This is a genomic window from Azospirillum ramasamyi, assembly GCF_003233655.1.
GTDB classification, from domain to species: domain Bacteria; phylum Pseudomonadota; class Alphaproteobacteria; order Azospirillales; family Azospirillaceae; genus Azospirillum; species Azospirillum ramasamyi.
The window spans coordinates 112,501-169,047 of sequence record NZ_CP029830.1 but is presented as its reverse complement, the minus strand read 5'-3'; the positions used below and the strand labels follow the sequence as shown (position 1 = coordinate 169,047).

The following is a 56,547-nucleotide window of genomic DNA, read 5'->3' as shown; positions in this document are numbered from 1 at the left end:
GCGTCCCGGCGCCGGCATGAACATCGTCCCCGGCCAGCTTCAGGCCGATTCGGTGCAGAAATACGCCACCACCGCCAAGGAACACGGCTTCATGGACTTCATCGTCGGCATCGTGCCCGACAATGTGGTCGGCGCCTTCGTCCAGGGCGACATGCTGCAGATCCTGTTCTTCGCCGTCGTGTTCGGCGTCGCGCTGTCCGCCATGGGCCAGAAGGGCAAGGTGGTCGAGGACATCTTCGACAAGATCAGCCATGCCCTGTTCGGCGTGATCGGCATCCTGATGCGCGTCGCCCCGGTCGGTGCCTTCGGCGCCATGTCCTTCACCATCGGCAAGTACGGCATCTCGTCGCTGACCGCGCTGGGCCAGCTGATGGCGGCTGTCTACATCACGATGGCGATCTTCGTCTTCGTCGTGCTGGGCGGCATCGCCAGGGCCTATGGCTTCAGCATCTGGAACTTCATCCGCTACATCCGCCAGGAACTGCTGATCGTGCTCGGCACCTCCTCCTCGGAGTCCGTGCTGCCGCGCATGATGGAGAAGATGCAGAAGTTCGGCTGCTCCAAGCATGTCGTCGGCCTCGTCATCCCCACCGGCTACTCCTTCAACCTGGACGGCACCTCGATCTACCTGTCGATGGCCGCGATCTTCATCGCCCAGGCCTTCAACGTCGACCTGACGATCTGGCAGCAGCTCTACATCCTGGTCATCCTGATGCTGACCTCCAAGGGCGCGGCGGCGGTGACCGGTGGCGGCTTCGTGACGCTGGCCGCCACCCTGTCGGCAACCGGCGTCCTGCCGATCGAAGGTCTGGCCCTGCTGCTGGGCGTCGACCGCTTCATGTCCGAAGCCCGCGCCCTGACCAATCTGGTCGGCAACGGCGTCGCCACCGTCGTCGTCGCCAAGATGGAAGGCGAGTTCGACGAGAGCAAGGCGGTCGCCGAGTACCAGGAGCACTTCAAGGAGCCGGCGCTGGCCCGGCTGTGACGATACGCAAAAGCCGCGCGTCACACATGCGGTGCCGGAACCGGAAATTCCAAAGATGATCCATCCGGCCCGTCCGCGGATCCTGTAAGGTAAAGGGACGGTTCGATTAGGTTCGAATCGTCCCCTGTCCGTTTGCCCGGGATGGTTGGCGCATCAGCCCGGATGGGCTATAAACGCCGATCAGGTGAAGTGAACACAAAGAATTAACTGAAATCCTGTTAACCGGAGGAAGTGACCCGATGTCCGGCGATTTTGAGGCGATGGCGCTTGAGTATCACCGCAACCCGCGGCCCGGTAAGCTGGCGATCGTCGCGACCAAGCCCATGGCCAACCAGCGCGATCTGGCGCTGGCGTATTCGCCGGGCGTAGCCCATGCCTGCACCGCCATCGCCGAGGATCCGTCGAGGGCGGCGGAGCTGACCTCGCGCGCCAATCTGGTCGCGGTGGTCACCAACGGCACCGCCGTGCTGGGCCTGGGCAACATCGGTCCCCACGCCGCCAAGCCGGTGATGGAAGGCAAGGCCGTCCTCTTCAAGAAGTTCGCGGGCATCGACTGCTTCGACATCGAGCTGAACGAGCTGGATGTGGACGCGCTGGTCGACACCATCGTCCGGCTGGAGCCGACCTTCGGCGCCATCAACCTGGAAGACATCGCCGCCCCCGCCTGCTTCGAGATCGAGCGCCGCTGCCGCGAGCGCATGAAGATCCCGGTGTTCCACGACGACCAGCACGGCACCGCCATCGTGGTGGGCGCCGCCGTTCTGAACGGGCTGGCGCTGGTCGGCAAGGACATCTCCAAGGTCAAGGTGGTCTCGACCGGCGGCGGGGCCGCCGGCATCGCCTGCCTCGACCTGATGCTGTCGCTGGGCGTCCGCCGCGAGAACGTCTGGCTGGTCGACCGCATCGGCGTGGTCCACAAGGGCCGCAACGAGGAGATGAACGAGTACAAGGAGTCCTACGCGCACGACACCGAGGCGCGCACGCTCTCCGACGTCATCGACGGCGCCGACATCTTCCTCGGCTTGTCGGGCGCCAAGGTGCTGAAGCCGGAACTGCTGGCCCGCATGGCGGAGAAGCCGCTGATCCTGGCGCTCGCCAACCCGGAGCCGGAGATCATGCCGGATCTGGCCCGCGAAGCCCGCCCCGATGCCATCATCGCCACCGGCCGGTCGGACTTCCCCAACCAGGTCAACAACGTCCTCTGCTTCCCCTTCATCTTCCGCGGTGCGCTGGACGTCGGCGCCACCACGGTGAACGAGGAGATGAAGATCGCGGCGACCCACGCCATGGCCAACCTCGCCCGCGCCGAACCGTCGGACGTGGTGGCGGCGGCCTATGTCGGTGAATCGCTGCGCTTCGGTCCGGACTACATCCTGCCCAAGCCCTTCGATCCGCGCCTGATCGTCGAAGTGTCGTCGGCCGTCGCCAAGGCGGCGATGGAATCCGGCGTCGCCACCCGACCGATCGCCGATTTCCGCGCCTATCGCGATCAGCTGAACCAGTATGTCATCCGCTCCGGCCTGTTCATGAAGCCGGTCATCACCAAGGCGAAGACCGCGCCCAAGCGCGTCGTCTATGCCGAGGGAGAGGATCCGCGAGTCATTCGCTGCGCCCAGGTGGTGGTGGACGACGGCATCGCCCATCCGGTGCTGATCGGCCGCCGCGAGGTGATCGAGCGCATCATCGCCGAGATGGGGCTGCGCCTGAAGGTCGGCCAGGACGTGGAGGTCATCGAGATCATCCGCGATCCGCGCTATCACAACTTCACCGAACATTACCGCAAGCTGATGGGCCGCCGCGGCGTGTCGCCCAGCCATGCCTCCAACGTGGTGCGGACCCAGCCGACCGTCTTCGGCGCCCTGATGGTCCGCCGCGGCGAGGCCGACGCGCTGGTCTGCGGCACCACCGGCCGCTTCAACGAGCATTGGGCGCATATCTTCGGCCTTATCGGCCTGCGCGCCGGGGTGAAGGTCGCCGCGACGATGAACGCGCTGATCTCGCAGAAGGGCGTCCACTTCATCACCGACACCTATGTCAACCCTGACCCGACCGCCGAACAGGTGGCCGAGATCGCCCAGCTTGCCGCGGACGAGGTGAAGCGCTTCGGCATCGAGCCGAAGGTGGCCCTGCTGTCCCACTCCAACTTCGGCAGCGCCGACACCCCGTCGGCCCGCAAGATGCGCGCCGCGGTAGAACTGGCGTCCGAACAGATGCCGGATGTCGAGATCGACGGCGAGATGCATGCCGACGCCGCCCTCGCTCCCGCCATCCGCAAGGAGCTGCTGCCCGACAGCCGCTTGAAGGGCGAGGCGAACCTCCTGGTGATGCCGACGCTGGATGCCGCCAACATCGCCTTCAACATGATGAAGATCCTGGGCGAGGCGCAGAATGTCGGCCCGATCCTGCTGGGCGTGCAGCGGCCGGTCCACATCGTCACCCCGTCGGTCACCACCCGAGGTCTGGTCAACATGACCGCCGTCGCGGTGGTTGACGCCCAGCTCGCCGACCCGGTCAACGCCGCCCCGACCCCGCCGGTCGGCGTGGAAGCGTAAGACGGCTCTGTAAAGCAGCGTTTCCGGTAAGACCATCCCGACCCTCCCTTGCAATCGGGCTGACTTTCGGTCGGCCGAGATCTGGGGAGCGTCGGGGTGGGCGCCACAGTCCTCTACCCCTTCCACCGCACCAAATTCGTGCTATCCCTTACCCGTAGCCAACAAGACCGGCACGGGGCATGATCAACCAGCGCAAATCCGGCAACTCCGCTGTCGCCACCGCCGCGGCGGCGGTCGGCCAAGCCGTGCCGCTGCATCGGGCAGTCCGCCTGCCGGAAGCCGAACCGCTGTTTCGCCATCCATTGGCCGCCAACCCGGCCCTGCCGGAGGCCCGCGCAGCTCTGGGCCTTACGCTCCTGGACCTTGGGAAGGTTGACGACGGTGAATTCCCGACCATACGCCGCATCCACCCCCGGAGCGGCCTCGGCGGCGCAATTCCACAAGCAGCACATATGCTTGCCGGACATTTCGCAGGTGGTCTGTGAACACCCTCGACCGGTTCGCCGAAGCGCTTCGGCTCCATCAGGCGGGCTCCCTGGCGGATGCCGAACCGCTGTATCGGCAGGTTCTCGATGCGGAACCGCGCCATGCGGACGCCCTGCACCTGCTGGGCGTCCTCTATCACCAGATCAATAAAGACGAACAAGCGATTGGTTTAATTGATAAAGCCGTCGCGCTTGCGCCGGATGTCGCCGACTATCACGCCAACCGCGGCATCGTGCTGCAAAAACTGGGAAGGCTGATCGAGGCGGAGGCGGCACAGCGGCAGTCCCTGTCCCACGCCCCCGGCCATGTGGGCGCTCATTTCAATTTGGGGCTGGTGCTGGCGGCACAGGGCCGCTTGGCGGAGGCGGCTTTCCACTATGCGGAGGCCGCCCGCCTGTCGCCCGGCTTGGCCGACGCCCATCTGAACCTTGGCGCAGCCCTGCAAGGGATTGGCCGGGCGGAAGAGGCGCTTGCGGCGCACAGGAGGGCGGCGGAACTGCTGCCCGGCGATCCGCGCCCCTGGACCAACCTTGCGGTCAGCCTGCGTCATCTCGGACGGACGAACGATGCGGCCGACGCGTTACGCATGGCCGCGACGCTGGGCGGCAGCAGCTCCGATCCCGCTACGTTGTCGGCATTGGCTGCGGCGCTCCACGCGGCGGGACGGACGGAGGAGGCCGCCGAACGCTACGCCGACACGCTGCGCCTCGACCCAAAGAACTCGTTTTGTCTCAATGGACTGGGCCTTTGCCTTAAAGCGCTTGGTCAGCTGGACGATGCCGCCGCCTGCTTCGATGCGGCGACCGCCATCGAGCCCGGCCATGCGGAGGCTCTGGACAATCTCGGCAGCATCCGCAACGCACAGGGCCGTTATGCCGAGGCCGAGGCGCTGCACCGGCAGGCGATCGGCCACCGTCCCGATTTCGCCGGAGCGTGGAACAACCTGGGCAATGCCTGCCATGCCGCCGGCCGCAGCGCGGCGGCATGGCAGGCGTGGCACAAGGCTATGGCGCTCGATCCCGCCCTGGCCGAGACCCACACCAACCTCGGCAACGCCCTGCGCAACGCCGAACGCTTCGCCGAGGCCGAACGGTCACAGCGCCGCGCCATCAGCCTCGCACCGCTGGAGGCGCCGGCCCGCAACAACCTGGGCCATCTGCGCCAGGGCCGGCATGACCATGGCGGGGCGGCGGCCTGCTATCGAAGCGCTTTGGCGCTGGACCCCGCCTATGGCGAGGCCTGGAGCAATCTGGGGCTGGCGCGCCAGCGTCTCGGCGACGCCGGCGGGGCGGAACGCTGCTATGACCGCGCCTTGTGCCTGCGCCCGGATCTGTCGCTTTCCCACTTCAACAAGGGCCTGCTGCGGCTGGAGGCCGGTGATCTGGAGCTTGGCTGGCCCGGTTATGCCTGGCGGTTCGGGTCGGGGCAGGTCGGGCGGGGGCGCCAGCCTCGTGCCCAGCCATGGCGCGGCGAGGATCTGACCGGCCGGCGCCTGATGGTCTGGGGCGAGCAGGGGGTGGGCGACACCATCCTGTTCTCCGGCCTTTGCGCCGAGTTGGCCGGGCGCGCCGTCTCCACCATCCTGGAGGTCGATCGCCGGCTGGTGCCGCTGTTCGCCCGCTCCTTTCCGACCCTCCGGGTCAGGGCGGAGTCCCTGGACGGGCAGGGGCGGGAGACGATGGCGATCCCGGATTACGACCGCCATGTGCCGATGGGCTCCCTGCCGCGGGTTCTGCGCCGCCGGCTGGCCGATTTCCCGCCACGCCCTTCCTGGCTGGTCCCCGACACCGCCCTGGTCGAGCGATGGCGCCGCCGGCTGGAAATGCTCGGCCCCGGCCTGCGGGTGGGCATCGGCTGGCGCAGCCAAATGATGACGGCCGAACGCAGCACCGCCTATCTGCCGCTCGACGCCTGGGCGCCGTTGTTCGCGCTGCCCGGAATTCAGTGGGTGGTGCTGCAGTATGGCGATGTCGAGGACGAGGTCCGGCAAGCCGAGCGGCGCTTCGGCATCCGCCTGCACCGCTGGGACGATTTGGACCGCAAGGACGATTTCGACGGCGTGGCCGCACTGATCGCCGGACTGGACCTCGTCATCTCGCCGGCGATGTCGGTGGGCGAGCTTGCCGGCGCGCTCGGCGCCCCGGTCTGGCGCTTCGGCCACCGCGACTGGACGCAGCTGGGGGCAGGGGTGCGTCCCTGGTATCCATCGATGCGCCTGTTCCAGCCGCCGCCCGGCGAACCGCTGTCGGCGACGATGGACGACATGGCCCGACGCCTGACGAGGCTTTCTTCCGAAGCGGTCCTGCCTTCAGGAGATGGCTGAATATCTTCCGGCAAAGCCTTGTCGGATCAGGCAGTCTCCTTGCATCGGCAGGACCGATTGGCCGAGCCCTGCAACGCTTCGGCTCGCCCCTGGCCCGACCTCGACGAACGCAACGACCTGGACGGCATGGCGGCGGTGGCACGGCGCCTTGGCCGTCCGGCTGATGCCCCTCGCACCGTGACCTGACCATCCGAGCGGAAGCGTCAGCGCGATTCCGCATTGCGATTCCCGTTCGCGCCCATTATCGACTATGCCCGCCGGGGACCCGCGCAGGGTGGGTGACCCGACGCCCGCGCCGTCGTAAGCTGCATCGTCGGCCGGATGGCATCAGCGGTGATTGAGGGAAAGGACGGTCGGTGCGGTCTGAGGACGCTCTTGCCAACATTGACGTTGCGGTGCTCGCCGGCGGGCTGGGCACGCGTATCCGGAGCGTTCTGGGCGACACGCCGAAGGTCCTGGCTCCGATCGCGGGCCGCGCCTTCCTCGGCCATCTGCTCGACTATTTGTCTACATACGGATCGCGCCGCGTCGTGCTGTGCCTGGGCCATCTGGCCGACCGGGTGACCGCCTGGCTTGCCCGCGGCGATTCGGCCGGCACCATCGACGTGGTCTGCCAGATCGAGCCGCGCCCGCTGGGCACCGCCGGCGCGCTGGGCTATGTGCGAAAGGAACTGCGCAGCAGCACCATCCTGGTGGTGAACGGCGATACCTTCCTGGATGCCGATCTGCGCGCCTTCGTCGCGTCGCACCGCCTGTCGGGGGCGGAGGCGTCGGTCCTGTGCGTGACGGTCGAGGATGCCTCCCGCTTCGCGCGGGTGGAGATCGGGCCGGACAGCCGCGTCCGCAGCTTCCCGGCGAAGGCCGCCGGGGCCGGCACCATCAATGCCGGCGTCTACCTGTTCTCCGCCGCCTTCCTCGACCGCTTCATCGCGGCGGGGGCGGTCTCGCTGGAACGCGACGTGCTGGAAAAACTGCCGCCGGGCACGCTGAACGCCCATGTCGCCAAGGCCCGCTTCCTCGACATCGGCACGCCGGAAAGCCTCGCCACCGCCGCCAGCGTGATCGCCGGCCGGGAACCCTGACGGCCGCTATTTGCCTCCGCGCACGCCGCCGCCTGTCGCTGGACAGGAGCCGAGTGCCGGGACAAGATGCAGGCCGACTCGATCCCGCGCGCCGCGGCGGCCCCGCCGCGCCGCCTCTTCCGGACCAGCGCCATGGCCGTCATCCTCATCCGTGCCGACGCTTCGCCCGCCATCGGCACCGGCCATGTCATGCGTTGCCTCGCCGTTGCCGAGGCCCTGCGCGACCAGGGGCACGAGACGCTGTTCGCCGCCGTGGAATCCACCCCCGCCATCGACCGCCGCCTGTCGGCGGACGGCTTCCGCCATGTCTCCATCGCCGGCCCGGTGGGAGAGGCGGCGGATCTGGCCGCCACCCGTTCGCTGCTGCGGCGGGAGCATGGCAGCGCCGTGATGCTGGACGGTTACCGCTTCGGCGAGGCCTATCGCGCCGGATTGCAGGCGGCGGGCGCGCGGGTGCTGGCCTGGGACGATCTTGGCGACGGCCCCCCGTTGCATGCCGACCTCGTCGTCAACGCCGCGCCGCAGGCGGCGGCGCTGCCCTATGACAGGATGGCGCCGGGAGCCCTTCTGCTCCTTGGCCCCGGCTACGCCCCGCTGCGGCGGGAGGTCCGCCTGGCGGCCGGACAGCCGCGGCGGAGCATCGCCGAACGGCCCGTCCTGCTGGTGACCTTCGGCGGGTCCGACCCGCTGGGGCTGACCGGTCCGGTGATGGAGACGCTCGCCGCGGCCCGGCCGGACGGCTGCCGGATCGTCGCGGTCGTCGGCGGCAGCAACCCGCGCGCGGCGGAGTTGGCGGCACTTGCCGACGGTCTCGGCCCCATGGTTGCGGTGGAGATCGATTGCCCGCGCATGGGCGCGCTGATGGCCGACAGCGGGCTCGCGGTTTCGGCCGGCGGCGGCACCATGGGGGAACTGGCCGCATTGGCGGTGCCGACCCTGCTGGTGGTCACCGCCGACAATCAGGCGATGGCGAGCGGCGGTGCCGCCGAACTTGGCTGGAGCGAGGCGGTGGACGCCCGTGGCGGCGATCCGGCCGGCGCGGGAAGGACCATTGCCGAACGGGCGCTCGCTCTCTGGGCCGACCGCCCGCGCCGGCAGCGGATGCAGGATGCCGCCGCCGCGCTGCCGCTGGATGGGGAAGGGGCGGTGCGCATCGCCCATGCCCTGACCGGACGGGCGCCCTCGCTCTCTTCCATGGCCGGCAGCGCCGCCCGGCGACGGACGGCGCTGGCCTGAGCCTTGTCCTCTTCCGTCAGCTGATCACGCGCCAGCTGCCGTCGGGCTGCTGGCAGGCCGTGCCGAAGCCCTGCTGGGTGCGGCCCTGGACGACGATGGTGGTCTGGTATTCGCGGCAGAGCTGGCCCTGCGGCCCGGTGCCGTCGCGGACCGGCGTGAAGCTGCCGTAATTGCCGCTGCCCGGATTGTTCCAGCGCACGGTGCTGCCGGTGGGGGCGCTGTAGGCGTTGATCGCCGCCTGCTGGGCGTAGGTCTGGTCCGCACGGTCGAGCGAGGCGCCCGCGGCGCTGCCCAGCGCCGCACCCAGCAGCGTGCCGACGCCGACCGCCACCAGCTTGCCCGAGCCGCCGCCGAATCGCGAACCGGCCAGACCGCCGACCACGCCGCCCAGCACGGTGCCGGCCGTCTGCTTGTTGGCGCTGACACCGCCGTAGGAGTCGCCGTAGCCGGGCTGGGCGCAGCCGGCGAGCGGGGCCGCGAGCAGGCTGGCGGACAGCGCCGCGGCGATGAAGGGGCTGGCTTTCATGGTGGCTCTCGTCCTCTTGGATCCTGTTGGTATCGGCGCGAAGCCGTTCGTTTCCGCCCCCATCAACATGGCAGACCCGCGACTTATTCCCAGTGCGTGACGCGGTGCCTCGCTTGCTCCTATGATCGGGTCAACGGCTCCGCCAAGGAACCGACGACAAATCATTGGGAGGGAAGGAACATGCTGCCCAACGCGGACAGCTATGAAGAGGTGTCCCGCGCCTTCGCCTGGCGCGTTCCCGATCGCTACAACATCGGCGTCGATGTCTGCGACCGCTGGGCCGAGTCCGAGCCGGACCGCATCGCCCTGATCCACAAGCGGCGCGACGGCGGGGTCGAGGAATACCGCTTCTCCGACATCCGCGCCCTGTCCAACCGGTTCGCCAATGCACTCGCCGCCCAGGGCATCGTCCACGGCGACCGGGTCGGCATCCTGCTGCCCCAGGCGCCCGAAACCGCGGTCAGCCATGTCGCCGTCTACAAGCTGGGCGGCATCGCCGTGCCGCTGTTCGCCCTGTTCGGGGTGGAGGCGCTGGAGTACCGGCTGGCCAATTGCGGCGCCCGCGCCGTGGTGACCGACGCCGCCGGGGCGGCGAAGATCGCTGAAATCCGCGACCGCCTGCCCGAATTGCGCGCGGTCTTCCGCATCGACGGGCCGGGCCCCGGCTGCCTCGACTGGCACGCGCTGTGCGACGCGGCGTCGGATGACTTCATCCCCGCCGACACCGGTCCCGACGACCCGGCGCTGATCATCTACACCTCCGGCACCACCGGCCAGCCGAAGGGCGCGCTGCATGCGCACCGGGTGCTGCTGGGCCATCTGCCCGGCGTGGAAATGTCGCACGACCTGTTCCCGCAGCCGGGCGACCGCATCTGGACGCCGGCGGACTGGGCGTGGATCGGCGGTCTGCTCGACGTGCTGCTGCCGGCCTGGCACCACGGGGTGACGGTGGTTTCCCACCGGTTCGAGAAGTTCGACGCGGAGTCCGCCTTCGCCCTGCTGGCCGAATTCCAGGTGCGCAACGCCTTCCTGCCGCCGACGGCGCTGAAGATGATGCGGTCGGTGAAGGAACCGCGGGCGCGCCATGCCATCGCCATGCGCTCCGTCGCCAGCGGCGGCGAGACGCTGGGCGCCGGGCTGCTCGACTGGGGGCGCGAGACCTTCGGCGTCACCATCAACGAGTTCTACGGCCAGACCGAATGCAACATGATCGTCTCCTCGGCCGCCACGCTGATGGAACCGAAGCCGGGCATCATGGGACGCCCGGTTCCCGGCCATGACGTGGCGGTGATCGACGGCGAGGGCAACCGTCTGCCGCCGGGACGGATCGGGCTGATCGCGGTGCGCCGCCCGGACCCGGTGATGTTCCTCGGCTACTGGAACAACCCGGAGGCCACGGCGGCGAAATTCGTCGGGGATGGGGGCGGCTGGCTGGTCACCGGCGACCAGGGGGAGATGGATGATGACGGCTACATCCGCTTCGTAGGGCGCGACGACGACGTCATCACCTCCGCCGGCTACCGCATCGGTCCCGGCGAGATCGAGGATTGCCTGATCGGCCACTCCGCCGTCCGCATGGCGGCGGTGGTCGGCGTTCCCGACCCGCTGCGCACGGAGATCGTCAAGGCCTTCATCGTGCTGCAGGACGGGGTGACGCCGGACGACGCGCTCGTCGCCTCGATTCAGGAGCATGTGAAGACGCGGCTTGCCGCCCACGAATATCCCCGGGCGATCGAATTTCTCGAAAGCCTGCCGATGACCACCACCGGCAAGATTATACGCCGGGAGTTGAGGAACCGCTCCTAACATCATGATCGAAATCATATTATTGGCTGCGGCCTTTCTGGCCGGAGCGATGAATTCCGTTGCCGGCGGGGGCAGCTTCCTGACCCTGCCGGCCCTGATATACGCCGGGGTGCCGCCAGTCGCCGCCAACGCGACCGGCACGGTCGCCCTGCTGCCCGGCTATGCCAGCGGGGTCTACGGCTACCGGCAGGATCTGACGCCGATCGGCAGCCTCAGCCTGCCGCTGCTGTCCGTGGTCAGCCTCGCCGGCGGGCTGGCCGGCGCCGGCCTGCTGCTGGTGACCCCGGATTCGGTGTTCCGCGACATCGTTCCGTGGCTGCTGCTGCTGGCGACCGGGCTGTTCGCCTTCGGCAACATGCTGGCCCAGCGGCTGCGCAGCCTCGGCCTTCACGGCAACGGGGCGATGCTGGGCACGCTGTTCGTGGTGTCGGTCTATGGCGGCTATTTCAACGGCGGGCTCGGCATCCTGCTGCTGGCGCAGTTGAGCCTGTTCGGGATGACCGACCTCAACGCCATGAACGGGCTGAAGAACCTGTTCTCGGCAGTCCTGACCGCCATCGCCGTCGTGGCCTATGCGGCCGGCGGAGCGGTGGAATGGCGGGAAGCCTTGCTGATGACGGTCGCGGCCGTCGCCGGCGGCTATGTCGGCGCGCGGGTGGGGCGGAAAATTCCCAAGCCGGTGCTGCGCACGGGCATCATCGCCGTCGGGCTGGTGATGAGCGCGGTGTTCTTCCTGAAATGATCGCGCTATAGAGGGCGCCCCCGCCTTTGGCCCCCGCTGCGACCGGATCCGTTGCCATGCTGACCGTTTCCGACCTCGATCTGTACTATGGTGACGCCCAGGCGCTCGACGGCGTCTCGCTTCAGGTGGCGGCGGGGGCGACCACCGCCATCGTCGGCGCCAACGGGGCGGGCAAGACCTCGCTGATCCGTGCCATCGCCGGCATCCTGAAGCCGGCGCGCGGCAGCATCCGCTTCAAGGACCGCGAGATCGCCGGACTGCCCAGCCATGTCGTCTGCGACCTCGGCATCGGGCAGGTCGCCGAAGGCCGGCAGATCTTCCCCAGCCTCAGCGTGCGGGAGAATCTGGAGATGGGCGCCGTGATCCCGCGGGCGCGCGCCACCGCCCGCCAGAGCTACGACCGGGTGCTGGACCTGTTCCCCCGCCTGCGCGAGCGGCTGGACCAGGCCGCCGGCACCCTGTCCGGCGGCGAGCAGCAGATGCTGGCGATCGGCCGCTGCCTGATGGGCAAGCCCGACCTGATCATGTTCGACGAGCCGTCGCTCGGCCTGGCGCCGGCCCTGGTGCAGGAGTTGTTCCGCATCATCCGCGCGTTGGCGGCCGACGGGATGACGATCATCCTGGTCGAGCAGAATGTCGCGGCATCCCTGCGGATCGCCGGGCAAGCCTATGTTCTGGAGAACGGCCGGGTGGTGCTGTCGGGAAGCGGCGAGGCGCTGCTGGCCGATCCGGCGGTGAAGCAAGCCTATCTCGGGCTGTAGCAAAGGAGGGGGGCGCCATGGCCCCCACCCTGACCCGAGCCTGGGGATGCAATCCCGTCAGAACAGCCCCTGCGCCTCGCGGGCATAGCCCAGAAGCGCCTCCACCGAGCGGGCGCGATCGGCCGTCCCGCTGAAGCGCGCGCGCGCCGCCTCCGCTGCCGCAATCCGTGCGGCGGCATCCTGGCCGAGAGCCGCGGCGCGGTCGAGGAAGGCCGCCTCGTCCGGCACCGTCATGCCCGGCCCGGCGACGCCGGCCACGTCGCCCCGGTCATAGGTCACCACCGGCAGCCCTTCGGCCAGGGCGAACGCCGCGCTGCCGCCACCGCCCTGGCGCGGCGGGTTCAGATAGGCGGTCGCCAGCCCATACAGTCCGCGGATGCCGTCCACATGTCCCAGGGACTTCATCCGCGCGGCGTTGCGGGTGGCGGCGATGCGGCCGGGCAGGGTATCCACCGCGCCGGCGAAGGCGACCCGCGCGCCGGGCACCCGGTCGAGCAGGCGGTCGACCGTCTCCAGGAAATCGGCCCCGACCTCCTGGTCCAGCCGGTTGCCGACGACGACATAGAGCGGACCGCCGTCGGGCAGCCCGAAATCGGCGCGGCTGCGGGCGGGCCCGCCCTCCGGCAGGGTCCAGCCGAAGGAGAAGGGACGGAAACGCGCCCGCGCCTCGTCGGGCCAGCCGGCGGCGCTGTCCTCCGGCGCATAGCCCAGCAGAATCGTGGCGAGCGAGGCGGGCAGGCCGCTGGAGGTGGGCAGGAGCACCACCGGACGGGTGCGTGCGAACAGGTCGGCCACCGTGTTGGAGCCGCCGAAGGCGACGATCACGTCGGGATCGAATCGCTCCACCGCGTCGACGATGGCGGTCAGCTTGTCCTCGTCGAATCGGGGCTGGGGGAAGGACAGCATGCGCACCGCCGCGCCCTGGGCGGTGATGGTCTGCTCCCCGTCATATTCCTCGGTGACGTTGTAGCTGTATTCCGGGACGAAGCCGTTCTCGCCCGACACCGCCATGGCGTTGGGGTTCACGATCAGCACCTCGCAGCCCTGGTCGTCCTGCAGCCGGCGGGCGTAGTCGAAGGCGTCGGCGGTGGGCTGGTGCCCCGCGCCCAGCATCTGGTTGGTGATCAGCACCACGCGCTTCACCTCGGCGCGCGGGGCGGCCCTGCGCAGCCTGGGCTCCAGCCCATAGCGCCGCGCCGTCTCCTCCACCAGCAGGCGGTAGAAGCGGCGGAACTCGCCATTGGTGAAGGCGCCGACGTCGCCCTTGCGGGCGTCGCCCTGGAACAGCCGCATGGCGATGCCCCAATAGGCGTAATGCAGCGACGGCACGGAGAAGCGCAGGGGATCGTCCAGCGCCGCGCCGACCAGGGTGCGGTAATGGGCGATGTCGCCGGTCAGCAGGAACAGCAGGGACTGGCGCCGCATCACGTCGCCCATGGTGTAGCGCGCATCGACCTCCGCCGCCGCCGCCGCCCGGATGTCGTCGTCATAGCGGCGGATCAGGTTGGCCAGCGCACCGACATTGCTCCAGCCCTCGCCTTCGTTGGTCAGCAGGCTGAGCGCGCGGGCGAAGCTCAGCGCCGCCTCGCGCTGGCGTCCGCAGCCATGCAGGGCGTGGCCCAGATTGGCATGGAACAGGGGGGAGCCGTCGTCGCCGGCCACGGCCTGGGCGATTCGGTCCACCGCCTCCTCCGGCCGGCCGGATTGCAGGGCGATGACCCCCAGCAGATGCAGGGCGTCCGGATGGCCGGGCGACGCGTCCAGCACGTCGCGATACAGGCGCTCGGCCTCCGCGGTGCGGCCGGCGCGGTGATGCTCCGTCGCGACGGCCAACGTCTGCTCGATCTGGTCCATAATGCACGTCCTTGCTGTCGGGGCGGCCCCCATCCCCCGGAAGCCGTCGTCCCCTGCTGTTTACCCTGTTTTAGGAGACACGCGATCAACTTTCCGCATGCGTGGATCTACGACCATTCGGGGAGGCTGCGGCCAACGCGCCACCCCCCGTCCGACAACAGCCCTCGGCCCCATCCTGGCACGGTGCATCCTGCGGGGCATCGCCGCCCTTTGCATCGCCATCGGCGCGCCGATTAACCCAGTGACGGCGCAGAGCGTCACCCCGGCGGTGAGTGAGATCGCAGGCAATGGGCCGTCGATCGCCATCAGCCTTGCCGACCGCCGGCTGTACCTGAGCGGGGCTGACGGCACGATCCGCAGCTTTCCGGTCGCCATCGGCCGCCCCGGCGTTCCGATCCCCCTCGGCGACAGCGCCATCCTGCGCAAGCGCCGCGACCCGACCTGGAGGCCGACCGCCAACCAGCGGCGCGAGAAGCCGTCCCTGCCGCGGTCGGTGCCGCCGGGACCGGACAACCCGCTGGGCAAATTCGCGCTCGACCTCGGCTGGCCGGCCATCGCCATCCACGGCACCAACGATCCGGAGTCGGTGGGGCGGCAGGCCAGCGGCGGCTGTTTCCGCATGCTGCCTGCCGACATCGAAACCGTCTTCGCCGCAACCGAGGTGGGAACCCCGGTGCGGGTGGTGCGCGATTCGCTGTCGGGCAGCCCGCAGATGCCAATGGCGACTTCACCAGCGACTGCGCCGGCGAGGACGCTTCCCGTCGCGGACAGGGCCGCGCCATTGGCCACACGGCAGCCGCCGAAACCGTTGCCGTCCCCGGCCGTCGCCACGGCCGCAGGGGTGTCCTCACCGCAGCCGGCCCCGGGACCGTCCCCAAGACCATCCCAAGGCCCGCCCCCGGAGCCGCCACCCCAGCCGGTGGCCGATTCGCGCTGCCCGACGGTCACGGCGCCGCTCAGGCGGATGATCTGCGACGTGCCGGCGCTGGCCCTGCTGGATGGCCGTGCCCGCGGGGCGCAGGAGCGTTTCCTGGCCGGCATCGCCGATCCGGCAGAACGCGCCGCCGCGGCCTACGACCTGATCCGGGAGGAACGCCGCTTCCACGAAAGGATCGCCGCGCTTTGCTGGATCCGCAGCGGAACGGAAGGCGACCCGCATGTCGCGGCATCGGCGCGATCCTGCCTGACCACCGCACTCGGCCGCCGGGTCGACGACGTGGCGGAGCGGATCGCAACGCTGCGCGGCGGTTCCCGTATGGCGGCCCGGCCATAGAGTTACCTGTCGGAACGGTGGAATCGCGCGGCGGCATTGTCATTCTGACTTGCCTGCATCCCCCTTGGGCTGCTAACCCGCAGAACCTCACCGTTCGGATAATCCGCCACACATGCCGATCGACTATTATCTCAACATCGCGGCCTCAGGGCTGCTGACCGGCCTGGTCTATGGGCTGGCGGCGCTGGGGCTATCGGTCATCTTCGGCGTGGTGCGCGTCGTCAACTTCGCCCATGGCGAGATGATGGTGGCGGGCATGTACGGCGCCGTGCTGCTTGGCGGCTGGTGGGGGCTCGACCCGCTGCTGTCCGCTCCGGTCATGGCGGCGCTGCTGTTCGCCTGCGGCTGGGTTCTGCAGCGCGGGCTGGTGAACAAGTTCGTCGAGCGGCCGGAGCACATGCAGTTCATCCTGCTGCTGGGCATCGCCACCATCCTGGTCAACGCCATGCTGATGCTGTTCGGCCCGGATGCCCGCAACGTGCAGGTGCCCTACAGCTTCGACACGGTGGAGATCGGGCCGATGCTGCTCGATTCCGTGCGGCTGCGCGCCGGGGCGGCGGCGATCGTCGTTGCGGCGGCGCTGTTCGCCTTCTTCCGCTTCAGCCGCACCGGCAAGGCGATCCGCGCCTGCGCCGACAACCCGCTGGGCGCCCGCGTGGTCGGGCTGAACATCGACGGGCTCTATGCCCTGACCTTCGGCATCGGCGCCGCGGTGGTCGGGGTGGCCGGCGCCCTGATGACGCTGCTGGTCGACGCCCGGCCGCAGCTGGCGCCGGAGTACACGCTGCTCAGCTTCATCATCGTCATCGTCGGCGGTCTGGGCAGCCTGCCCGGCGCGCTGCTGGGCGGCGTGCTGATCGGCATGTCGGAGGCGCTGGCCGGCTTCCTGCTGACGCCCTCCCTGAAATCGCTGTTCAGTTACGGGGTTCTGATCGTGGTTCTGCTGCTGCGCCCGCAAGGGCTGTTGGGGAAACGGTCATGATCGGCCTGTCGGGAGCGGCTTTTTCGGGAGTGACGGGCCGCGGCATGGTCCTGCTCGCCCTGACGGCGCTGGGGCTGGCGGTGGCGCCGCTCTTCGCCGACCGCTATCTGGTGTCGGTGCTGACCACGGTGCTGTGGTTCGCCTATGTCGGGCAGGCCTGGAACGTGATGATGGGCTTTTCCGGCCTGCTGTCGCTGGGCCATGCGCTGTATGTCGGGCTGGGCGCCTATGTCAGCGCGGCGCTGTTCGTCCATTTCGGCATCGGCCCGTGGGCCGGCATGATCCTGGCGATGCTGGTCGCGGTGGCGGCCGGCTGCGCCATCGGCTTCCTCGGCTTCCGCTTCGGGGTGAAGGGCGTGCATTTCGCCCTGCTGACCATCGCCTTCGCCGAGGTGGCGCGAATCGGCTTCGACCACATCACCTGGGTCGGCGGCTCCGGCGGCTTCTTCCTGCCGGTGGAGGCGGGGGTCAGCGATCCGCTGAACCTGCGCGGCTCGCCCCTGCTGTTCTACTATGTGGCGCTGGCGCTGGTGCTGGGCGCGCTGGTCCTGTCGCGGGTGCTGCTGCACAGCCGGCTCGGCTACCAGTGGCTGGCGGTGCGCGAGGAGCCGGACGCGGCGGAGGCGTCGGGCGTCGACCTGTTCCGCGCCCGCATGACCGCAGTGGCGGTGTCGGCCGCCCTGACCGCGCTGGGCGGCGTGTTCCAGGCCTTCTACTTCAACAACCTGTTCCCGGAGCAGGTCTTCTCCATGGGCCGCTCCATCGAGATCATCCTGCCGGCCATCGTCGGCGGCATCGGCACGCTGATCGGTCCTATCCTGGGGGCCTTCATCCTGACGCCGCTGGGCGAACTGCTGACCTTCCTGATCGAGGCCGGAGGGCTGGACCTGCCGGGGCTGAAGCAACTGTTCTACGGCGTGGCGCTGGTGGTGATCGTGGTGTTCCGGCCGGAGGGCGTGTGGCCCTGGCTGGCCCGCCGCCTGCGTCTGGTCCGCCAGCCGGGGGAGGGCGCCTGAGATGTCCGCACTGCTCGAGGTCGAGGGCCTGTCCAAGCGCTTCCGCGGGCTGAAGGCGGTCGCCGATGTCAGCTTCACCGTGCCGGAGGGGCGCATCCTCGCCCTGATCGGCCCGAACGGCGCCGGCAAGACCACCACCTTCAACCTGATCGCCGGTGTCTTTCCGCCCGACGAGGGGCGCGTCACGCTGAAGGGCCGTTCCCTGACCGGGCTGAAGCCCAACCAGGTCTGCGCCGCCGGCATCGGCCGCACCTTCCAGATCGTCAAGCCCTTCGGCCAGCTGACGGTGGAGGAGAATGTCATCGTCGGCGCGCTGGCCCGCGAGACGTCGGTGGAAACCGCCCGCCTCCAGGCCCGCGCCGTGCTGGAGCGGCTGGAACTGGCCGATCAGGCCAACCGGCCGGCGCGCAGCCTGACGCTGCCCGACCGCAAGCGGCTGGAGGTCGCCCGCGCGCTGGCCACCCGGCCGACGCTGCTTCTGCTGGACGAGGTGCTGGCCGGCCTGCGCCCGACGGAGGTCGACCGCATGGTCGGGGTTCTGCGCGAGCTGAACCGCCGCGAAGGCCTGACCATCCTGATGATCGAGCATGTGATGCGCGCGGTGATGGCGCTGTCCGACCGCGTCGTCGTGCTGGACCATGGCGAGAAGATCGCCGACGGCGCCCCGGCGGAGGTCGTGGCCGACCCCCGCGTGGTCGAATCCTACCTGGGCGCCGAGGCCTTGGACTGATACCGCCGCCTCAGTTGCTGAGGTTCGAGGGATCTTCGCGGAAGCTGACGGAGGCGACCTGCGCGGTCAGCGGCTGGCCGGGATAGGTGAAGCGGCGCAGCCATTCGGTATCGCCCGACGCGCTCCAGAAGCGCAGCATCAGCCGGCCCGGCATGCGCGGCAGCTCTCCGTCCTTGGCCGTGACGCGATGCACCGGCTTGCCGTCGACCGTCCAGACGATGCCGTCCGGCTTCCAGTCGAAGCCGTAGCTGTGGAAGCCCTGGGAAGCGTCGAAGCCGAGATCGACCACCGTGTCGCGGTGCCCGACGCCGTTGGCGACCCAGCTGATCTCCAGCTTGCTGGTGTCCTTGCCGGCGATGCCGAAGGTGATCTCGTCCCAGGGATCGCCGAAGGGCGGGCCGGTGTAGTGGGACACCGAGGTCATCACCCCATCGGCCTTCACCGCCTTCAACGACACCGAATAGCTGCCGTAGCCGTAGAAGCGGTGGGTGGAATACTCGCCGCAGGAATAGCGGTCGCGGCCGCTGAGCCGGTCGGTGACCGACAGGGCCAGATGGCCGGGTTCGAAGGTGACGTTGGCGCGGTTCCAGCTGCAGTTCATGTGTCCGCCCGACTTCCAGCCGTCGGAGCGCTGCCAGCGCGAGACGTCGAACTTTCCCGACTTCTCGCTGAAGCTGCCGCCGAGATGGCTGAACAGGCCGTCGGCCATCGCCGGTCCTCCGGCACCGGCCAGCATGGCGGAAAGCCCGCCGGCGATGAAGGTGGCGAAGACGGCTGCTGTCCGCCTGCCCCGTCGATTGGCGTCGTTGCGCATGGCTGATCCTCCCGCTGCGAACGGGCCGGCGTGCAATTTCGGTCGGCCCACACCACCATATCGCGAGGGTAGGGCGGGGCGGCAACGGCGCGGGCGGGGGGTGGCCGCCGCCGGCGGACTTACCTCCGCCGGCAACCTCCGCCCTCAATCGTTGGTGACGCCGCTCTTCGGGATACGCACGTCGCGGTGTACCGACATGCTCAACAGCAGGCCGACACCCACCATCAGCGTCATCATCGCCGAGCCGCCGTAGGACACCAGCGGCAGCGGAATGCCCACCACCGGGATCAGCCCCATCACCATCGCCACATTGACGAAGACGTAGAGGAAGAACTGCGCGGTCATGCCGACCGCCACCAGCCGGCCGAACTGGCTGCGGCTGTTCAGGGCGATGACCCAGCCATAGATGAACAGCAGCAGATAGAGCGCCAGCAGGGTCAGCCCCCCGACCATGCCGAATTCCTCGGCCAGCACGACGAAGATGAAGTCGGTGTGCTTTTCCGGCAGGAACATCAGCTGGCTCTGCGAGCCGGACATGAAGCCCTTGCCGAACATTCCGCCGGAGCCCAGCGCGATCTTCGACTGCAGGATGTTGTAGCCGGCGCCGAGCGGATCGGTTTCCGGGTCCAGGAAGGTGTAGACCCGCTGCTTCTGGTAGTCGTGCAGGAACTCCCAGCCGACGGGAATGGCTGCGAGGCCGCCGCCGATCACCACCAGGAACTTCCACAGCCGCACGCCGGCCGCGAAGAACACCGCGCCGCTGCCCAGGATCAGCAACAGCGAGGTGCCGAGGTTCGGCTGCATCAGCACGAGCGCGACCGGCGTGAAGACCAGCAGCAGGGGCGGGATCAGCAAAAGCGGACGGCCGATCTGGTCCAGCGTCACCCCGTGGAAATAGCGGGCGAGCGCCAGCGCCAGCGCCGGCTTCATCAGCTCCGACGGCTGAAGCTGGAAGAATCCAAGGTCGATCCAGCGCTGCGCGCCCATGCCGATGCGGCCCATCAGCTCCACCGCGATCAGCAGGCACAGCACGATGAAGAAGATGATGTAGGCCGACTTCATCAGGTGGCGGATGTCCACCAGCGCTATGCCCAGCATCAGGACGAGGCCCGGGACGGCACGGACCAGCTGCGGCTGCGCCCAGGGCCTCCAGTGGCCGCCGGCGGCGGAATAGAGCAGCACGATGCCGATCCCGGTGATCGTGCAGATCAGCAGGACCAGCCCCCAGTTGATGAGCCTGAACTTGGAGCCGAGTGTCAGCTCCGACCGCTGCGGCTCCAGACCGCCGGAGCCGAGATGGGAAAGAACCACGACCGTACGCCGATGTTGCCGGAAATTGGGACAGTGCCGGATGAGCCCCGGCGGCACGGCCGGAGGTAACCGGGCCGGATAATGCGGCAAGCCGCGTCGCGGGTAAAGCCGGCCGGTGCGCCGGCCTATTTTTCCAACCGGGCATCCCCGGTCGGTGGCGCCGGTTCAGGCGGTGGCCGCCGCGGCCTGCAATGCCGCCGCCGGGAAGAAGCGCACCTGGTTGCGGCCGCCGTTCTTGGCATCGTAGAGCGCGCTGTCGGACTGGGCGATCAGGTCGGAGAACTGGCTGTGGTCCCGCGTCATGCTGACGCCGCCGATGCTGCAGGTCACCGCCACCCCGCCCTCCGCCGCCAGCGGCGTCAACTGGCGTTCGATGGTGCCGCGCAGCCGCTCGGCCAGCAGCCGTCCGGTTTCGCCCCCGGTTTCGGGCAGCAGGATGGCGAACTCCTCGCCGCCCATGCGGCCGATCATATCCTCCCGCCGGATCTGGCCGGCGCAGGTGTCGGCCACCGCCTGGATCACCCGGTCGCCGAAGGGATGGCCGGCCCGGTCGTTGATCGCCTTGAAGCGGTCGATGTCCAGGATCAGCACCGTCAGCTCCCGCCCATGCCGGCGGGCGCGGCGGAATTCGACCTCGCCCAGTTCGAACAGGCGGCGGCGGTTGAGGGCGCCGGTCAGTCCGTCGGTGTTGGCCAGCATGGTCAGTTCTCGGTTGAACTCGTCGCTGGCCATCAGGATGTAGTTGATGGCGCCGATCACCGTGCCGAGCAGGGACAGCAGGAAGGTAGCCCGCTCCACGGTGTCGTCGACGAGTTGGCCGAGCGGGGCCTCATAGATGAGGCCGGCGCCCATGCGGACGAGAAAGACGACGGCGAGGGTGGTGGACAGCAGGCCGGTGATATGGTGCGGAACGCCGCGGTGCTCGTAGCGGACCAGCACCTCGAAGGCGATGACCAGCAGTATGGCGGCGGCCACGAAGCTGACAAGGGTGCGGACCGCGGACAGGCCGCCGCCGGACAACAGCAGAATCAGGCAGCAGAGCGCCACGCCGCCGCCGACCGCCGCCGGCCCGAAGCGCCAGACCGGCCGGTTCTGCAGATGGCGGACGCAGGTGTGGTTCAACGCCAGCCCGGCAAGCCCGATCCCGTTGGCAAGCGGGATGAACAGCTCCGGCATCCCGCCGCCGCGAAGGCCGGCGATGAGAAAGGCGAAGCCCAGCAGGAATTTTCCGTAGGCGTAGGCACGCAATGAAGCGCGGATATGGCGTGGATAGCAGCCGGACGCCACGACGATGGACAGCCCCACCGCAAAGCCGATCACCACGATGACCTGCGCGATGAAGGTCGTATCGAAATTCATCCGCCGGCCCGCCACGCCTGATTATGCCAGTACTCCTTCGGCACGCTAACCGAAGCCTATACCGCTGACAAGGCGCGCCGAGCGAACTCTGGATAGGGAGTTCTCACAATTGTCGATCGATTGCTGCCGACATAGACGGCAGGTGGTCATGCCTGTTCCGGCGCGTAGCCTTTCACGAACAGCTCGACCGCGGCATCGACGAAGCGTTCCAGTTCCTCGTCGCTCGGCCGCTCGCTGAGGCACAGCAGCAGCTTCATGTGCATGTTGGCCTTCAGCAGGCCGAAGAACTGGTGGGTGGCGAGGTCGAAGTCGGTGATCGCCAGCTCGCCCTTGCCGGCGGCATGCGCCATGAACTGGCGGGCGCGCTCGAAGGTCTCGGCCGGACCGCTTTCGTAGAAGGCCTGCGCAAGCTGGGGCTGGCGCAACACCTCGCCCAGCACCATGCGGTAGACCCCCAGCGCCTTGGGCGAGGCGATGAAGCGGACGAAGGTCCGTCCGATCAGCCGCAGCCCTTCGGTGACCGGCAGGCGCATCGCCTCTTCCCAGATACCGGCCATGACCGAATTGGCGCATTCACAGGCGACCATCGCCCGGAACAGCTCTTCCTTGCTGCCGAAATGCGCGTAGAGCGTGGCCTTGGACACGTTCGCCTTCTTGGCGACGGTATCCATGCTGACGGCGCTGTAGCCATGCTCCAGGAACAGAGCACCCGCGGCCTCCATGATCTGGGCCGGCTTGGAACCTGCTTCGGGAGTGGGGGCAACCAAGGTGGTCATACGCGCCTCGCCTGAGTCCATGTTCTTGGCCCCTACCGCGTTCCGCATCGCCCGACAAGCCCCCACACATCCTGTTTTCAAAAACTGAACCGTTCAGTACGGCCTTGACAACAGATAGGCCCTCAGCCATTTTCCGACAAGACTAAACTGAACGGTTCAGTTTCTTTCCCGCAACGGCGCCGGCAAGAGCGTGTTCGGGAAAGAGGGGCGGGACCGCGGTGGATTAGGGATAGAGACAATGGCGAAAGGCGTTCGGAAGATCGTGCTGTCGGGCGTCGCGCTGGCCGTGCTGGCCGGCGGCGCCGTCGTCGGCGAACAATGGTGGCGGGAAGGCCGGTTCATGGAATCGACCGACAACGCCTATGTGCAGAGCGACATCACCGTGGTCAGCCCGAAGGTCTCCGCCTATGTCCGGGACGTGAAGGCGGCCGAAAACCAGCTGGTGCGGGCCGGCGACGTGCTTGCGGTGCTGGACGACCAGGACTTCCGCGCCAAGGTGGCTGAGGCGGATGCAGCGGTGACCGCGCAGAAGGCGGCGCTCGGCACGCTGGACTCCAAGCTGGAGCTGCAGCGCACGGTGATCGACCAGGCCGCCGCCACGCTGGCGAGCGCCGAGGCCGAACAGCGCCGCGCCCAGCAGGAGTTCGAGCGCAGCCGCTCGCTCGCGAACGACAGCTGGACAAGCCGGCAGAAGCTGGAAACCGCCGACGCCGACCTGCGCAAGGCGGTGGCCCAGGTCGCCAAATCGCGGGCGGCGCTCGCCGCGGAGAATGAGCAGGTCAACGTCCTGCGCGCCACGCGGACGGAAACGGAAGCCCGTCTGGCCCAGACCGAGGCGACGCTGCGGACCGCGCGCATCGACCTGGAGAACACCGTGGTGCGGGCGCCGGTCGACGGCGTGGTCGGCAACCGCGGCGTCCAGGTCGGCCAGTATGCCCGGCCGGGCGTGCAGCTGCTGTCGCTGGTTCCGCTGCCCGACGTCTATGTGGTTGCCAATTTCAAGGAGACCCAGCTGTCACGCATGCGCCCCGGCCAGCATGTCAGCATCTCGGTCGATGCCTTCCCCGACCGCAATCTGGTAGGCACGGTGGAGAGCTTCGCACCCGCGTCGGGTTCCAAGTTCTCGCTGCTGCCGCCGGAGAACGCGACCGGCAACTTCACCAAGATCGTCCAGCGCGTGCCCGTGCGCATCGCCCTGCCGCGCGACAACGCGCTGGCCGGCCTGCTGCGCCCCGGCCTGTCGGTGGTGGCGGAGGTCGACACCCGTGGCGCCGACGCCCTGCCGCATGTAGCGACCGGCAGCGTGTTCGGCGTGCTCGGCGACAAGCAGGCGGTGGCGGCCAAGTAGCGGCAGCCCAGTATTATTGGCGGGGCCGTCCCCGCCACCAACACCCAGGCGACCATTGGCCGGAGCCATCCCGGGGCGGGATTCCGTCGGCCGCGACCGAAGGCAGCGGTTCCATGGCGATTCCGGCCCAGGGCATGCGCCCGCTCACCACGCGCGACATCGTCGGTTTCTTCGCGATGGTCGTCGGCATGTTCATGGCGATCCTGGACATCCAGATCGTCTCAAGCTCTCTGTCGGAAATCCAGGCGGGGCTGGCGGCCAGCGCCGACGAGATCTCGTGGGTGCAGACCTCCTACCTGATCGCGGAGGTCGTGATGATCCCGCTGTCGGGCATCCTGTCGCGCATCATGTCCACCCGCGTGCTGTTCACCGTGGCCGCCGCCGGTTTCACCCTGACCAGCGTCGCCTGCGCCTTCGCCGGCAGCATCGAAACGATGATCGTCTGGCGCGCGCTCCAGGGCTTCATCGGCGGCGCGATGATCCCGACGGTCTTCGCCACCAGCTTCACGATCTTCCCGCCGGAAAAGCGGGCCGGCGTGTCGGTGATGATGGGCCTTGTCGCCACCATGGCGCCCACCATCGGCCCGACGCTGGGCGGCTATCTGACCCAGCACATGTCCTGGCACTGGCTGTTCCTGGCCAATGTGATCCCCGGCATCGTCGTGACCTCGCTGGTCTGGCTGCTGGTGGACGTGGATCGGCCGAACCCCGCACTGCGCAAGGGCTTCGACTTCATCGGCCTGCTGCTGATGGCCGTATTCCTGGGCTGCCTGGAATATGTGGTGGAGGAGGGGCCGCGCAACGACTGGTTCGACGACGAGGCGATCCTGGCGCTTGCCGTGGTGGCGGCGGTCGGCGGCATCGGATTCTTCTGGCGGGTGCTGTCCTACCGAAATCCCATCGTGGAGCTTAGGGCCTTCGCCGACCGCAACTTCGCCATCGGGTCGCTCTACAGCTTCATCCTCGGCATCGGGCTTTACGGGTCGGTCTATCTACAGCCGCTGTTCCTGGCCCGCGTGCGCGGCCTGAACAGCCTGCAGATCGGCACCATCATGTTCGTGACCGGCGCCTTCCAGTTCCTGTCCGCCCCCATCGCCGGCGCCCTGTCGAAGCGGATGGACCTGCGCGCGATGCTGGCGCTGGGGCTGATCCTGTTCGGCAGCGGCGTCTGGATGAACAGCCACTTCACCGCCGAGACCGGGTTCTGGGAACTGTTCCTGCCGCAGGCGGTGCGCGGCATGTCGCTGATGCTGTGCTTCATCCCGATCAACAGCGTGGCTCTGGGCACCCTGCCGCCGGACAAGCTGAAGAACGCGTCGGGTCTGTACAACCTGATGCGCAACCTGGGCGGCGCCATCGGGCTGGCGGCGATCAACACGGTGATGACCGACCGCAACGCCCTGCACCTGAACCGCCTTGGCGACAACGTGAACCTCGCCCGGCCGGAGGTGCAGCAGATGGTCGACACTCTCAGCCAGCGCTTCGACGGGCTGGTCGCCGATCCGACCGCCGCGGCGATGGCCCGGCTGGTCGGGCTGGTCCAGCGCGAGGCGCTGATCCTGACCTTCAACGACGCCATGCTGATGATGTCGGCGGTGTTCTTCGGCGCGCTGCTGTTCATGCCGCTGGTGCGGCGGCCGGGCGGGCCGGTGAAGTCGGACCATTGATCGGCGCGGATTATCGGCGCGGACGCGCGAGCGGCATAGGTTGCCGCGCATGGGTTGTGCTATAGCATGACGGATCGTTGTACCGCCCGTCCGAATTCCGCCGAGCCCCCGCCGAGCCCCATGAGCAAGCGCCAATACACCCGAGCCGAGGTCAAGGAACTGCTGGGCGCCCTGGAGCGCCAGTGCCGCGAAGCCTCAAAACTGGCCCAGTTGGCGGAGCATGAGGCGAGCAAGCACAGCTTCGGCGCCTATCGTGACTTCCGCGACAAGGTCGGCGAATTCCAGGCCCTGGTGATTCTGATCGAGCAGCGCATGCGCAATCTGGTCGATGCGCGGTCCGACGATTTGCGCGACCAGTTCGAGAAGCTGGACACCGTCATGCTGGCCCTGCTGGTGCGCGCCAGCATGCGATTCTTCTTCGTGCTGTCGGCCAATCCGATCCTGCCGATGGGCGCCCGCGAGATCTTCGTCGCGGAGTTGCGCAGCCTGCACGACGCGGCGGAAAAACTGCGGCGCCCCAACTATGCCGGCAAGCTCGGCCCGGAGCTTGAGCGGGAGCTGGAGACGGCCTCGCTGATTCTGGAGGAGATCATCGACAAGGCGCCGAGCCTGCTGAACTTCCGCGGGGCACCGGTCAGCGGGGAGTAGGGGGGCCGGGTTTCCATTGCCCCCCTGACACCACTCACTTCGCCAGAAACTGCGAGATCGTATCCCCCGCCTTGGCGATGTTCGCCACACCGTCCAGATGCCCCAGGGTGGAGGTGATCGCCTCGCTGTACTCCACCGTGTTGCCCTGCTTTTCCAGACGCTCCTTCAGCGGGCGCATGGTGCGGTCGGGCGGGAAGACGAGATCGTCGGCGGACGGGATCAGCAGCACCGGCGCCTTGATCTTGGCCAAGCCATCCTCGAGCGACGGGCCGTTGCCGGTGACGAAGGTCTGGTTGGCCTTCACCAGATAGAGGAAGTGGTTGGCGTCGCTGACCGCGGCGCGGCTGGACGCGGCCTTGTCCAGCCAGGCTTCGATGGCGTACTGGTTGCCCATCGCGGCCTTCGGATCCTTGCCCTCTTCCGCCCATTTGCGGCCGAAGGCGGCGTCGGCCCATTTCCAGTGGCGGGCGTGCAGGGTGACCAGCTTCAGCGCCTCGGTCAGTCCGGCCTTCGGCTCGGCCTTGCCGTAATAGTCGCCGTTGTTCCAGTTGGGGTCGAGCTTGATCGGCGCCGCCCACAGGTTCAGCCAGCCGATCAGGAACGGGTCGGCCTCCGGCCCGCCGATGACCGCGATGACGCGCTTGACCATGTCCGGGTGGTCCGCCGCCCATTCGAAGGCCTGGAGCGAACCCATCGAGCCGCCCATCACCGCCTGCAGGGACTTGATGCCCAGGCTGTCGATCAGCGCCTTCTGGACATTGACGAAATCCTTGATGGTGACGATGGGGAAGCTCATGCCATAGGGCTTGCCGGTGTCCGGGTTGATGCTGGCCGGGCCGGTGGTGACGACGGTGGGATCCTTGGGCGACAGGTTCACCAGCGTGTCGGAGCTGATGATGAAGTATTTGTCGGTGTCCAGAGGCTTGCCCGGACCGATGATGCTGTCCCAATAGCCGGGCGCCGCATCCTCCGGCTTGTATTTCCCGGCGGCGTGGCTGTTGCCGCTGAAGAAATGGGTGATGAGGATGGCGTTGTCCTTCGCCTCGTTCAGCTTGCCGTAGCTTTCCCAGCCGATGCGGACGTTCTTGATCGTCCCGCCGCCGACGGTGGTGTAGGACGGCATCTCGAAGACCTTCTTTTCGACGATGCCATCCATCGCCAGCGCCGGCAACGCGCCGAACAGGCATGCGGCGATGGCAAGCCCGCCGAGACGTGCGGACCAGGTGGACCCGCGGACAACCCGAGGCATGGGCAACCCCCTCCATATTATTTGCTGGACGGGCAGTCTACCCATGGGCATGCGTCTGTCCAGACGGCTTCGCTGACGCTTAAGGTTAGTGCGCCGTCAGCGCAGGCGGACGGCGGTGCCGTTGACCGACACCATCAGCATGCCGTTCTCCTTGCCCAGAACCTCGTAATCGACGTCCACCCCGACGATGGCGTCGGCGCCGACCGACCGCGCCGCCTCCTGCATGTCGGCGAAGGCCGCCTCGCGCGCCTCGCGCAGGGCCGCCTGATAGCCGCCGGCCCGGCCGCCGACGATGTCGCGCACGGAGGAGAACAGGTCGCGGAACACGTTCACGCCCATGATCGCCTCGCCGGCGACGATGCCCAGATACTGGGCGACCTGACGGCCTTCCACGGAATCGGTGCTGGTGACGATCATGATCGCGTTTCCCCTGACGGTTTCGATGCCGCACAGATGGGGCCTTTACGGCGGAGTCCAAGGCGGCACTGCGAATTCGCATGGGGGCCTAGCCCATCGCGCCTTCCCCCACCCCGTCCGTACCGTGTAGGACAAGATAGGTCGCCGGGGGGCGAGAGGGCAGGTTAGGGGGAGAACGATGGACGACACGCGGCGCGCCATCCTGCGCTGGATGACCGGCGTGATGGAGGCGAAGGGCTGGAGTGCCGGCGGCTGGGCAAGGCTGGCCGGCGTCACCGCCACCAACCTGACCCGGTTCCTGCGCGATCCCGTCATGGGCAGCGTACCCAGCGCCGACACGCTGGTCCGGCTCGCCCGCGTCGCCGGATCGGAGCCGCGCTTCCTCGACGACCATGCCTATGCCCCGGTCTCCCGCGTGCCGGTGCTGACCCTGGAGCAGGCCCACATCTTCCTCGACCTCGGCAGGCGGGCGGGGGAGGCGTTCCTGGAAGGCGCGCTGAAGCAGGGTGCCTCGTCGGTCGCCATGGACGGCCGGACCTCCCGCCGCGCCTTCGCGCTGCGTATCCTGTCCAAGAGCCTGGATGCCGCCGGCGTGCTGCCGCGCGACTGCGTGGTGCTGGAACCGCTGGACGTGCTGACGCCGCAGACCGGCGACGTGGTGGTGACGGTGGGGGAGGGCACCATCTGCGGATACCGCTTCTTCCCGCCGCACCTGATGCCGGTTTCGACCGATCCCGATTGCCGCCCGACGGCAATCGACCGCGCCCATGTCGCCGGAGTCGCCGTTCACGTCGTGCGGGCGCTTCGCATGTAAAAACCTGCTGCGGCACGAGTCGCGGCAGGCGTTCCAGGCATCCAGGACTCGCAAAAACGGACGCCTCTACTCCATCCGTTTTGACTTGTGACGACTCTCGCCGGAAGACACCAAATATAGCGCGTTTCCAGGACTTTGCGCTGGTCTACGGCCAAGCCAAAGGTTCACGTTTTGTTCTTGAAAGCTGCGTGTTCGCATCCCATATTCAGGGTCCGGCCAGGCGTACCGGAAGCCAAGCTGCAATATCGCAGCGGCGGTCACGCTTCAGAAGCCGGAAGGGCGGCCTTTCGGGGCCGGAACCGGAGATGTCGGGGCAGCATGGCGATCACTCAGGCACAGCGGGAATTGCGGGCAGGGCGGATCGGCTCGTCGGACGCCACGCGCGTGATGGCCGGCGACTGGCTGGCGCTGTGGCGCGAGAAGACCGGCCGGGTCGAACCCGATGACCTCGACCTCGTCGCCGCCGTTCAGATCGGCATCGCCACCGAACATCTACATCCGCGCTTCGTCACCCATGCCACCGGGATTCCCTGCGTGGCCGCACCCGACACCTACCGCCATGCCGAACATGATTGGATGGTGGCGCACCCCGACTTCCTGACCGGCAGCGAATCCGGTGGTCCGCTCGACACCATCGTGGAGGCGAAGTTCAACAGCGGCTTCCAGAGCGATGCCGACCTCGCCCGCCGCTACCACTGGCAGATCCAGCATCAGCTGGAGGTGGTGGGGCTGGACCGCGCGCTGCTGTCGATCCTGCGCCCGACCGGCCACAGCCTGGTGACGGTGGAACGCCGGCCGGACGACATCGAACGGCTGGTGGAGACGCTGGAAGCCTTCTGGTGGCATGTCGTCAACGACGTCGAGCCTTCGGACCCGCTGCCGGTGGACGGCCCGTCCTATGAGAACGGTCGCGTCTTCGACATGGGCCGGCACAACCGTTTCCGGGCACTGGCCGACCGGCTGGTCGCCAACCGGGCGGTGGCGCTGGAGGTGAAGGAGGACGAAGCCGCCCTGAAGGCGCTGATGCCCGAAGACGCCCGCATCGCCTTCGTCACGGTCGACCGGGCGGCCGACAGCGAGGATGGCCGGGCGGATGGCCGATCCGGCGCCCTCTATCTCGCGCGCGACCGCGAGGGCCGGCTCAGCCTGCGCTATGGCGCACCGCCGCGCCGCGCCCTGGCCGACGCGCAATCCTGGAGCCCCTCCGCTGACCCGAACGCGGCGGAATTCAGCCTGGAAGCAGTGCTGACCGCCGGCTGGGGTGAGGGGAGAGCCGAAACGTTTGGACAAGAAGGACCCAAATCATGGGACGCATGAGCAAGACCGACCACGTCGTCGCCGAAACCGAAGCCGCCGAATCCAGCATGAGCGAATCCAGCACGGCAGAATCCGGCGCACCCGAGTCCAACGTGACGGAAACCACCCCGGTCGAACCGAAATCCGGCGGCAGCCGCGGCTCCCAGGGGTCCAAGGGGTCCGCCGGCGGCGGCCGGGCGGCGGAGCCGCAGCGCATCGACACCATGTTCCTGTGGAACCGGCTGAAGCGCACCGACCCGAAGGCGACCAAGCCCTTCACCCGCTCCGGCGGCTTCCGCGGAACTCAGATCGACCCGACCTGGCGCTTCCAGATGATGACGGAGGTGTTCGGCCCGATCGGCAAGGGCTGGGGCTATGAGCAGGTCGATTGGACCATCGCGGAGCGGATGATCTTCATCTGCGCCCGCGTCTGGTACATCGACCCGGAAACCAAGGAGAAGTGCTTCACCGGCCCGCAGTGGGGCGGGACCGAAATGGTCCGCCGCCGCAACGGCATGGAGATGCCGGACGACGAGTGCTTCAAGATGTCGATGACCGACGCGGTCGGCAAATGCCTGCTGCAGCTGGGTCTGGCCGCCGACGTCTATATGGGTCAGTTCGACGACAGCAAGTACCGGGAGGAGTCGGAGGCCTTCTATGCCGCCAAGTCCAACCCGGATCTGCAGCCCGCCGCCGTCGAAGCCTTCGAGGCGGAAGTGAAGCGCCGCCTGGGGGCCTGCCTGGATCTGGACGACCTGGAAGAGGTCTGGCGCTCCGGCGTCGGCAGCCGCCTGCGCGAGATCGGCAGCGTCGACCGCGCCGCGCAGCATCGCATCACCGGCCTGTTCGCCCAGAAGAAGGCCGAGATTCTGAAGCGTGAGGAAGAGGACGGGCGGGAAGCCGCCTGACGGAACGCCATGAACCAGACGACTCATGACACCGGCGACCGGTCGCCCAGCGGTCTTTTCCGCATGAGCGCCTGGGAAGGCGAGTTCGAACGCGCCAACGCCCAACTGCCGCGCTGGTACTGGAACCCTGGGCAGCGCCGCCGCCACTACGCCCGCTGGGTGGAGGCGGAGGCCGAGACTCTGGCGATGCGCCTGTCGGGACTGCTGCGGTCCGATACCCCGGCGGAAACGGCGGAGGCGGCCCATGTCCTCGTCGACTCGCTGGCGCGTGACATCGACTGGGCTCGACGGTTGGAAGACTCGGATTCGGAAGACGGGAAGCTCGCCCACGCCGCCTGACCGCAGGCGGCATCACGGGAAGGATATCAGATCATGACGATAGAAGAGGTCCAGGCGCGTCTGCGCGCCGCTCAAGCCCGTATGGGGCGCGAGGGCCGCTTCGCCCTCACCCTCAGCCTGGACGGGCGCGAGGAATGCTACATCACCTATTGGTTCCGCCCCGAACCGCACGCCTTCGAGGACTGCCGCGCGGTCGGTTCCGGAACCCTCAACGAATGCCTCGACGCGCTGGACCGCTATGTGGCGGAGAACGGGGTGCGGGACGAGGCTCCGGTGCTGATGGCCGCCGAATGACATCCCCGTAACGGCCAAGCCATCGGCCTTCGTCCCCTCGTCCCCCCCGCGGACGAGGGGACTTTTTTTGGGAGTGGATGCCGCGTTTGCCCCCTCCCTAACCCTCCCCCCGCCCAGCGGCGGGAGGATAGGTGGGGGCCAAGTCCCCGTCACGCTTACTTCTTCTTGCCCGACTGCGCCCTGGCGAACGCCTCGGCGAAGGCGCTGTTGACCGGCTCCGGCGCCTTTGCCGGCTTCGGCGCGGCCTTGGCCGCGGGCGCCGCCGCACGGCGATCCTGCTGCTGCGGACGTGACGGCCCACGCTGCTCCTCCCGTCGCGCCGGACGCGGCGCCTCCTCGCCCATGCGCATGGTCAGGGCGATGCGCTTGCGGGGAATGTCGACCTCCAGCACCTTCACCTTCACGACGTCGCCGGCCTTCACCACCGTGTGGGGATCCTTCACGAAGCTGTTGGCAAGCTGGGAGATGTGAACCAACCCGTCCTGGTGGACGCCGATGTCGACGAAGGCGCCGAAGGCGGTGACGTTGGTGACGACGCCCTCCAGCATCATGCCGGGCTGGAGATGCTTCAACTCCTCCACGCCCTCCTTGAAGGTGGCGGTCTTGAACTCCGGACGCGGGTCGCGGCCGGGCTTCTCCAGCTCCTTGATGATGTCCTCGACGGTGGGGACGCCGAACCGCTCGTCGGTGAACTCCTCCGCATTCAGGCCGCGCAGGAAACGGGCGTCGCCGATGACGCTGCCGAGATCCCGGCCGGTGGTCTTCACGATGCGCTGCACCACCGGATAGGCCTCCGGGTGGACCGCCGAGCCGTCGAGCGGATTCTCGCCGTCGCGGATGCGCAGGAAGCCGGCGGCCTGCTCGAAGGTCTTCGGCCCCAGCCGCGCAACGTCGAGCAGCTGCTTGCGCGAGCGGAAGGCGCCGTTGCGGTCGCGATGCTCGACGATGTTGCGGGCGATGGTCTCGTTCAGGCCCGACACGCGGGTCAGCAGCGGGATCGACGCGGTGTTGAGATCGACGCCGACCGCGTTTACGCAATCCTCGACCACCGCGTCCAGCGAGCGGGCCAGCTTGCCGCCGGCGACGTCATGCTGGTACTGGCCGACGCCGATCGACTTCGGCTCGATCTTCACCAGCTCGGCCAGCGGATCCTGCAGGCGCCGTGCGATGGAAACGGCGCCGCGCAGGCTGACGTCCAGGTTGGGGAATTCGTGCGCCGCGGTTTCCGACGCCGAATAGACCGACGCGCCGGCCTCGCTGACCACCAGCTTGGTCAGGGACAGCTCGGGATGGCGCTTCATCAGGTCGGCGGCCAGCTTGTCGGTCTCGCGCGAGGCGGTGCCGTTGCCGATGGAGATCAGCTCCACCTTGTGACGGGCCGCCAGCGCGGCCAGAACGGCGATGGAGCCGTCCCAGTCGTTGCGCGGCGGGTGCGGGTAGATCGTCGTCGTCTCCACCAGTTTGCCGGTGGAATCGACGACGGCGACCTTCACGCCGGTGCGGATGCCGGGATCGAGCCCGATGGTGGCGCGCTGGCCGGCCGGGGCGGCCAGCAGCAGGTCGTGCAGGTTGCGGGCGAAGACGCGGATCGCCTCATCCTCCGCCCGCTCGCGCAAGGTGCCCATCAGGTCGGTCTCGATATGCGGACCAATCTTCAGCTTCCAAGTCCAGCGCACCACGTCGGACAGCCATTTGTCGGCCGGGCGGCCCTGGTCACGGATGCCGGTATGGGCGGCGATGGTGCCCTCCGCCGGGTGCGGCTGGCCCTCTTCGACCGGCAGAGCCAGGCGGATGTCGAGCACGCCCTGGGCACGGCCGCGGAACAGCGCCAGCGCCCGGTGCGACGGCAGCTTCGACCAGTTCTCCGAGAAGTCGAAATAATCGGAGAACTTGGCGCCCTCGGCCTTCTTCTCCTCGATCACCTTGGAGGTGACGACGCCCTTCTCCGCCATGGCGGTGCGCAGGCGGCCGACCAGCTCGGCATCCTCGCCGAAGCGTTCCACCAGAATATGGCGGGCGCCGTCCAGCGCGGCCTTTACGTCGGCAACACCCTTGTCGGCATTGACGAAGGCGGCGGCCTCGGACTCCGGCTGCTTCTTCGGGTCGGTCAGCAGCGCGTCGGCCAGCGGCTCCAGCCCGGCCTCGCGGGCGATCTGGGCCTTGGTGCGGCGCTTCTGCTTGTAGGGGAGGTAGAGATCCTCCAGCCGGGTCTTGGTGTCCGCCTGCTTGATCTGGAGTTCCAGCTCGGGCGTCAGCTTGCCCTGTTCCTGGATGGTCGACAGGATGCTGGCGCGGCGGTCCTCCAGCTCCCGCAGATAGCCCAGCCGCTCCTCAAGGCTGCGGAGCTGGGTGTCGTCCAGGCCGCCGGTCGCCTCCTTGCGGTAGCGCGCGATGAAGGGGACGGTCGACCCCTCGTCGAGCATGGCGATGGCGGAAGCGACCTGGGACTCGCGGACCGACAGTTCGTCGGCGATGCGCTGGCTGATGGACAGCATGAGGCAGGGATCCTGCGGACTGGTGACGACAAGAAAGGGCGTCTGTCATAGCGCGACGGGGCAGGGCGGCGCCACCCCACCCTTTCGGCAGAGAGCCGGAACCGCGGAAGCTGAAGCGGAGGTGTTTTGCCGCAGCTTTCGCAAAAAGGTGGTAGCCGGCGTTTTTCAACGTCCCTTCACCTGCCGTTAACCATGCCTGACCTATACCTTTGCTTGCAACTTGGTTGCGTTTCCTCCCGAACCAAACTACGGGCGGCCCGGCGGTGATATCGCGGGGCCGCCCTTTCTTTTTTGTCTGACGGGATGCCGGGACGGACCCGCGGGCAAGAAAAGGGCCGGAACGGACATGCCGCCCCGGCCTTACCCCCGGAAGATGCCGTCGATCACCGTTTCGGCACTCCAGGCCGGATCGGCGATCTCGCCGGCATCGTCCAGCGGAGCGAAGCTGCGCCGCCGCTTATAGTCGATGGCCCGGTTCACCACGATCCTGTAAAGCCAGGTCGTGAAACGGGTTCCGTCGCCGCGCCAGCGGTCGGCGTTGGCCCAGATCTGCAGGAAGGCGTCCTGCGCGACCTCCTCGGCGTCGGCTGCGTTCCCGACCACCCGTTGGGCCAAGGCGATGCTGCGGCGCAGATGCCGGCGCGTGAGTGTTCCAAACGCTTTCCGGTCGCCGACTGCGGCGTTCGCCATCAGGGCTTCGTCCGTGCCCGTCTCTTCGGTAGGCTCCACGCCGTCTTCCGCCCGCACCCGGTTGCCGTCACGGGTTTATACGCCGCAAGTGCGGGCTCCCTGCGCGGGCATCCCGTGATTCTCCGATCAGGATTTACCCTGATCCCCGCCCCGGCACACATAATTTCCATAAGCTTGGTTATGCGTTTTTATGTGTAGGCGGGGTAGGTTCTATCCGGCCTCGCTCCCTCTTGTCGATGCAGACGAGCCATGACCGCCGACGCCTTGCGGCTGGCTTCACGCGCGAATTCCAAAGCTGATAAGGAAGTGACTGCAAAAGCGCCGGAATGGCGATGAAACCGGAGACGCCCGTGACGATCAATGCCGTGACCGCATCCACTACGCTGAAGGCCGTGCTGATCGGCAAGGCAGTCCCGTTCGGCAAGCCGGGAGCGCTCAGCGCCATCGGCAAACAGCCGGTCGACGCCGCCCTTGCCATCGGGCCGACTGGCCTTGCCGGCGACGAGCAGGCCGATCTCCGCAATCACGGCGGCCCGGACAAGGCGGTTCACCATTACCCGTTCGACCATTACGCGGCATGGCGGGCCGACCTGCCCGCCCCCGCTCCCTTGCTGGACACCGTGGGGGCCTTCGGCGAGAATCTGTCGACGCTGGGGCTGACAGAGGATGAGGTCTGCGTCGGCGACGTGTTCCGCATCGGGACGGCGACGCTGCAGGTCAGCCAGGGCCGCCAGCCCTGCTGGAAGCTGAACCACCGCTTCGGCGTGGCGGACATGGCGCGCCGGGTGCAGGCCACCGGACGGACCGGCTGGTATTATCGGGTTCTGGAACCGGGCCTAGCCGCGGCCGGCGACAGTGTCGTGCTGGTAGAGCGCCCCCTGCCCGACTGGCCGCTGGCCCGCATCCTGCGCGCCTTCTATCACGACACCGGCGACACCCGGACCTTGGCGGGCATCGCGGAGTTGGAGCCGCTCGCCCCCGGCTGGCGCGATCTCGCCCGGCGGCGGGTGGAGAGCGGCAGGGTCGAGGACTGGAAATCGCGTTTGGGCGGGTAGGCTGGCGCGGCTGTCCGGCCGCTTGCCTTCGCGGGCACCGGCCTGCGGGGCCGCAGTCGCGTCCCTCACCGCCGAGCGTAAGTCGGAACCCACGCTCGGCGGTATCACTGGATTCCCTGTTCCGCGGCGACTTTCTCATACGCAGCCTGCAGGCCGGCGAGGACCGAGGGTCCTTTGACCGGCGACCCCAGATGCAGGCTGCGCAGTTCATCCATCAAGGCTTCCCACATCGGCGGCCCGCCCTCTTCCAGCAGTTGGGCGCGGATGGCGAGTTCCGGCGTCACCGGCCGATGCCGGCGGCCCCAGGCCCCCATATGCACGAGCAGCGGCACGAGTTGAATCGCCGCTTCCGTCAGGCTGTAGATCGCCTTCTGCTGATGGGACGGGTCGTCCCGCTTCGTCAGCAACCCGGCTTCCATCAGGCGCTTCAGCCGATCGGCCAGGATGTTGGACGCGATCTGCTCATGGGACCGGCTCAGCAACTCCCGAAAATGCCGGCGATTCCCGAACATGATGTCGCGGATGACGATCAGGCTCCAGCGGTCGCCCAGCACCTCCAGCGTCAGATTGATCGGACAGCCGGAACGGTGCCTGTCTCCCATCGGGAACTCCTCCGAAAACCGCTTGCAAAATAGGGACGGTCTGGCCTAATGGCAACTGATTGCAAAACGCAACTGGATTGCCGGTGGAGCAAACCGAACCAATGGGGAGGCACGCAATGGCAAAGCTGGTCCTGTCGATGTTCGTCAGCGTCGACGGCTATATCGAGGGCGCCAACGGCGAGTTCGTCCCTCCGGTATGGAGCGACGATCTGGAACGGCACTGGTCCGGCCAGGCGCTGCGGAATGCCGGGCACCTGCTCTACGGCCGCAGGAATTTCCTCTTCAACAAGGAGTTCTGGAGCGCGGCCGACACCGACCCGAACAGCCCCGCCGCCGGCATCGCCTATGCCGCGACGATGAACCGGCTCCCCAAGACCGTCTTTTCGCGCACGCTGTCGGGGGATCCCGGCTGGAACGGGACGCTGGTTTCCGACGACATCGCGGGCGCCGTCGGCAGGCTGAAGGACAGCGTGGCCGGCGACCTCTATCTGTTCGGCGGCGCCGGGATCGCCAACAGCATAATGGCGCTCGATCTCGTCGATGAATACCGCCTGATGGTGACACCGGGCCTTCTCGGCTCCGGCAAGCGGCTGTTCGAGGACGGGATTCCCCGCGTCGCTCTGACGATGGCCGGAGTCCAGCCGCTCGATACCGGTGCAGTCATCCTTCACTATCGCAGAGGCTGAACGGAGCCCTGCCCGCGACGCCCGAATGCGGGTTCGCCCCGCCCTGCCCCATCCTGTCCAAGGTCACGCTGCAAAAGAGGAGACGATCATGTCCTATGTCGATGGATTCGTCCTGCCCGTGCCGAAACAGAAGCTCGACGCCTACAAGGAGCTGGCCCGCAAGGCCGGCGCGATCTGGATGGAACATGGCGCGCTCGCCTTCGTCGAGTGCGTCGGCGACGATGTGCCTTATGGCGAACTGACTTCCTTTCCGCGCGCGGTGCAGGCGACCGAGGACGAGATCGTCGTCTTCTCCTGGATCCTCTACAAGTCGCGCGAAGACCGCGACACGATCAACGCGAAGGTCATGGCCGATCCCCGCCTGTCGAAGGATATGGGCGAAATGCCCTTCGACGGCAAGCGCATGATCCACGGCGGTTTCCGCCCCTTCCTGGAGCTCTGATACCTCCCCGCCCCGTACGGGTTTCCGAACGCCCACAGCACGGCGCGTTCGGAAATCCGAACGGCGGCGGTTCAGACAGCCGACAGAACCTCATAGTTCCAACAACTTAGCTGACTGACCGGCGAGGGCGGGCCCTGGCACGCCGGTTGCTCCTTACGGGTCGCGTCCTGCGCAGGCGGGGCGGATTCGAACCAAGGGAGCGAAAAATCCGATGCCTGCCATGACGCGCACCGCACACGACCTGCCGGGCGGCCGCCGAGTTCCGGCCGATGCCTGTTGCGGGGTCCACCCCATGCGCGCTTTCGAGAGTTTTCCCGTCATCGCCGGCTGACTGCTCCGTCACCCGGCCCCCCGGCCACAATCGACCGTTGACCCGGCCGGCGCGTGAGGCGGGCGGGAAAGGTGAGGTAGTAGGACCATGAACAAACAGACGACGCTGATCATCGTCGCCATGCTGCTGGGCATCGTCACCGGCTATGTCTGCAACAGCATGTTCGACCCGGCCGCCGCCAAGGAAATCGCCAGCTATTTCGCGATGGTGACGGACATCTTCCTGCGCCTGATCAAGATGATCATCGCGCCCCTCATCTTCGCCACCCTGGTCGCCGGCCTGGCCGGCATAAGCGACAGCCGCACCGTCGGCCGCATCGGCGGCAAGGCGATCGGCTGGTTCGTGATGGCTTCCTTCGCCTCGCTGGTCATCGGGCTGATCTTCGCCAACCTGCTGCAGCCGGGCGCCGATGTCGCCGTGCCGCTGCCCGATGCCGCGGCCAGCGCCGGACTGAAGACCTCCGCCCTGAACCTGAAGGATTTCCTGACCCACGTCTTCCCGCGCAATTTCTTCGAGGCGATGGCGAACAACGAGATCCTGCAGATCCTGATCTTCGCGGTCTTCGTCGGCCTCGCCATCGGCCAGCTGCGCGACACCAAGGCCGGCCTGCTCGCCCGCTCGATCGAAGAGGTCGTGCCGGTGATGCTCAAGGTCACCGACTATGTCATGCGCTTCGCCCCCATCGGCGTCTTCGCCGCCGTGGCCAATGTGGTGACGACGCAGGGCCTGGGCGTTCTGGCGGTCTACGGCAAGTTCATGGGCAGCTTCTACCTGACGCTGGCGGTGCTGTGGGCGACGCTGATCTTCGCCGGCTTCCTCGTGCTGAAGGGCGACGTCTTCCGTCTGGTGAAGACGATGCGCCAGCCGATCCTGCTGGGCTTCTCCACCGCGTCGAGCGAATCCGCCTATCCGCGCGTGATGGAAGGGCTGAAAACGTTCGGCGTGAAGGAGCGGGTGACCGGATTCGTCCTGCCGCTCGGCTATTCCTTCAACCTCGACGGCTCGATGATCTACACGAGCTTCGCGGCGCTGTTCATCGCCCAGGCCTATGGCATCCCGCTGTCGCTGGAACAGCAGATCGTCATGCTTCTGGTGCTGATGGTGTCGAGCAAGGGCATCGCCGGCGTGCCGCGCTCCTCGCTGGTCGTGGTCGCCGCAGTGCTGCCGATGTTCAACCTGCCGGAGGCCGGCGTGCTGCTGATCATGGGCATCGACCACTTCCTCGACATGGGCCGCACCGCCACCAACGTGCTGGGCAACGCCATCGCCACCAGCGCCGTCGCCAAGTGGGAGGGCGCCATCGGCGAGGAGGACGAGGCGGAAGAGGCGGCGGACGCCGGCATACCGCCGTTGCCGACCCCGGCCCCGGCCCTGGGCGCGGCCCCGACCCCGGCTCCGGCGGAGTAAGCGGGGCGGCGATCCACACGGACAGTCCACCAAGGCGGGCGGGCAATGGGCGGGGGGATTCTGCTATGATGCGGCGGCCCCCGCCCCTGCCCGCCTTTTTCATGCCGATCGCACGCCGCCTCCGCACCATCGGTCTTCTCCTGCCGGTCATTGCCGGGCTGGCCCTGCTCGCCGGGCTGGCGGGATTCCGCATCAGTGAGGCGATGGGGCTTGCCGCCCTGCGGGAGACCGGGCGCCACCGGCTCGACCTCTCTGCCGAGAGCCTAGAGCGCCAGATCGACAAATACGCCTATTTCCCGGCCACGCTGGGGCTGGAGCGCGACGTTCTCGACCTCGTGACCGGACGGGCGCCGCTGGCCCAGCCAGTAAACCGCTATCTGGAGATGCTGAACGAGCGGGCAGGCACCCTGTCGATCTATGTGCTGAACCGCCAGGGCCGGGTGGTGGCCGCCAGCAACTGGAGCCGCCCCGACAGCTTCATCGGCGAGGATCTGTCCTACCGCCCCTATTTCATCGAGGCCATGGCCGGCCGCCAGGGCCGCTTCTTCGGCGTCGGCACCACGCGGGGGGAGGCCGGCTATTACCTGTCCTCTCCGCTGGCGGAGAACGGCGCCATCGTCGGCGTGGCGGTGGTGAAGGTCAGCCTGGAGCAGTTGGAGCAATCCTGGTCGACGGTGGAGGCGCCGGTCATCGTCAGCGACGAGAACGGCGTGGTCATCCTCGCCTCGGTCCCGTCCTGGACATTCACCACCCTGCGGACGATGGACGAGCAGGCGCACCGGCATTTCGACCGGACCCTGCAATACAACGCCCGTCCGCTGTCGCCGCTGGGCCTGACGCCGCTGAACCGCATCGCCCCGGATGCGGAGCTGGTCCAACTCGCCCGCCCGGCGGATGGGGAGGCGGAAACGGCGGTTTTCCCGGTCAGCGGCAGCTTCCTGGCCCAGACGGCGCCGCTGCAGGGCACGGGGTGGACGATGACCGTGCTGTCGCCGGCCTCGGAGATCACCGGCATGGCCTGGACCCGCGCGGCGCTGGCGGCGGTCGGCAGCGCCTTCCTCGGCATCCTGCTGCTGATGCGGGTGCAGCGCCGCGGCCATCTGCGCGAACTGGAGCGCAAGGTGGAGGAACGCACCCGGAATCTGCGCGCCGCCCAGGACGAGCTTGTCCATGCCGGCAAGCTGGCGGTGATCGGCCAGCTTTCCGCCGGGCTGGCCCATGAGCTGAACCAGCCGCTGGCGGCGCTGCGCACCCTGTCCGGCAATACGGTCAAGTTCCTGCAGCGCGGCAACCTGGACGCGGCCCGGGGCAATCTGGAGCGCATCGCCCAGCTGGTGGACACCATGGGCGCCCTGACCGGCCAGCTCAAATCCTTCGCCCGCAAATCCTCGGGCGTCCCCCGCCCGGTGGCGGTGCGGCGGCCCATCGACAATGCGCTGTTCCTGCTGGAACCGCGGCTGCGTCGATCCGGCGTCGCCGTTCAGCTTGAGGTGCCGGAGGGTGTGGCGGCACTGTGCGACCCCAACCGGCTGGAGCAGGTGGTGGTCAATCTGGCCGCCAACGGCCTCGACGCGCTGGCCGGGCGGAGGGACGGCAAACTGACCGTCACCGCGTGGACGGAGGACGGCCGGACGCGCATCCAGGTGGCGGACAACGGCCCCGGCCTGTCCGAAGACGTCCTGCCCCGCCTGTTCGAACCCTTCTTCACCACCAAGGAGGCGAAGGACGGGAGCAGGGAGGGCGGCGGCGGGCTCGGCTTGGGGCTTGCTATCTCCGCCGGGATCGTGCGTGACTTCGGCGGCACCCTGACCGGGGCGAACGGCGCGGATGGCGGAGCGGTCTTCACCATCGACCTTCCCGCCGCCGACCTGCCGTCCGACCCGTCCGCCGTCCAGGCCGGAGACCTCGCATGTCCGACTCTGCCGCCCCAGCCCTGAACGCCCTGCCCCCGAACGCCCTGCCCTTGAAGGCCATGCCCTTGAAGGCTTTGATCGTCGAGGACGACCCGAACGTCAGCCTCGGCTGCCAGCAGGCGCTGGAGTTGGAGGACATCCCGACCGAGGCGGTGGACAGCGCGGAAAAGGCGCGGCGGCTGGTGGCCGACGGCTTTCCCGGCGTGGTCGTCACCGACATCCGCCTGCCGGGCATGGATGGCATGGAGCTGCTTTCGGCGCTGCTTGCGGCCGATCCGGATCTGCCGGTGGTGCTGATGACCGGCCACGGCGACGTGTCGATGGCGGTGCAGGCGATGAAGCTGGGCGCCCACGACTTCATCGAGAAGCCCTTCTCCCCCGACTATCTGGTCGAGGTCGTGCGCCGGGCGCTGGAGAAGCGGCGGCTGACGCTGGAAGTCCGCGAACTGCGCGCCCGGCTGCAGAATCGCGACAGCATCGAAGCGCGGCTGGTCGGCGGATCGCCGCAGATGGAGCGGGTGCGCCGGCTGATCGGCGACCTCGCCAACTCCGCCGCCGACGTGCTGATCCATGGCGAAACCGGCTCCGGCAAGGAACTGGCGGCGCGTTGCCTGCACGATGCCAGCCCGCGCCGTGCCGGCAATTTCGTCGCCATCAATTGCGGCGGCCTGCCGGAAAGCCTGATCGACAGCGAGATCTTCGGGCATGAGGCCGGTGCCTTCACCGGGGCCGGCAAGCGCCGGATCGGCAAGGTGGAGCATGCCAATGGCGGCACACTGTTCCTCGACGAGATCGAGAGCATGCCGATGCCGGTGCAGATCAAGTTCCTGCGCGTCCTGCAGGAACGCACGCTGGAACGGCTGGGCTCCAACACGCCGATCCATGTCGACTGCCGGGTGATCGCCGCGACCAAGGTGGATTTGCGCGAGCTGGCCGACCGCGGGCAGTTCCGCGCCGACCTCTATTACCGCCTGAACGTCGCCAACCTGCCACTGCCGCCCCTGCGCGAGCGGCGCGAGGACATCCCGCTGCTGTTCGAGCAGTTCGTCCTGCAGGCCGCCGCCCGCCACGGTCGCCCGGTGCCGCCGCCGGATGCCGAGCGGATGCGCCGGCTGATGGCCTATGACTGGCCGGGCAATGTGCGCGAGTTGCACAATGTCGCCGACCGCTGCGTTCTGGGCATCGAACAGGGCTTCCCGCCTTTCGCCTCCGCCCACCCGGCGACCGCCCGGCCGCTGGCCGAAGCGGTGGAGGCCTTCGAACGCGCGCTGATCGCCGACACACTGCGCCGCACCGGCCACAGCCTCGCCCGTGCAGCGGAGGAATTGCAGATCGCCAAGACCACGCTGCACGACAAGATCAGGAAATACGGCCTGTCATGAACGACCGGCCCTCAGACTCCCGGTGCCCGGTCAGCGCAAGGCATCCGCCATGGCGGCGGCATAGCGTTCGGCCAGCAGCGGGCTGGCGTCGGCGCAGGCCGCCGCGACGAGGCGGGAGCCCTCGATATAGGCGGCGGCACGATCGGGGCTCCAGGACAGCGGGCGTTCGACCGCCAGCGCCTTGAGGATCGAGATCTGCTCGGCCATCTTGATCCGCTTGGCCCCATCGGGCGCGGCGGCGAGGCGGGCGGCCTGGATCGCCTTGCGCTCGGCAATCCCCTGGCCGACAACCTCGGGCGCGTCGCTGACGGCGGCCACGAGATTGGCGACCTCCGGACCGAAGCGGTTTTCCAGTTCGGCGATGTTGGTCAGCCCATCCTCGACCGCGTCATGGAGCCAGGCGGCGGCGATTTCCGCCGGAGCGCCGCCGGCCTGGGCCACCAGTTCGGCGGTCTCCGACAGGTGCGCGACGAAGGGCGTGCGCGCCCGGTCGGGACGGAAGGTGCCTTCATGCAGGGTCGCCGCATAGCGCAGCGCCGCAGTGATCAGGTCGTCCTTGTCAGACATCTGGTTTCCTCCGTGCCCCGTGGCAGGCGACGGATCGCCGCGGAGCCGAAAATGCGCTTAATGCGCGAATTACCTTTGCGTCATCAGGTACTGGGCCACGGCTCGATACGCCGGCAACGAGGTCGGATCGTTGGCTGGGTTGGAGGCGATCGGGTTTGAGGCAAAACGGACGATGACCATCTCGGCTGTCGGGTCGATCCAGATCGTCTGACCGTGAACGCCGCGCGCTGTAAAGCTTCCGTGGGCATCATTCGTAATCCACCAGAAGCATTGGTAGCTCCATCCCTCCAGGGCGAACCCTGCCCTCGCGAACTTCTCCCGATCGCCGCCCGCTCGCAGGCGTGCGATCGCGGCCTCGGGAACGATCTGTTTGCCGCCGGCCTTCCCTCCGTCCAGGATCATCTGTCCAAAGCGTGCCATATCCCGCAGCGTCGCGTTGAAGCCCCCTCCCGCATAGGCGGTGCCGATTGCGTCGACCGTGTAATATGCCTCCCGCCGCTGGCCCAACCGCGACCAGACCGATTGCGCGAAGTATTCGGAGAGCGATTGGCCCGTCACCTTCGTGATGAGCCATCCTGCCACATCGGCATTGGGCGTCTTGTATCCGAAGGCCTCTCCGTGGGTGCCGCTTTTCCGGATGCCCTGCAGCGCCTCGTAATAGCTTCGGGGTCCGCTATAGCCGGGCGGCTTGGGAAAGGCATTTCCTGCAGCCGAATAGGTCCATACATCCGCATTGGGGTCGGAATAGTCCTCGGAGTACTGCAGTGCCGTGGTCATCTCCAGCACCTGCCGAACGGTGGCATCGCCGAAGACGCTGTTCCGCAACTCGGGGATGAGCGCGGCGACCGGCGCGTTCTCGTCCAGCCGGCCTTCGGCGATCAAGGCCTCGGCCATCAACCCGGTGATGCTCTTGGTGACGGACATCACGGCATGCAGCCTATCGCGGTCCAGGCAGCCGCCATAACGTTCATACACAACCCGTCCACGATGCAGAACGATCACCCCGTCGCTGTAATTCACATCGAAGGCCTCGTCCCAGGTCATGTCCGCGCCGCCGTTCAATGGCGTGAAGGATATCTTCCCGATGGACGGATCCAGGGCCTCAGGCAGGGAACTCGTCGCTTCCGGGCCCCGGTCGACATTGACGACGGGCATCAACTGGCTGAAGTGGCAGACCGTCCAGCGAAGCTTTGGAAAGGTGAAGAAGTCCGCATCCCCGGGACGGATGGTCAATTCCGGCGAGGGCGGAAAGCCCTGCATCCAACCCATTATGCCCGGGTCCGAAGCCTGTGCGGACAAAGGCTGGCTTTGTTGGGCCATGGCTATGCCTCCGGTCATCCAAGTTGCGGCGAATGCCGCAATGAGCAGGCGGTTCATACGGCCCTCTCTTCAATACCGGGGGAAGATACCGCTTCGCGAAGAACCGTTTCGACGATTTCCAATCAAATAAATACAAAACAACACGCCAGGAGGTTTTGACCCTCAAGAAAGGAAAAGAGTATTTTCCCGGCTTCTGAGATCTTATTCAAGGTCTCTGAAGAGAGGGAGGCTTTGGTACGGTTGATTTCGCGAGACGATCAGGGGAAGCGGATCGCGCCGCTTCTTCCCGGAAAACCCGGCGATCCCGGCCGCCCGGCTGCGAACAATCGCCCGTTTCCGAAGGCGCTCAGGCGAGCGTGGCGACGCGGGAGGGCACGGCATAGACGGTGAAACGGCCGTCGCGCACATAGGCGACCACGCCCACCCCCACCGTCTCGGCAAAGCCGACGCAGAGCGACGTCGGTGCGGAAATGGCGGCGATCAGCGGAATGCCGACGGCGGCGGTCTTGTGGACCATCTCGAAGGAACAGCGGCTCGACACCACGACGAAGCCGCAGGCCGGGTCGATGCCGGCGCGGGCCAGCGCGCCGATCAGCTTGTCGAGCGCATTATGCCGCCCGACATCCTCGCGCACGAGCAGCAATTGCCCATCGGGAAGGGCGAAGCCGGCGGCATGGACGGCGCCGGTCTGCCGGTTCAGGGTCTGCTCCGGCGGCAGGGCCGCCACGGCTCGGCGGATGGCGTCGGGCGCGATGCGGGCGGCGGAGCGGATGGGATCGAGAGGCCGCAGCGTCTCCGCGAAGCTGTCGGTGCCGCAACGGCCGCAGCCGGAGCCGCCCGTCAGGTTGCGCTTGCGCCGCAACAGCGCCGCAAGCCTCTCCACCGGGAGTTGCATGCGCAGGCGCACCCCGTCCGTCAACTCGTCGATGGCGGTGATCGCCAGTTCGTCGGCGCTGCCGACGATCCCCTCGCTGAGCGAGAAGCCGGTGGCGAAATCCTCCAGGTCAGTCGGGGTCGCCAGCATCACGGCGAAGAGAGTTCCGGCATAGACCAGCCCGACCGGCACCTCGTCGATGATCTGCTCCTCGCGGTCGTCGATGTCCGATCCGGTGCAGACCGTCGCCGGCACCAGCCGGACGCCGTGCCGAGAGCGCGGCTGCGCCGGGGAAAGCGGCGCGGAGGTCGGCGGCGCCCAGACGGTTGCATGATCCATGATGCGGCAGAGCCCCTGGCTGCGATGAAAGGCGGGGTGAGGACGAGCGCCGGCCGAATGGTCCGCCACGCCGTACCGTCATAACGCCAAAGCTGGAGCATTGGTCCCCTGCGCCATGCAGGTTCCCAAGGATAGGGCTGGATCCCGGCCTCCGCGCATAGGCTTAACTTACGGGGCTCTGCGCGTTTCCCCGATGGTCCTGCACCTTTCCGCTCGTCATCCCCGTGGAGGCCGGGCCCCAGGCCTACCCGTTGGTATCGCCGGGGAAACACCGGTTTCCCGCATTCGCGGCGAATGACGGATCGGAAAAGCGTTGGACCATGACGGACATATTCAAACAGCTTCACACAAATCCGCAGGCGCAGCCGCCCTGGCCGGCTTCCCCCGCCGGTCCGGCTCCAGCCGTCCGCCATTCTCCCGCAATCCCTCGGCGAGTTCGACCGCGAAGGCGGCGCCGTCCACCAGCATGGCGGCGGCAATGACGGCGAGATGGGCGGGCGGAATGTCGCGGCGGAAGCGGAGCGCCGGCTCCGGCTCCTTCCCCTCCCGGCGCTGCGCGAGGTAGCTGGCGGCGGCCATGGCGAGCGGAACGGCGGGGAACATGTTCTGGATGCCGTGCAGCTTCTGCTCGACCGGCGGAACCGGCCGGCGTGCGATGGCATAGCGCAGATCCGCCATCATGGTCGCCTCGTGCGACAGCAGGCCGGCGGCCATCAGCGCCAGGCTGCGCGGGTTGGTTTCCAGCAGAAGCAGCGCCAGGCCGGGAATCGCCGCCTGTCCGGACATCACGATATGCATCAGCGATTCCTTGGCCCCGGCCGTGTGCTGGATGTCCATCCTGCGGTGGACCAGCCAGTCCGCGAGCCCGGCGAGCGCCCCCGCCGGCAGGAGGCCGTAGGCGACGACATCCCGCATCGCCCGGTCCAGCGTCTCGGCCGAGGGAGCGGGCGCCGGAGGATGTGCCCGGCCGACCGCCGGATGCTTCCCCCGCTTCCCCACGACGCGGGTGCGGGTGCGGGTGCGGGTGCCGACAGCAACGGTCGCGAATGTCACGGCGGACAGGGCCATGACGGACAGGGTGGTGGTGACGAGAGCCTTCATCCCCTCTCCCCTTCCTGGATCGACTGGTTCGCGGGTTCCGGCCGCATCGTCACGGATCGACCTCGTCGTCTTCGTCGTCTTCGGCGACCACGTCGCCCTCGGTCATGTCGAAGGCGGCACCCGGATTACGCTCCATTTCGGAGGCGATATCGTCGTCCTCGGTGATTTCCTCCGCGTCGCTCATGGCGTCGTCGTCGGCAAGCGAGTTGTCGGTGGTGTGCATCCAGCTGTTTTCGTCCGCCATCAGGTCGACGATCTCCTCTTCGGGCTCGTCGGCCTCGACCGTCTTCTGATGGCCGCGGATCAGGGTATCGCGCAGATCGGGCAGGGACAGCTTCTCCTCCGCGATCTCGCGCAGGGCGACCACTGGGTTCTTGTCATTGTCGCGGTCGATCGCCAGCGGCGCTCCGCTGGAGATCTGGCGGGCGCGCTGCGCCGCCACCATGACCAGATCGAATCGGTTGGGAACCAGTAGGACGCAATCTTCGACGGTGACACGGGCCATTCGACGAACACTCCGGATCGGGGGCCCGATCTAGGGCCGGATCAAGGAAAAGGGTTTGGAAGATCGATGACGAGAGGGCCAGGAGCGCCCCCCCCTTTCCTCAACAGTCCCTTTCACCGATCGCGCATCCCTTCACTTGTCGTATCGCAATAGGGGAGTACCGGTCCGTTCCATCGGGACATCGGCCGCCTCCCCATCCGGGTGCGGGAGCGGTACCCATCACGCCGCCGCGAACGAACGGCGCCGACGGCTGTTCTCGTCTGCAAACCCTTCCCCGTCCGCCACGGTTCATGCCCCCCGCTTCGATCCCCCTCACCGGAACATCCCCGCAAGACAGCTCCGATGCCGACCGACTCGCCGCAGTGCTGGCCCGCAGGGAAAGGCAGCATGATCTGCTGGCCCGCTTCGGCACGTCCGCCCTGAAAAGCACGGACATCGGCACGCTGCTGCAGGAAGCCACCAGCCTGTGTGCCGACGGGCTGGGAGCCGAGCTGTGCAAGGCCCTGGAATGGATGCAGGACACCGACGGCGACGGGACGACCGGAGGCCGCCTGCTGGTCCGCGCGGGCGTCGGCTGGCGCCCCGGCGTCGTCGGACGCCGGACGGTGGGCGCCGACCTCGCCTCCCCCGCCGGCTACGCGCTGCGAACCGGCGAGGCCGTCATCTCCAACGATCTCGGCAGCGAATCCCGCTTCCGCTGCCCGGACCTCCTGGCCGAACATGGGGTGAGGAGCGCCATCAACGTGATCATCCGCGGCGAAGGCGATCCCTTCGGCGTGCTGGAGGTCGACAGCCGGCAGAAGGGGCGCTTCGACGCCGCCGACGCCGCCTTTCTCCAGGGCTTCGCCAACCTGCTGGGCGGGGCCATCGACCGCGCCCGCGACGCGGCGGAGCGCCGGAGGACGGAAGCCCTGCTGCGCGAGAACGAAGAGCAGTTCCGCAGCCTCGCCGACCTGATCCCGCAGCTGACCTGGATGGCCGACGCCGGCGGCGCGATCTATTGGTACAATCAACGCTGGTACGATTTCACCGGTACCAAGCCGGGGGAGACGGAGGGCTGGAACTGGCGCATCGTCCACCACCCCGACCATGTCGACCGTGCCTCGGACGGATTCTTCCGCTCGATCCGGGCGGAAGAGCCATGGGAGGACACCTTCCCGCTGCGCCGGCACGACGGCGAATACCGCTGGTTCCTGTCGCGGGCCGTGCCGGTGCGCGGTCCCGGCGGTCGGATCCTGCGCTGGCTCGGCACCAACACCGACGTGACCGAGCAGCGCCGGGCCGAAGCCCGCGTGATGGAGGCTGAACGGCGGCTGCAACTGGCGCTCAACGCCGCGAGGATCGGCGCATGGTCGTGGAATCTGGACGAGGACCGCATCGAGGCCGACGCCCGCCTGCGCGAGATCTTCGATTTCACCGCGGAGTTCCCGACCGACCGACCGCTCCGCGGATCGGACGTGACCGGCCGCGTCCATCCCGACGACCAGCCCCACATCCGGCAGATCATCGAAACCGCCCGGCGGGAACGCGGCGAATATGACGCCGAGTTCCGCATCCTCCTGCCGTCGGGCGAAACCCGCTGGGCGGTGGCGCGCGGCATCGTGACCGACAGCACGCCCGAGCGCAGCCCGAGCCTGATCGGCGTCACCTGGGACACCACCGACCGCAAGCGGGCCGAAGACCGGCTGCGCGTCAGCGAGGAGCGGTTCCGCTCGCTGGTGGAGGCCACCGCCGCCATCGTCTGGAGCACGTCGGAAACCGGGCGTTTCACCGCGCCGCAGCCGAGTTGGAGCGCCTTTACCGGCCAGAGTTTCGAGGAGTTGAAGGGCACCGGCTGGATCGACGCCATCCACCCCGATGACCGCCCCCACACGGCGGAGGCGTGGCGCGCGGCGCGGGCGGGACGGACCGTCTACAAGGCCGAACACCGGCTGCGCCGCCACGACGGCGTCTACCGCGACATGCTGGTCCGCGCCGTCCCGCTGCTGGACGGCAACGGCGCCGTGCAGGAATGGGTCGGCGTCCACACCGACATCACCACCCGCCGCCGCGCCGAGGAGGCGCTGCGCGAGACGGAGGAGCGTTACCGGCTTGCTGCGCAGGCGACCAACGACGCCATCTGGGATTGGAACCTGTCGTCGGACCGCATCCACTGGAACGAGGCGGTGCGCACCCTCTTCGGCTATGGCGAGGATGCGGCGGAAACCGCCGCCGCCTGGTGGATGGACCATATCCACCCCGACGACCAGGACCATGTGGTGACCGGCATCCATGCGGTGATCGACGGCGGCGGCACCCGCTGGAACGATGAATACCGTTTCCGCCGGGCCGACGGCAGCTATGCCAGCATCCTCGACCGCGGCTTCGTCCTGCGCAACGCCATCGGACAGCCGATGCGCATGATCGGCGCCATGCAGGACATCAGCACGCGCAAGCGGGCGGAGGAGGAGTTGGAGGCCGCCCGCCTCGCCGCGGAGGAGGCCAACCGGGCCAAGAGCCTGTTCATCGCCAACATGAGCCATGAACTGCGCACGCCCCTGAGCGCCGTCATCGGCTACACCGAGATGCTGGAGGAGGAACTCGCCGACCTCGGCGTCGACAGCATGCTGCCCGACCTGGAAAAGATCGAGGCCAACGCCCGCCATCTGCTGAACCTCATCAACGGCGTCCTCGACATCTCCAAGATCGAGGCCGGCAAGATGGAGGTGCATGGCGAGGACGCCGGTATCGCCGAGTTGACCCGCGAGGTCGCCGCGACGGTGGAAGCCCTGGTGGAGAAGAAAGGCAACCGGCTGGCGGTGCAAGTGGCGGGCGGGCTCGGCCGCATGCACACCGACGTGGTGAAGGTTCGGCAATGCCTGTTCAACCTGCTGAGCAACGCCGCCAAATTCACCGAGAACGGCACCGTCACCCTGTCGGTCGAGCGCGCCGCGGCGGACACCGGCCCGGCAGACGGCATCATGGCGGCCGGAGAGATGGAAGCAGGGGACATGGCAGCGGCAGAGATGGCGGCGGGAGACATGGTGATCTTCCGCGTCACCGATACCGGCATCGGCATGTCGCCGGAGCAGGTCCGCCGGCTGTTCGAGCGCTTCATGCAGGCCGACAGCTCGACCACGCGCCGTTTCGGCGGGACCGGGCTGGGGCTGGCGATCACCAAGGCCTTCGCCGAGATGCTGGGCGGAGACATCGCGGTCGAGACGGCCTCCGGCAAGGGCACCAGCTTCATCCTGCGGCTGCCCGCCGACCTGCGGCACGGCCAGGCGCACCGCCACACCGATCCTTCACCGGTAACGGTTGACGGGACCGCGGCGTCGCCGTCCGCCCGCGAGACGATCCTGATCATCGACGACGAACAGGCGATGCGCGAACTGCTCGCCCGCTTCCTGCACCGCGAGGGCTTCGGGGTGGCGCTGGCGGCGGATGGACAGACAGGCCTGTCGATCGCCCGGCAGATCCGCCCGCGCGCCATCCTGCTCGACGTGATGATGCCGCGGACCGACGGCTGGTCGGTGCTGTCGCTGCTGAAGGCGGAGCCCGATCTGGCCGACATCCCCGTCATCATCATCTCTTCCCGCCGCGAAAAGGGGCTGGCCCTGTCGCTGGGGGCCGCCGACTATTTCACCAAGCCGGTGGACTGGCAGCGCCTGCACCGCGTGCTGAGCGGCCTCTGCGGACAGGCTCCGGGCACCGCGCTCGTTCTGATGGAAGCCGACGAGACCCGCGCCCTTCTGCGGGCGGCGCTGGGCCGCGACGGCTGGAAAGTCCGGGAGGCCGAGACGGAGGAGGAAGCGTTCCGCCGGCTCGACACCCCCCGGCCGACCGTGATCCTGCTGGACCCCTTCATGGACGGCCTGGACGGCTTCGCCTTCCTCAAGGCGCTGAGCCGCAATCCGGACTGGAGCGGCATCCCCGTCATCGTCATGGCCCCCCAGGCGATCGGCGGCACCGAGGCCGAAGAGTTGCGCGGCCGCGTCCGCGACATCATCCCGGTGACGGAGGATGGATCGAAGGAAATGATCGAAGAGCTGAAGGACGCGATCGCGCGCCTGCGGCCGGCCTCGACCATGATGGAGGTTGCCGCCGCCGCAACGGGAGGAACGGGAGGAACCGATGGCTAAGCTGCTGCTGGTCGAGGACCATGAGGAAATCTGGGACTTCCTGTCACGCCGGCTGAAGCGGCGGGGGTTCGACGTGGTGCTCGCCTTCGACGGACGCCAGGGGGTGGAAATGGCGCGCAGCGAACGGCCGGACGTGATCCTGCTCGACATGAACCTGCCGGTCATCGACGGCTGGACCGCCGCCCGCGAATTGAAATCCGGCGGAGAAACCGCCGCTATCCCGATCATCGCCCTGACCGCGCACGCCATGTCCGGCGACCGCGAGAAGACCCTGAAGGCGGGCTGCGACGATTACCACCCCAAGCCCGTCGACTTCTCGCGCCTGCTGACGCAGATCGACACCGCGATGCAGCGGCCGGCAGGAGTGGGCGGAGCTGCGGGGAGAACCGCCGGGGGGACGACGGCATGATGACGGATTCTCGGATGCCCGGCCTTCTGAAGCGCCTGCTCGGCGGCTCTGCGGACCCGACCCCGTCCACCGTGCAGGCAGCCGCTTCCATTCCCACCGGCGAGCCCGAAGCGGACGCCAGCCCGCTGGGGTCGCGCCTCGGCCACCAGCCCGTGCTGTACGAGATGCTGGCCCGGCAGATCCTGGACTCCCATCTGCGCAATCGCCACCAGCTGCACGACCGCGCCCCCGCGGATCTTGCAAGCGCCAGTCCGGATGAGGCCCGCCTGCTGGTCCGCGCCATGGCCGCCGCCGCCCACGCGAACGGCAAGTTGGACCGCATCGAACTCGGTCGGATCAGGGGCAAACTGCGCAGCAGCCCCCTCGACGAGGAGGACCGGCGCGCGCTTGAGAATTCGCTGCAGGAACCGCAATGCCTGGAGGAACTGGTCCGGCGGGTCGACAGCCCCCGCCTGGCCGCCCGCTTCTACGCCGTTTCCCTGGCGGTGATCGACAAGAACACGTCGACCAATCGCTCCTATCTGCGATACCTCGCCCAGCGCCTCGACCTGCCCGCCGATCTGGTGGTGCGGCTGAACCGGCAGATGGGTCTGCGGCTGTAGCCCACTCCGTCATCCCGGCAACTCGATGAATCGACCTGCGTGGCGGCCGACGAACGCTTAAAGGTCAGCTCAAGCCTTCGCCGGTATCAGACGTCCCGCCCGCTGGCGCTGAGTTCGCCCAGCGCGTTCCGGATCGTGTCGGTTTCCAGCAGCAGCCGGCGCGACACGTCGCTCAGCGTCAGCCAGCCGACGACATGCTTCGCCTCATCCAGAACCGGCAGGCGCCGCACATGGTAGGCGCCCATGATGTCCATGGCCGTGGCCAGCGTGTCGGTGTCGCGGCAGCTGAAGACGGAACTGGACATCACCTCACGCACCCGCACCCGCGTGCTGTCGCCGCCCTCCGCCACCACCCGGAACAGGATGTCGCGGTCGGTCAGGATGCCCAGCAGATCCTCGGCCGCCCCGACCGGCAGCGCGCCTACATCCAGTTCGCCCATCAGGGTTGCAGCCTCCTGCACAGTGGCGTCGGGGCCGATGAACTCCAGCGCTTTCGCCATGATCTCGGAAACCAGCACGGTCGTCTTCCTCATTGATCGGGCCTGCCCTTTGGCGTTGAGGGGCGGCGTCGGGGGGCGGCGTCGGGGCGATGATGGGCGGGCGGTGAAGGGCAACATCCGGCCGGGGAGCGTTGTTCCTCCCTCACCCTCCGAGCGGCCAGACCATCACGATCAGCCATGTGCCCAGCGCCAGGATGAGCAGCGACAACGGCAAACCCAGCCGGGGATAATCGCTGAACCGGTATCCGCCGGGGCCCATCACCAGCGTGTTGCACTGATGGCCGATGGGGGTCAGGAAATCGCTGCCGGCACCGACGGCAACCGCCATCAGGAACGGATCGGGGCTGAGCCCCAGCTGTTGGGCCACCCCGGCGCCGATCGGCGCCATGACCAGCACGGTGGCCGCATTGTTGAGAAAGGGCGTCACCGCCATCGCCGCCGCCATGACCAGCGTGACGCAGGCCACCGCCGGCAGGCCTCGCGCGGCATCGGCCAACAGGGTGGAAATCACCTGGGTCGCCCCGGTGCTCTCCAGCGTGCCGCTGACCGGAATCAGCGCGGCCAGCAGGATGATGATCGGCCACTCCACCGCATGATAGGCATCCTCGACGCTGAGCACCCCGGTGACGACCATCGCCGCAGCCGCCGCCAGGAAGGTGACCGCCAGCGGGGCGAGATGGAGGCCGACCACCAGCATGGTGATGATGACGATCCCGACCGGCACCCACATCGGCCGGCGCCGGCCGAGTTGCAGGCGGCGCTCCGCCAGCGGGATCAGGTTGGCATCGGCGAGTGCGTCGGGATAGCGCTCCGCCGGTACCTGGAGGAGGAGCAGGTCACCCTCGCGGAACACCACATGGTGCAGGCGTTGGGCAATCCGCTCGCCGGCGCGGCTCACCGCCAGCAGGCTGAGGCCGAAACGCCGCCGCAGGTCGAGACGGCGGTCGGAATGGCCGGCAAGCGGCGAGTCCGGCGTGACCACCGCCTCGACCGCCAGCAATTCGCCATCCGCCTCCTCCAGCACGCCCAGCGGCTCCAGCGAAGCGGCTTGGACGAGCCGCTGCAGGGCCGGCGCGTCGCCCTCCAGCACCAGGATGTCGTCGGCCAGAAGGACCCAGTGCTTGTCCGGAACATAGCGGCGAAACCGCTCGCGGATCAGGCCGATCACCTGCGCCTCGCCCTCGGCCAGAGCTTCGATGTCGCGGACTGTACGGCCGACAAAAGCGGATTCCGTCGGCAGCCTCATCTCGCTGGCGTAATTCTCGACCGCGAAGGTCTCCTCGGCCGCGCGGGCGCCGCTGCGGTTCTGAGGAAGCAGGCGCCATCCGATCATCAGGAAGGCCAGTCCGGCCAGCGTGATCCCCAGCCCCACCGGCAGGTAATCGAACATGGTGAAGGGCTTGCCGACGATCTCCTCCCGCACGCGGGAGACGATGATGTTGGGGGAGGTGCCCACCAGCGTCATCAGCCCCCCCATCAGGGAGGCGAAGGCCATCGGCATCAGCACGAGATGAGCACCGGTACGGTGCCGCCGCGCCAACTGCATGGTGATCGGCAGGAAAATGGCGAGCGCGCCGATGTTCTTCATCAGGGCCGACATGAAGGCCACCGAACCGGATAAGAACGCGATCTGGCGCGTCGGCGTGTTCAACCTTCCTGCGACCGGGCGCACCAGCGCGTCGATCACGCCTGATCGGGCGATCCCGGCGCTGACGATCAGGGCGGAAGCGATGATGATGACGATGTCGTCGGCAAAGCCGGAAAAGGCGTCCTTCGCCGGAATCAACCCCAGGAATACGCCGGCCAGCAGGGCCAGCACCGCCACCACGTCGAAACGCAGCTTGTTCCAGACCAGCATCACCACCACGATGCCCACCAACGCAAAGGCCATGAACTGCTGCAGAGTCATCGAACGTCCGTCTATTGATGTCGCCCGGAGGTAACCCGCGACACCCGGCAGCGTTCCCGAAGCTCTGGCGGTACGGCAGTTGCGCCAATGCCGGTTTCGAACCAAATGCAGAAACGCCCCGGCTGATGGGAGCCGGGGCGTTTCGGATGCGTGTGCCGATGCCTGCGATTTTGCTTTGGTTAGCGTCTCTTGAGCCTGAGTGACCTGGCGGCGACCTACTCTCCCACGTCTTAAGACGCAGTACCATTGGCGCGGAGGCTTTTCACGGCCGAGTTCGGGATGGGATCGGGTGTTTGACACCTCGCCATGACCACCAGGTCACCAAGGCTCAAGACCGACGCTTTTCCCAAAGCGTATCGCGGGTTCAGTGCAAGTGAGGTCGAGGATGTATCGAACTGCGGTGCGTGCGTCAAGCAGGCTTGCTGCTGCGCATGGCGCGGTTTGTGGGGTGAGATCAAGCCGATCGAGCGATTAGTAAGGCTTAGCTTCAGGCGTTGCCGCCCGTCCACATGCCTCCTATCGACGTGATGGTCTGTCACGGCTCTCAAGGGAGCTCTGGTTTAGAGGTGGGTTTCCCGCTTAGATGCTTTCAGCGGTTATCCCGTCCATACTTAGCTACCCGGCCATGCCACTGGCGTGACAACCGGTGCACCAGAGGTATGTCCATCCCGGTCCTCTCGTACTAGGGACAGATCCTCGCAAAACTCCGACACCCACGGCAGATAGGGACCGAACTGTCTCACGACGTTCTAAACCCAGCTCACGTACCACTTTAATCGGCGAACAGCCGAACCCTTGGGACCTGCTCCAGCCCCAGGATGTGATGAGCCGACATCGAGGTGCCAAACGACTCCGTCGATATGGACTCTTGGGAGTCATCAGCCTGTTATCCCCGGCGTACCTTTTATCCGTTGAGCGATGGCCCGTCCACGTGGAGCCACCGGATCACTATGGCCGACTTTCGTCTCTGCTCGACTTGTCAGTCTTGCAGTCAGGCGGGCTTATGCCATTGCACTCGACGAGCGATTTCCGACCGCTCTGAGCCCACCATCGCGCGCCTCCGTTACACTTTGGGAGGCGACCGCCCCAGTCAAACTACCCGCCATGCAGGGTCCCGGACCCGGATCACGGGCCACGGTTAGATGCCAGAGACTTCAAGGGTGGTATTTCAAGGTTGGCTCCACCCGGGCTGGCGCCCAGGCTTCCAAGCCTCCCACCTATCCTACACATGAAGTCCCTAGCACCACTGCAAAGCTGTAGTAAAGGTGCACGGGGTCTTTCCGTCTGACCGCGGGAACTCCGCATCTTCACGGAGAGTTCAATTTCGCTGAGTTGGTGTTGGAGACAGCGGGGAAGTCGTTACGCCATTCGTGCAGGTCGGAACTTACCCGACAAGGAATTTCGCTACCTTAGGACCGTTATAGTTACGGCCGCCGTTTACCGGGGCTTCAATTCAAGGCTTGCACCTCTCCTCTTAACCTTCCGGCACCGGGCAGGCGTCAGACCCTATACGTCGCCTTGTGTGGCTTCGCAGAGCCCTGTGTTTTTAGTAAACAGTCGCTACCCCCTGGTCTGTGCCCCCCGCCATGGCTTGCGCCACAACGGGGCCCTCTTCTTCCGAAGTTACGAGGGCAATTTGCCGAGTTCCTTCAACACCATTCTCTCAAGCGCCTGGGTATACTCTACCAGTCCACCTGTGTCGG

The 56,547-nt window shown here is 67.7% G+C and carries 48 protein-coding genes and 2 rRNA genes (2 of these 50 cut by a window edge); 30 read left to right on the top strand and 20 right to left on the bottom strand.

The features are described 5' to 3' along the window. The 6 genes from DM194_RS13460 to pseG all read left to right on the top strand — a co-directional run. Positions 1-985, top strand: partial view of a dicarboxylate/amino acid:cation symporter gene (locus tag DM194_RS13460; protein ID WP_111068112.1) — the 3' portion only. 332 nt of this gene lie to the left of the window's left edge; only the last 985 of its 1,317 coding nucleotides appear in the window; its start codon lies off the left edge, out of view; the stop codon is at positions 983-985. A 239-nt stretch (positions 986-1,224) separates the two neighbouring features. After that, positions 1,225-3,537 carry an NADP-dependent malic enzyme gene (locus tag DM194_RS13455; RefSeq protein ID WP_111068111.1) on the top strand — a complete coding sequence of 771 codons (2,313 nt, stop codon included), beginning with the start codon at positions 1,225-1,227 and terminating at the stop codon, positions 3,535-3,537. A 179-nt stretch (positions 3,538-3,716) separates the two neighbouring features. Next, positions 3,717-4,022, top strand: a complete 306-nt coding sequence (locus DM194_RS28120; protein ID WP_162630030.1) for a hypothetical protein — start codon at positions 3,717-3,719, stop codon at positions 4,020-4,022. Next, positions 4,019-6,346 carry a tetratricopeptide repeat protein gene (locus DM194_RS13445; protein ID WP_246024391.1) on the top strand — a complete coding sequence of 776 codons (2,328 nt, stop codon included), beginning with the start codon at positions 4,019-4,021 and terminating at the stop codon, positions 6,344-6,346. The genes DM194_RS28120 and DM194_RS13445 overlap by 4 nt, the downstream gene beginning before the upstream one ends. A gap of 356 nt (positions 6,347-6,702) precedes the next feature. Beyond that, positions 6,703-7,428, top strand: a complete 726-nt coding sequence (locus DM194_RS13440) for a nucleotidyltransferase family protein (protein ID WP_111068109.1) — start codon at positions 6,703-6,705, stop codon at positions 7,426-7,428. Between the two features lie 66 nt (positions 7,429-7,494). Beyond that, positions 7,495-8,664: a UDP-2,4-diacetamido-2,4,6-trideoxy-beta-L-altropyranose hydrolase gene (gene pseG, locus DM194_RS13435; RefSeq protein ID WP_246024390.1), complete on the top strand. Its 1,170-nt coding sequence runs from the start codon at positions 7,495-7,497 to the stop codon at positions 8,662-8,664. 16 nt (positions 8,665-8,680) lie between these two features. On the opposite strand, the gene DM194_RS13430 is transcribed toward pseG, so the two are convergent. Next, on the bottom strand, positions 8,681-9,190 hold the full coding sequence (locus DM194_RS13430) for an RT0821/Lpp0805 family surface protein (RefSeq protein ID WP_111068108.1): 510 nt from the start codon (positions 9,188-9,190) through the stop codon (positions 8,681-8,683). Between the two features lie 180 nt (positions 9,191-9,370). Between DM194_RS13430 and DM194_RS13425 the strand changes: the two genes are divergently transcribed. From DM194_RS13425 to DM194_RS13415, 3 genes are read left to right on the top strand one after another with little or no spacing between them, the layout of a single operon-like run. Then, positions 9,371-10,996 (top strand): acyl-CoA synthetase, encoded by a 1,626-nt coding sequence (locus tag DM194_RS13425; protein ID WP_111068107.1) that lies wholly within the window; start codon positions 9,371-9,373, stop codon positions 10,994-10,996. Between the two features lie 4 nt (positions 10,997-11,000). Beyond that, positions 11,001-11,738, top strand: coding sequence for a sulfite exporter TauE/SafE family protein (locus DM194_RS13420; RefSeq protein WP_111068106.1), 738 nt, complete (start codon positions 11,001-11,003; stop codon positions 11,736-11,738). 56 nt (positions 11,739-11,794) lie between these two features. Beyond that, positions 11,795-12,499: an ABC transporter ATP-binding protein gene (locus tag DM194_RS13415; protein ID WP_111068105.1), complete on the top strand. Its 705-nt coding sequence runs from the start codon at positions 11,795-11,797 to the stop codon at positions 12,497-12,499. Positions 12,500-12,556: 57 nt separating this feature from the next. Here DM194_RS13415 and DM194_RS13410 read toward each other — a convergent pair whose 3' ends face one another. Further along, on the bottom strand, positions 12,557-14,353 hold the full coding sequence (locus DM194_RS13410) for a tetratricopeptide repeat protein (protein ID WP_111068104.1): 1,797 nt from the start codon (positions 14,351-14,353) through the stop codon (positions 12,557-12,559). A 268-nt stretch (positions 14,354-14,621) separates the two neighbouring features. On the opposite strand from DM194_RS13410, the gene DM194_RS13405 reads away from it, so the two are divergent. From DM194_RS13405 to DM194_RS13390, 4 genes are all read left to right on the top strand, one after another. Beyond that, a complete protein-coding gene (locus DM194_RS13405; RefSeq protein WP_246024389.1) occupies positions 14,622-15,626 on the top strand; it encodes a L,D-transpeptidase in 1,005 nt (334 codons plus the stop codon). 112 nt (positions 15,627-15,738) lie between these two features. Then, complete coding sequence (locus tag DM194_RS13400; protein ID WP_111068103.1) at positions 15,739-16,608, top strand: branched-chain amino acid ABC transporter permease; 870 nt, start codon at positions 15,739-15,741, stop codon at positions 16,606-16,608. Further along, positions 16,605-17,624 carry a branched-chain amino acid ABC transporter permease gene (locus DM194_RS13395; RefSeq protein ID WP_111068102.1) on the top strand — a complete coding sequence of 340 codons (1,020 nt, stop codon included), beginning with the start codon at positions 16,605-16,607 and terminating at the stop codon, positions 17,622-17,624. The genes DM194_RS13400 and DM194_RS13395 overlap by 4 nt, the downstream gene beginning before the upstream one ends. 1 nt (position 17,625) lies before the next feature. Beyond that, entirely contained in the window at positions 17,626-18,354 is a 729-nt protein-coding gene (locus DM194_RS13390; protein WP_111068101.1) for an ABC transporter ATP-binding protein, read from the top strand. 10 nt (positions 18,355-18,364) lie between these two features. Here DM194_RS13390 and DM194_RS13385 read toward each other — a convergent pair whose 3' ends face one another. From DM194_RS13385 to DM194_RS13370, 4 genes are all read right to left on the bottom strand, one after another. Continuing rightward, a complete protein-coding gene (locus tag DM194_RS13385; RefSeq protein ID WP_111068100.1) occupies positions 18,365-19,168 on the bottom strand; it encodes a family 16 glycosylhydrolase in 804 nt (267 codons plus the stop codon). A gap of 144 nt (positions 19,169-19,312) precedes the next feature. Continuing rightward, positions 19,313-20,479: a rod shape-determining protein RodA gene (gene rodA / locus DM194_RS13380; RefSeq protein ID WP_111068099.1), complete on the bottom strand. Its 1,167-nt coding sequence runs from the start codon at positions 20,477-20,479 to the stop codon at positions 19,313-19,315. A 165-nt stretch (positions 20,480-20,644) separates the two neighbouring features. Next, positions 20,645-21,838, bottom strand: a complete 1,194-nt coding sequence (locus DM194_RS13375) for a GGDEF domain-containing protein (protein ID WP_111068098.1) — start codon at positions 21,836-21,838, stop codon at positions 20,645-20,647. A gap of 146 nt (positions 21,839-21,984) precedes the next feature. Continuing rightward, the gene (locus DM194_RS13370) at positions 21,985-22,614 is read right to left on the bottom strand and encodes a TetR/AcrR family transcriptional regulator (protein ID WP_246024388.1); all 630 of its coding nucleotides are present in this window, start codon (positions 22,612-22,614) and stop codon (positions 21,985-21,987) included. A gap of 238 nt (positions 22,615-22,852) precedes the next feature. On the opposite strand from DM194_RS13370, the gene DM194_RS13365 reads away from it, so the two are divergent. The 3 genes from DM194_RS13365 to DM194_RS13355 all read left to right on the top strand — a co-directional run bounded on the left by DM194_RS13365 (position 22,853) and on the right by DM194_RS13355 (position 26,277). Further along, positions 22,853-23,962, top strand: a complete 1,110-nt coding sequence (locus DM194_RS13365) for an HlyD family secretion protein (protein WP_111068097.1) — start codon at positions 22,853-22,855, stop codon at positions 23,960-23,962. Between the two features lie 113 nt (positions 23,963-24,075). Continuing rightward, the gene (locus DM194_RS13360; protein WP_111068096.1) at positions 24,076-25,629 is read left to right on the top strand and encodes a DHA2 family efflux MFS transporter permease subunit; all 1,554 of its coding nucleotides are present in this window, start codon (positions 24,076-24,078) and stop codon (positions 25,627-25,629) included. Positions 25,630-25,749: 120 nt separating this feature from the next. Next, complete coding sequence (locus DM194_RS13355) at positions 25,750-26,277, top strand: hypothetical protein (protein ID WP_014188338.1); 528 nt, start codon at positions 25,750-25,752, stop codon at positions 26,275-26,277. A gap of 34 nt (positions 26,278-26,311) precedes the next feature. On the opposite strand, the gene DM194_RS13350 is transcribed toward DM194_RS13355, so the two are convergent. Together DM194_RS13350 and DM194_RS13345 are read right to left on the bottom strand one after the other, a co-directional pair. Then, positions 26,312-27,526 carry an E22 family MetX-like putative esterase gene (locus tag DM194_RS13350; RefSeq protein ID WP_111068095.1) on the bottom strand — a complete coding sequence of 405 codons (1,215 nt, stop codon included), beginning with the start codon at positions 27,524-27,526 and terminating at the stop codon, positions 26,312-26,314. Between the two features lie 96 nt (positions 27,527-27,622). Continuing rightward, positions 27,623-27,943 carry a heavy metal-binding domain-containing protein gene (locus DM194_RS13345; protein ID WP_111068094.1) on the bottom strand — a complete coding sequence of 107 codons (321 nt, stop codon included), beginning with the start codon at positions 27,941-27,943 and terminating at the stop codon, positions 27,623-27,625. Positions 27,944-28,121: 178 nt separating this feature from the next. On the opposite strand from DM194_RS13345, the gene DM194_RS13340 reads away from it, so the two are divergent. The 5 genes from DM194_RS13340 (at position 28,122) to DM194_RS13320 (ending at position 31,594) form a co-directional block, all read left to right on the top strand. Beyond that, complete coding sequence (locus DM194_RS13340) at positions 28,122-28,757, top strand: helix-turn-helix domain-containing protein (RefSeq protein WP_111068093.1); 636 nt, start codon at positions 28,122-28,124, stop codon at positions 28,755-28,757. Between the two features lie 318 nt (positions 28,758-29,075). After that, a complete protein-coding gene (locus DM194_RS13335; RefSeq protein WP_111068092.1) occupies positions 29,076-30,074 on the top strand; it encodes a YqaJ viral recombinase family protein in 999 nt (332 codons plus the stop codon). After that, entirely contained in the window at positions 30,062-30,961 is a 900-nt protein-coding gene (locus tag DM194_RS13330) for a hypothetical protein (RefSeq protein ID WP_246024387.1), read from the top strand. The genes DM194_RS13335 and DM194_RS13330 overlap by 13 nt, the downstream gene beginning before the upstream one ends. A 9-nt stretch (positions 30,962-30,970) precedes the next feature. Next, positions 30,971-31,300: a hypothetical protein gene (locus DM194_RS13325; RefSeq protein ID WP_111068091.1), complete on the top strand. Its 330-nt coding sequence runs from the start codon at positions 30,971-30,973 to the stop codon at positions 31,298-31,300. A gap of 33 nt (positions 31,301-31,333) precedes the next feature. Continuing rightward, complete coding sequence (locus tag DM194_RS13320) at positions 31,334-31,594, top strand: hypothetical protein (protein WP_111068090.1); 261 nt, start codon at positions 31,334-31,336, stop codon at positions 31,592-31,594. 155 nt (positions 31,595-31,749) lie between these two features. Here DM194_RS13320 and DM194_RS13315 read toward each other — a convergent pair whose 3' ends face one another. Then, positions 31,750-34,089, bottom strand: coding sequence for a Tex family protein (locus DM194_RS13315; RefSeq protein ID WP_111068089.1), 2,340 nt, complete (start codon positions 34,087-34,089; stop codon positions 31,750-31,752). 360 nt (positions 34,090-34,449) lie between these two features. Further along, a complete protein-coding gene (locus DM194_RS13310; RefSeq protein ID WP_246024386.1) occupies positions 34,450-34,779 on the bottom strand; it encodes a sigma-70 family RNA polymerase sigma factor in 330 nt (109 codons plus the stop codon). A gap of 332 nt (positions 34,780-35,111) precedes the next feature. On the opposite strand from DM194_RS13310, the gene DM194_RS13305 reads away from it, so the two are divergent. Then, on the top strand, positions 35,112-35,834 hold the full coding sequence (locus DM194_RS13305; protein WP_111068660.1) for an MOSC domain-containing protein: 723 nt from the start codon (positions 35,112-35,114) through the stop codon (positions 35,832-35,834). A gap of 104 nt (positions 35,835-35,938) precedes the next feature. On the opposite strand, the gene DM194_RS13300 is transcribed toward DM194_RS13305, so the two are convergent. Continuing rightward, positions 35,939-36,436 carry a winged helix-turn-helix transcriptional regulator gene (locus DM194_RS13300; RefSeq protein ID WP_111068088.1) on the bottom strand — a complete coding sequence of 166 codons (498 nt, stop codon included), beginning with the start codon at positions 36,434-36,436 and terminating at the stop codon, positions 35,939-35,941. A 116-nt stretch (positions 36,437-36,552) separates the two neighbouring features. Between DM194_RS13300 and DM194_RS13295 the strand changes: the two genes are divergently transcribed. From DM194_RS13295 to DM194_RS13275, 5 genes are all read left to right on the top strand, one after another. Beyond that, entirely contained in the window at positions 36,553-37,122 is a 570-nt protein-coding gene (locus DM194_RS13295) for a dihydrofolate reductase family protein (RefSeq protein ID WP_162630029.1), read from the top strand. Between the two features lie 88 nt (positions 37,123-37,210). Beyond that, positions 37,211-37,564 carry a DUF1428 domain-containing protein gene (locus DM194_RS13290; protein WP_111068086.1) on the top strand — a complete coding sequence of 118 codons (354 nt, stop codon included), beginning with the start codon at positions 37,211-37,213 and terminating at the stop codon, positions 37,562-37,564. Positions 37,565-37,982: 418 nt separating this feature from the next. Beyond that, complete coding sequence (locus DM194_RS13285; RefSeq protein ID WP_111068085.1) at positions 37,983-39,302, top strand: dicarboxylate/amino acid:cation symporter; 1,320 nt, start codon at positions 37,983-37,985, stop codon at positions 39,300-39,302. Positions 39,303-39,403: 101 nt separating this feature from the next. Beyond that, positions 39,404-41,239: a sensor histidine kinase gene (locus DM194_RS13280; protein WP_111068659.1), complete on the top strand. Its 1,836-nt coding sequence runs from the start codon at positions 39,404-39,406 to the stop codon at positions 41,237-41,239. 35 nt (positions 41,240-41,274) lie between these two features. Next, positions 41,275-42,597, top strand: coding sequence for a sigma-54-dependent transcriptional regulator (locus DM194_RS13275; protein ID WP_111068658.1), 1,323 nt, complete (start codon positions 41,275-41,277; stop codon positions 42,595-42,597). A 30-nt stretch (positions 42,598-42,627) separates the two neighbouring features. Here the strand turns inward: DM194_RS13275 and DM194_RS13270 are convergent, their stop codons facing one another. The 5 genes from DM194_RS13270 to rpoZ form a co-directional block, all read right to left on the bottom strand. Further along, positions 42,628-43,164, bottom strand: coding sequence for an HD domain-containing protein (locus DM194_RS13270; protein WP_111068084.1), 537 nt, complete (start codon positions 43,162-43,164; stop codon positions 42,628-42,630). Between the two features lie 69 nt (positions 43,165-43,233). Next, positions 43,234-44,541 (bottom strand): serine hydrolase domain-containing protein, encoded by a 1,308-nt coding sequence (locus tag DM194_RS13265; protein WP_111068083.1) that lies wholly within the window; start codon positions 44,539-44,541, stop codon positions 43,234-43,236. Between the two features lie 289 nt (positions 44,542-44,830). Further along, on the bottom strand, positions 44,831-45,697 hold the full coding sequence (gene fdhD / locus DM194_RS13260; RefSeq protein WP_111068082.1) for a formate dehydrogenase accessory sulfurtransferase FdhD: 867 nt from the start codon (positions 45,695-45,697) through the stop codon (positions 44,831-44,833). A gap of 333 nt (positions 45,698-46,030) precedes the next feature. Next, a complete protein-coding gene (locus tag DM194_RS13255) occupies positions 46,031-46,798 on the bottom strand; it encodes a hypothetical protein (RefSeq protein ID WP_111068081.1) in 768 nt (255 codons plus the stop codon). A gap of 49 nt (positions 46,799-46,847) precedes the next feature. Then, positions 46,848-47,303: a DNA-directed RNA polymerase subunit omega gene (gene rpoZ / locus DM194_RS13250; protein ID WP_111068080.1), complete on the bottom strand. Its 456-nt coding sequence runs from the start codon at positions 47,301-47,303 to the stop codon at positions 46,848-46,850. 362 nt (positions 47,304-47,665) lie between these two features. On the opposite strand from rpoZ, the gene DM194_RS13245 reads away from it, so the two are divergent. The 3 genes from DM194_RS13245 to DM194_RS13235 are packed head-to-tail and all read left to right on the top strand — an operon-like array spanning position 47,666 to position 52,435. Beyond that, positions 47,666-51,424, top strand: coding sequence for a PAS domain-containing protein (locus DM194_RS13245; RefSeq protein WP_246024384.1), 3,759 nt, complete (start codon positions 47,666-47,668; stop codon positions 51,422-51,424). Further along, complete coding sequence (locus DM194_RS13240) at positions 51,417-51,833, top strand: response regulator (RefSeq protein WP_111068078.1); 417 nt, start codon at positions 51,417-51,419, stop codon at positions 51,831-51,833. The genes DM194_RS13245 and DM194_RS13240 overlap by 8 nt, the downstream gene beginning before the upstream one ends. Continuing rightward, positions 51,830-52,435 (top strand): DUF533 domain-containing protein, encoded by a 606-nt coding sequence (locus tag DM194_RS13235; protein ID WP_246024383.1) that lies wholly within the window; start codon positions 51,830-51,832, stop codon positions 52,433-52,435. The genes DM194_RS13240 and DM194_RS13235 overlap by 4 nt, the downstream gene beginning before the upstream one ends. An 86-nt stretch (positions 52,436-52,521) precedes the next feature. On the opposite strand, the gene DM194_RS13230 is transcribed toward DM194_RS13235, so the two are convergent. The 4 genes from DM194_RS13230 to DM194_RS13215 all read right to left on the bottom strand — a co-directional run. Next, entirely contained in the window at positions 52,522-52,968 is a 447-nt protein-coding gene (locus DM194_RS13230) for a CBS domain-containing protein (protein WP_246024382.1), read from the bottom strand. A 109-nt stretch (positions 52,969-53,077) separates the two neighbouring features. Then, positions 53,078-54,844, bottom strand: a complete 1,767-nt coding sequence (locus DM194_RS13225; protein WP_111068077.1) for an SLC13 family permease — start codon at positions 54,842-54,844, stop codon at positions 53,078-53,080. A 202-nt stretch (positions 54,845-55,046) separates the two neighbouring features. Continuing rightward, a 5S ribosomal RNA gene (gene rrf / locus DM194_RS13220) occupies positions 55,047-55,162 on the bottom strand. 132 nt (positions 55,163-55,294) lie between these two features. Further along, positions 55,295-56,547, bottom strand: a 23S ribosomal RNA gene (locus DM194_RS13215) (it continues 1,494 nt past the right edge of the window).

What these genes read in the sequence shown, in the direction of transcription:
- DM194_RS13415 (WP_111068105.1), top strand. Translation starts at nt 11,795, where the DNA reads ATGCTGACCGTTTCCGACCTCGATCTGTACTATGGTGACGCCCAGGCG.
- DM194_RS13400 (WP_111068103.1), top strand. Translation starts at nt 15,739, where the DNA reads ATGCCGATCGACTATTATCTCAACATCGCGGCCTCAGGGCTGCTGACC.
- DM194_RS13420 (WP_111068106.1), top strand. Translation starts at nt 11,001, where the DNA reads ATGATCGAAATCATATTATTGGCTGCGGCCTTTCTGGCCGGAGCGATG.
- DM194_RS13280 (WP_111068659.1), top strand. Translation starts at nt 39,404, where the DNA reads ATGCCGATCGCACGCCGCCTCCGCACCATCGGTCTTCTCCTGCCGGTC.
- DM194_RS13430 (WP_111068108.1), bottom strand. Translation starts at nt 9,190, where the DNA reads ATGAAAGCCAGCCCCTTCATCGCCGCGGCGCTGTCCGCCAGCCTGCTC.
- DM194_RS13330 (WP_246024387.1), top strand. Translation starts at nt 30,062, where the DNA reads ATGGGACGCATGAGCAAGACCGACCACGTCGTCGCCGAAACCGAAGCC.
- DM194_RS13290 (WP_111068086.1), top strand. Translation starts at nt 37,211, where the DNA reads ATGTCCTATGTCGATGGATTCGTCCTGCCCGTGCCGAAACAGAAGCTC.
- DM194_RS13345 (WP_111068094.1), bottom strand. Translation starts at nt 27,943, where the DNA reads ATGATCGTCACCAGCACCGATTCCGTGGAAGGCCGTCAGGTCGCCCAG.
- DM194_RS13410 (WP_111068104.1), bottom strand. Translation starts at nt 14,353, where the DNA reads ATGGACCAGATCGAGCAGACGTTGGCCGTCGCGACGGAGCATCACCGC.
- DM194_RS13235 (WP_246024383.1), top strand. Translation starts at nt 51,830, where the DNA reads ATGATGACGGATTCTCGGATGCCCGGCCTTCTGAAGCGCCTGCTCGGC.
- DM194_RS13360 (WP_111068096.1), top strand. Translation starts at nt 24,076, where the DNA reads ATGGCGATTCCGGCCCAGGGCATGCGCCCGCTCACCACGCGCGACATC.
- DM194_RS13225 (WP_111068077.1), bottom strand. Translation starts at nt 54,844, where the DNA reads ATGACTCTGCAGCAGTTCATGGCCTTTGCGTTGGTGGGCATCGTGGTG.
- DM194_RS13310 (WP_246024386.1), bottom strand. Translation starts at nt 34,779, where the DNA reads ATGGCGAACGCCGCAGTCGGCGACCGGAAAGCGTTTGGAACACTCACG.
- fdhD (WP_111068082.1), bottom strand. Translation starts at nt 45,697, where the DNA reads ATGGATCATGCAACCGTCTGGGCGCCGCCGACCTCCGCGCCGCTTTCC.
- DM194_RS13240 (WP_111068078.1), top strand. Translation starts at nt 51,417, where the DNA reads ATGGCTAAGCTGCTGCTGGTCGAGGACCATGAGGAAATCTGGGACTTC.
- DM194_RS13230 (WP_246024382.1), bottom strand. Translation starts at nt 52,968, where the DNA reads ATGAGGAAGACGACCGTGCTGGTTTCCGAGATCATGGCGAAAGCGCTG.
- DM194_RS13285 (WP_111068085.1), top strand. Translation starts at nt 37,983, where the DNA reads ATGAACAAACAGACGACGCTGATCATCGTCGCCATGCTGCTGGGCATC.
- DM194_RS13375 (WP_111068098.1), bottom strand. Translation starts at nt 21,838, where the DNA reads ATGAATTTCGATACGACCTTCATCGCGCAGGTCATCGTGGTGATCGGC.
- DM194_RS13350 (WP_111068095.1), bottom strand. Translation starts at nt 27,526, where the DNA reads ATGCCTCGGGTTGTCCGCGGGTCCACCTGGTCCGCACGTCTCGGCGGG.
- DM194_RS13365 (WP_111068097.1), top strand. Translation starts at nt 22,853, where the DNA reads ATGGCGAAAGGCGTTCGGAAGATCGTGCTGTCGGGCGTCGCGCTGGCC.
- pseG (WP_246024390.1), top strand. Translation starts at nt 7,495, where the DNA reads ATGCAGGCCGACTCGATCCCGCGCGCCGCGGCGGCCCCGCCGCGCCGC.
- DM194_RS13370 (WP_246024388.1), bottom strand. Translation starts at nt 22,614, where the DNA reads ATGACCACCTTGGTTGCCCCCACTCCCGAAGCAGGTTCCAAGCCGGCC.
- DM194_RS13385 (WP_111068100.1), bottom strand. Translation starts at nt 19,168, where the DNA reads ATGCGCAACGACGCCAATCGACGGGGCAGGCGGACAGCAGCCGTCTTC.
- DM194_RS13315 (WP_111068089.1), bottom strand. Translation starts at nt 34,089, where the DNA reads ATGCTGTCCATCAGCCAGCGCATCGCCGACGAACTGTCGGTCCGCGAG.
- DM194_RS13340 (WP_111068093.1), top strand. Translation starts at nt 28,122, where the DNA reads ATGGACGACACGCGGCGCGCCATCCTGCGCTGGATGACCGGCGTGATG.
- DM194_RS13270 (WP_111068084.1), bottom strand. Translation starts at nt 43,164, where the DNA reads ATGTCTGACAAGGACGACCTGATCACTGCGGCGCTGCGCTATGCGGCG.
- DM194_RS13395 (WP_111068102.1), top strand. Translation starts at nt 16,605, where the DNA reads ATGATCGGCCTGTCGGGAGCGGCTTTTTCGGGAGTGACGGGCCGCGGC.
- DM194_RS13275 (WP_111068658.1), top strand. Translation starts at nt 41,275, where the DNA reads ATGCCCTTGAAGGCTTTGATCGTCGAGGACGACCCGAACGTCAGCCTC.
- DM194_RS13295 (WP_162630029.1), top strand. Translation starts at nt 36,553, where the DNA reads ATGGCAAAGCTGGTCCTGTCGATGTTCGTCAGCGTCGACGGCTATATC.
- DM194_RS13325 (WP_111068091.1), top strand. Translation starts at nt 30,971, where the DNA reads ATGAACCAGACGACTCATGACACCGGCGACCGGTCGCCCAGCGGTCTT.
- rpoZ (WP_111068080.1), bottom strand. Translation starts at nt 47,303, where the DNA reads ATGGCCCGTGTCACCGTCGAAGATTGCGTCCTACTGGTTCCCAACCGA.
- DM194_RS13255 (WP_111068081.1), bottom strand. Translation starts at nt 46,798, where the DNA reads ATGAAGGCTCTCGTCACCACCACCCTGTCCGTCATGGCCCTGTCCGCC.
- DM194_RS13335 (WP_111068092.1), top strand. Translation starts at nt 29,076, where the DNA reads ATGGCGATCACTCAGGCACAGCGGGAATTGCGGGCAGGGCGGATCGGC.
- DM194_RS13305 (WP_111068660.1), top strand. Translation starts at nt 35,112, where the DNA reads ATGAAACCGGAGACGCCCGTGACGATCAATGCCGTGACCGCATCCACT.
- DM194_RS13320 (WP_111068090.1), top strand. Translation starts at nt 31,334, where the DNA reads ATGACGATAGAAGAGGTCCAGGCGCGTCTGCGCGCCGCTCAAGCCCGT.
- DM194_RS28120 (WP_162630030.1), top strand. Translation starts at nt 3,717, where the DNA reads ATGATCAACCAGCGCAAATCCGGCAACTCCGCTGTCGCCACCGCCGCG.
- DM194_RS13300 (WP_111068088.1), bottom strand. Translation starts at nt 36,436, where the DNA reads ATGGGAGACAGGCACCGTTCCGGCTGTCCGATCAATCTGACGCTGGAG.
- DM194_RS13265 (WP_111068083.1), bottom strand. Translation starts at nt 44,541, where the DNA reads ATGAACCGCCTGCTCATTGCGGCATTCGCCGCAACTTGGATGACCGGA.
- DM194_RS13390 (WP_111068101.1), top strand. Translation starts at nt 17,626, where the DNA reads ATGTCCGCACTGCTCGAGGTCGAGGGCCTGTCCAAGCGCTTCCGCGGG.
- DM194_RS13355 (WP_014188338.1), top strand. Translation starts at nt 25,750, where the DNA reads ATGAGCAAGCGCCAATACACCCGAGCCGAGGTCAAGGAACTGCTGGGC.
- DM194_RS13455 (WP_111068111.1), top strand. Translation starts at nt 1,225, where the DNA reads ATGTCCGGCGATTTTGAGGCGATGGCGCTTGAGTATCACCGCAACCCG.
- DM194_RS13425 (WP_111068107.1), top strand. Translation starts at nt 9,371, where the DNA reads ATGCTGCCCAACGCGGACAGCTATGAAGAGGTGTCCCGCGCCTTCGCC.